The sequence below is a fragment of the Flavobacterium chungangense LMG 26729 genome, assembly GCF_000735715.2.
GTDB classification, from domain to species: Bacteria; Bacteroidota; Bacteroidia; order Flavobacteriales; family Flavobacteriaceae; genus Flavobacterium; species Flavobacterium chungangense.
Window position 1 is genome coordinate 230,686 of record NZ_JASY01000004.1, and the last position, 57,671, is coordinate 288,356.

Below are 57,671 nucleotides of genomic sequence, written 5' to 3' on the forward strand. Positions count from 1 at the left end.
ATTCAAAAAAAGCAAAATCGATATCTTCTTTTAAATGTTTTCTTGAATGTTTTATACAATAAAGTTTTAAAAAAAATGAAATGTATCTTCTATCAGTTGGACCTTCAACCCAAATAGATGAATTTGCCATTAAAACAGATGAATTGTTTACACCAAGTAAATCAAGAGTTTCCTTATTTGGTTTAACATTCTTAGTCATGAATTTTTCCCGACTTCCTTTATGAAATTGAAATATTGAAATCTCGTCTGTATGAAGTGATAAATCAAGAAAATGATTAGAATGAGTCGTGAAGAAATATCGTAAATTTTTACTTTTTAAATATGGATTATTCAATAATGTCTCAATAAAAATTCTTTGAAGGCCTGGATGTAAATGAGTTTCTGGTTCCTCAATAAAGTACCAAGTGTCATTATCTGAAGTAAAAATTGGAAATAGTAATAAAATTAATTGTTGTATTCCATCTCCAATATTAAAAATGGGATGCATTTCATCACCAATTTTTAATAATAAATTACTATTTTTTTTATCTGGAATTAACTGTAATTTTTCATTTTGATAAAAATTATCTTGTAACCACAATGTGAATTTTTCTAACTTAATGATATCAGCTGAATTGTGTAATTCGAAAACATCGTCAAATAGCATTAAACCAGTAAATACATTTTCTTTTAAGCCATATTTAATTTCAGAAATTTTATTAAAAGACTCTTTATTCAAATTTGAATCGGAAATAATTGATCTTAAAATTGGAATATAAATTTTATGCTTATTTTTATATTGCTCATTATGTTTAAAAAGTTCCAATAAATCAAGCATTGAACTAAGAAGTGATTTTTGATTTTCAAATTTATTAATCTTACCAAGTGCTTTTTCCATTGTTAATGGATATTCTATTTTTTTTTGATAATCCTGTATGTTATTAAATATTATATCAAAGTTATTAACGTAATTAACCTGATTTTTGAAAGTTGTCCAAAGATTTAAAAAATCTTGATCAAAATTTATGCTGTCTTTATCGTTAATTTTGGTATCTAAAAGAATTAATAAATCTGAGATGTTACATTCTGTAATTGGTAATATGTTATAATTATGGGATTTGAAAAAACCTCTCAAAAATCTACTTTTGCCTGAATTATTTGCCCCAACAAAAAAATTTATTAGACTTAATTTTCCAAATACTGCTTTTCCTTTATCAAAAAGCTCTGAGTTATCTAAAAAATAATTATTTTCTGAAGTAGCTGTTTCATTATCAAAGCCAAAGTCTAATTTTCCAAATTCATTTGGAAAACTATCTTTAGAAATTCTTTGACTATAATCAAAATGTATATACATGTTATATTATTCGTCTTTAGAAAACTTACTTTTCTTAGGTTCTTTAGTTATTGTTTTCCCCGCAACAACCACTACAATTTCTCCTCTTGGAGCTGTTTTTTCAAAATGTGCCAGTACTTCTTTAGCGTTTCCGCGGACATTTTCTTCATGTAGTTTTGATAATTCACGCGAAACACAAACTTGTCTGTCTTCTCCAAAATACTGAATAAATTCGCTTAAAGTTTTAACCAGCTTATGAGGCGAAACATACAAAATCATCGTTCTTGTCTCTTCTGCCAAAGCCAAAAAACGGGTTTGACGCCCTTTTTTATCGGGCAGGAAACCTTCAAAAACAAATTTGTCATTTGGGAGTCCGCTGTTTACTAAAGCGGGAACAAAAGCTGTTGCTCCAGGAAGACATTCCACTTCAATTTTATTTTCGACGCAGGCGCGGGTCAGTAAAAATCCGGGATCTGAAATGGCCGGAGTTCCGGCATCTGAAATTAAGGCGATGGTTTCACCAGCTTTCAGACGGGCGATTAGATTGTCGGTTGTTTTGTGTTCGTTGTGCATATGATGGCTGTGCATGTGCGTGCCAATTTCAAAATGCTTCAGGAGTTTACCGCTCGTTCTGGTGTCTTCGGCCAAAATCAGATCGACTTCTTTCAAAATCCTAATGGCTCTGAAAGTCATGTCTTCAAGATTGCCAATTGGTGTTGGAACGATATATAATTTAGACATAGTTTATTTGTGAAATGTAAAATGTGAAAAGAAAAGGGTTATGAAAATTTCTTCTCAATAATTCCAAGAAAACGTTCTTCATAATCTTCTTTTCCCTGCCAGTCGCTGTAATCAGGTTTTACCATGGTTTCGATGAATTCTTTTGCTTCACTAAAACTGTCGAATGTCAATAACTGATTCAAAACACGGCTGTAATCTTCGGTATTATTTCCGAAAAGGTTTTTGGTAAAGGCGATGCGGTCATTTAGATCAATATGAAAACCTTTAGCCAGTTTTTCGTTTAACGGAACAGTTTTAGGTTTTACAGGTTCTGCAATTGTAGCCTGAACAGGTGCCTGCTTCTCTTGAAATTCACTTATTGAGGCTGTAGGAGCAGGAGCGACATTTTTAAAATCATCTACCTTGACAAATTGTGCATCGGCATAATTAACACCCAGAATATCTTCAAACGAAATCGAAACAGCATCTGATTTTGCAGGAGTTGCTGCTTTTTGTTCTTCTGCTATTATTTCTTCTTTTTCTAATTCAAAAGCAGGTTTAAAATCCGGAATTGGTTTTAAATCGTTTACAGTTTTAAACGAAAGTTCTTCTGCAGGTTCTGTTTCCTTTTTGGTTTCAAAAATCGGTTCTTCAATTTTTTCAGCAATTTCCTCGACTACTTCTACAGGTACATCAATTATGATTTCTTGTTTTTTAGTCATTACTTCCGGAACTTCAGCAACTATTTCTGCCGGTGTTTTTTCAATGATTTCAGGTTCAGGAATAGTTTCGGCTTCAATTACAGTTTCTTCAACGGCAGTCGGAAGTGTTTCTTCAGCCTTTATTTCAGCCGGAAGATTTTCCTCTTTTTCAAAAACAGTTTCAACCTGAGATTCTATTTCACTATAACCGATAGTTGGTTTTAAATCGTCGAAATTCTCTTCGACAAATTTTAAAACTGCTAATTTTTCGTATAATTTCTGTGTTTCAAGATATAATTGATTGATATCGGATTTGTTTTTAAGTTTTAAAATTCGATGTGCAATGCTGATTAAATCGGCTTCCAATTTTTTTTTCATAACTGTTGAAATTATAGTGAATAGGGTATTTTAGTATATTTTGAATGTCTTTTTAATTCGCGAAAGAAATTCGCCTGATATTTATTTTCTGTTAATAAACGTGAGCGAATCTTCAGTTTGATAAAAATTCTCTATTTTTGAAAAAGTGTAAAACAACAATTTTCACATCGATTTATTACCAGTACAAAGTAATAAAAACTATTCATTTTTAAAGGTAGAAAAATACAAAATGTTTCTCGAAAATACAGTAAATCACAAAGAACAATTTGGTTGGATTGAAGTTATTTGTGGATCAATGTTTTCGGGTAAGACCGAGGAGTTAATCCGCAGATTAAAACGCGCTCAATTTGCCAAACAAAAAGTAGAAATCTTCAAACCTGCTATTGATACCCGTTATCATGACGAAATGGTGGTATCTCATGATTCTAATGAAATTCGCTCAACTCCAGTTCCGGCTGCTGCTAATATTGCAATATTAGCTCAGGGCTGCGATGTTATCGGAATTGATGAGGCTCAGTTTTTTGATGATGAAATTATTACAGTTTGTAACGATCTTGCGAATCAGGGAATTCGTGTGATTGTTGCCGGTCTGGATATGGATTTTAAAGGAAACCCTTTCGGTCCAATGCCCGGACTTATGGCAACTGCAGAGTATGTAACCAAAGTTCACGCAGTTTGTACCAGAACCGGAAACCTTGCCAATTACAGCTTCCGTAAAACTGATAATGATAAATTGGTAATGCTGGGTGAAACAGAAGAATACGAACCCTTGAGCCGTGCAGCATACTTTAATGCAATGAAAAAAAGTCAGGAGAAATAATGAAGTCCTAAATATTTTATGCCTTAACACTACTAACATGAGAAAACAAAATATTTTATTTTTAGCAATCCTTGTAATTGCAATGGGCATAGCGGGTTATTTTTATTTTTTTATCGCTGAAAATACTGAAGAGATAAATATTGAAGCAACCCAATTGGTAGAAAAGTACAATAGAAATTGCCCGTTGACTATCCAGGAAGGGATTCGTTTAGACAGTGTGAGTTTACATGAAGAAAGAATAGTTCAGTACAATTTGACTTTTTTGAATGTTGTAAAAGAAACGGCTGAGGTAGATGTAATAAAAAAGGAAATTGAAAAAAGTCTGATCAGTACAGCTAAAGCAAATACGGGATTTCAGGTTTTCAGGGACAATGATTATACTTTGGCGTACAGTTACAGTGATAAAAATAAAGCATTTTTGTTTGATGTGAAGATATTTCCGGATCAGTATAAATAAGCTTTTAATCCAAATAAAAACCCGACATAATGTGAATTTTGTCGGGTTTTGTATTTTCTAAAAATAATTAAATCTTCTTTCTCATTCGGGCAACCGGAATATCAAGCTGTTCCCGGTATTTTGCAATAGTTCTCCTGGCAATCGGGTATCCTTTTTCTTTTAAAATTTCGGCCAATTGATCGTCCGGAAGCGGTTTCTTTTTGTCTTCTTCTTCAATCGTATTCTTAAGAATTTTTTTGATTTCTAAAGTGGAAACATCTTCTCCCTGATCATTTTTCATTGCCTCAGAGAAAAATTCCTTAATTAGTTTTGTTCCGTATGGCGTTTCCACATATTTACTGTTAGCAACACGTGAAATCGTCGAAATATCCAAACCAACCATATCTGCAATATCTTTTAAGATCATGGGTTTTAGTTTGGTTTCGTCGCCGTCTAAGAAAAATTCTTCCTGATAATGCATAATCGCATTCATGGTTACAAAGAGTGTTTCCTGACGTTGTCTGATGGCATCGATAAACCATTTAGCCGAATCCAGTTTTTGTTTGATAAACTGAACCGCATCTTTCTGTGCTGTTGATTTATCACGAGAATCTTTATACGTCTGCATCATTTCCTGATAATCTTTAGAAACGTGCAGGGAAGGAGCATTTCGTCCGTTTAAAGTCAGTTCCAGTTCGCCATCAACAATTCTGATCGCAAAATCCGGAACTACATTTTCTGTAACTTTATTATTCCCTGTAAATGAACCGCCCGGTTTAGGATTCAGACGCTCAATTTCGTGAATTGCTTTTTTAAGCTGCTCGTTTGAGACGCTGTATTTCTGTAATAATTTGTCGTAATGTTTCTTCGTAAAAGCATCAAACTGATTCTCTATGATATCAATAGCCAAATCAACATATTCGGTTGGTGTTTTATGTTTTAACTGAAGCAATAAACATTCTTGTAAATCACGTGCTCCAACCCCTGAAGGTTCTAATTCGTGAATAACATGCAGCATTTTTTCGACCATTGCTTCATCAGTGTAAATTCCCTGAGTAAAAGCCATATCGTCTACAATATCCGGAATGCTTCTGCGAATGTAACCCATATCATCAATACTTCCAACAAGGAATTCAGCGATTTCGCGCTCTTCATCATTCAAAATAAAAGTATTCAACTGATTGATCAAATCCTGATGAAAACTTATCGGCGAAGCAAAAGGTGTTTCACGTTCTTCTTCGTCTCCATAATTATTAACCTGAGTCTTGTAATCAGGCGTATCGTCGTCGCTTAAGTATTCGTCAATGTTAATGTCTTCCGCTTCGATTCTGTCAGATTCTGCATCATCATAATCGTCGTAGTCTTCATTGGCAAATTCATCAGCTTCATATTCATCTTCCTGTCCTGCTTCTAAAGCCGGATTTTCGTTCATTTCTTCCAATAAACGCTGTTCAAAAGCTTGCGTAGGCAATTGAATTAACTTCATCAGCTGAATTTGCTGTGGAGATAATTTTTGTGATAATTTTAAATTTAAAAATTGCTTTAGCATATTTTGAGTTAAGAGTTATAAGTTAAGAGTTATGAGTTTTCTGCCCATGAACTTGTAACTTATAACAGTTATATGTTTCTTTTAAATGATTATGAGTCAAGAATTAACTCTTAACTCATAACTCATAATTTATAACTTTCTATTAAAATTCTGCGCTGCCAGGAGTTCTTGGGAAAGGAATCACGTCTCTAATGTTTGTCATTCCAGTTACAAACAATACCAGACGTTCAAATCCTAAACCGAAACCTGCGTGAGTTGCAGAACCAAATCTTCTTGTATCTAAGTACCAGTATAATTCTTCTTCGTCTATTTCTAAGGCTTTCATTTTTTCAACCAAAACATCGTAACGCTCTTCTCTTTCAGAACCACCAACGATTTCTCCAATTCCAGGGAAAAGGATATCCATTGCACGAACTGTTTCTCTTCCTGGTTCGGTGTTGTCGTTCAAACGCATGTAAAACGCTTTGATGTTTGCTGGGTAATCAAATAAAATTACCGGACATTTAAAGTGTTTTTCAACTAAATAACGCTCGTGTTCTGACTGTAAATCAGCTCCCCATTCGTTGATGATATATTGAAATTTCTTCTTTTTATTAGGAGTTGAATCTCTTAAAATGTCAATTGCTTCGGTATAAGAAACACGTTTGAAGTTGTTCTCTAATACAAAGTTTAATTTTTCTAACAAACTCATTTCGCTTCTTTCAGCCTGAGGTTTAGATTTTTCTTCTTCTAAAAGTCTTCCTTCCAGGAATTTCAAATCGTCTCCGCAATTGTCTAAAGCATATTTAATTACATACTGAATAAAATCTTCAGCCAAATCCATGTTGTCATCAAGGTTGTTGAAAGCAACTTCCGGTTCAATCATCCAGAATTCTGCCAGGTGACGGGAAGTGTTTGAATTTTCAGCTCTAAAAGTTGGTCCAAAAGTATAAATCTGACCCAAAGCCATTGCGAACGTTTCTCCTTCTAATTGTCCCGAAACCGTTAAGTTCGTATGTTTTCCAAAGAAATCTTTTTTGAAATCAATGTTTCCTTCTTCATTTTTTGGAAGATTATCCAATGGCAATGAAGTTACCTGGAACATTTCTCCGGCACCTTCCGCATCAGCTCCGGTAATGATTGGTGTGTTTACATAAACAAAACCTTTATCCTGAAAATATTTGTGAACTGCAAATGACAATACAGAACGCACACGCATAATCGCACCAAAAGCATTTGTACGTACGCGCAAGTGAGCATTTTCACGTAAAAATTCTAAAGAGTGCTTTTTAGGCTGCATTGGGAATTTCTCCGCATCAGAATCTCCTAAAATTTCAAGTTTGTTAACCTGAATTTCGTATTTCTGACCGGCACCTTTACTTTCAACCAAAGTTCCAAAAACAGAAACCGCAGCTCCGGTCGTAATTCTTTTTAAAGTTTCTTCCGGTGTGTTTTCAAAATCAACAACACATTGTATATTATTAATTGTAGAACCGTCATTAAGCGCGATGAACTGATTATTTCTAAAAGTTCTCACCCATCCTTTTGCATTCACTTCCTGTAGCGTCGTCGTACTGTTTAATAAGTCTTTAACCTTTGTGTGTTTCATTTTAATTTTAGATTTTAGATTGCTGATATTAGATTAATATAAGATCAGTGTTTTGTATCGAATTGCAAATATAATCGATAATAATTAATTTTTGAAGCTGTTTCCTGCTCTTCGCTGTATCTTTCTATTTTTAAAGAAAAAATAGAAAGGATGCCGCTTCGATCAGGGCTAGGGGACTCGGTTTCAGAAGAAGTCTTTTGGATTAGTTTGTCATTCTAAAAAACGAGTAATCACACTAGTAATTATGGCATTATTTTATTGTATTAAATTTCGCTTTTTCTCGTTTTTTCGAAATTTAGTTATCAAATAAAGAAAAATAAGGGAACCCAAAATCGATAAAATTGCAGTAAAATAATTATACGGTTCAGTAATTTGTTTTAAATTTTCAGAATCATTAATCTTTATAGATTTGAAAAAAAGCTCTTTATTTTGCTTGCTATAATTTTCAACTTTTGAGTAAATAAATATATAAGTTATACCATTTAAAAATAAGATTTGACTTTCTCCAATTTCTTCTTCGGAAGTATTTCCTTTAAAATTCAATTTGTAAGCTAAAAAAGTATTGATTTTTATTTCTGACGAGTCTTTGAGAAATAAACCTTTTTTGCCATGCTTTTAATTTGCTTGGCTATTTTAATTTTGTAATTTCTTTTTAATTCAGTTAGATTTTTAGGTTTTTCTTCGCTTAACGTATCATTAGGAATTACATTTACTTTCATTGCGATGAAAGAATCTTCTTTTGAATTTAGATAATAGGCTTTTCCTTTAACGCTTTTCTCGTTTATTTCAAAGATTTCTGGTTTGCCGGGAAAGGTTATTGTAATATTTTTATCAATTTTAGTTTGACCCAAAAAGGTAAAAGAATTTAGTAATATGATATAAAATAAAATGTGCTTCATAATTCTTCTTGCAAGGTTCTGTCAGATAAATGATTCGCGCCAATTTCGTGAAATTCGTGGCAAAAAACTTTTATTTCTCTAAATTCTCCAATTCATCTTTCTTAATTTTCATCTTCTCAAAAGGCAAAAAATAGCGAAGACTATATAAATGAAATTAAGAAACGCCTTTGGGAATAAGGAACAAATATACTATTAACAGTTTAAAATGTAAAGCACAAACAAATCTGCATGTTTTAATAAGAGGATGGAATAAAAAAAGCTGCAACTTTTTATGGTTACAGCTTTTGAAATTATTATAAAACTTTAACTTAGTTCTTTATAAATTTAAATGTCTGATTGTTATCAGTAGACAAAATATACAAGCCATTACTTAAACCGGAAACATCAACAGACTGTATATTTTGAGGATCTTTAATCGTTTTTACCGTCCTTCCGGCAGTGTCACTGATAATTAAAGATTTTACGTTTGACTCAGAACTAATATTCAGGTTGTCCTGAACCGGATTCGGGTAAAATACCACTTTATTGATTTGGTTTTCAAATTTTTCATTTGCCAGAGTGATGTTAGCTCCAATAAAAGTAATGTCGTCTATGTAAAACGTAGTAGTACTTTTTCCTAAATCAAGATTAAGTCTGGTTGAAGTGCTTTTTGCAGCAAAAGTATAACTTATTTGTTGCCATGATGCACCTATTGTTGTGTTTGGGCCATAGTTCGCACTTGTAGCAGTAGTTGAAAATCTTACTGTGCTTCCGGCTACAGAGGCTTTGATCCACATACTTGCAGTATAATTTCTTCCTACTACCAGATTCATTGCATCGCTCACAAGCTGTACGTTGTATTCATTTGCTCCGGTAGATATGGCTTTAAGAGCTCTTGCACCACCATGAACTTCTACCGTTTCTGCTGTCAGATTAGCTGCTCCATTATATTTCGACCAGTTGGTAAACGTATCTCCTGTTCCGGCTTCAAGATTTCCATTTAAGATAAAATCTGAGGTAGGTGCAGTAGATACATCATATAGTGCAACATCATCAACATAAAAGGTATCTGTCCCTTTTCCTAAATCTAAATTTATCTTAGTTGTTGTGGCAGTAGCAGTAAAACTTAAAATACACGTTTGCCATCCTGTAGTAACTGTAAAAGCAGATCCGTAAACAGCAGTTCCTCCTGAAGTTGAAAAACGAACTGTATTTCCTCCGGTAGTTCCTTTTATCCACATACTTACTTCATAATTGTGCCCAATTACGGTAGTAATATCATCAGATTGAAGTTGGACGCTGTATTCATTTGCTCCTGTAGAAATTGCTTTTAGAGATCTTGAACCACCGTGTACATTTACAAGATCTGCTGTTAAGTTGGCACCTCCGTTAGTTTTTGTCCAGTTGGTGAAAACGTCTCCGGTTCCTGCCTCAAAGTTTCCATTGAGAATTAAGTTTTGTGCGCTTAATGAAGTAATACTAGCAGTGAATGCTAAAAAAAGTAGTTTTTTAATCATGGTTTAGTTTTTTGAAGGTTTATAGTTAATAAATTTAAAACAATCGATTGTGTAAATAATCAATAATTTTAACAAATGTATGTTTTTTTTGATTGAAATAATATTTTTTAATTATTAATAATCAATGAGTTGGTAAGTATTGTTTGATTGTAAAAATTTCAAGCAACCGTTTGTGTAATATTGATAATTTTTAATTTAAAAACCCAAAAAACAATCAATTTTTTAAACTTTCTGAACAAAAAAAAACTACAACCGAAAAGTTGTAGTTTATAACGTATTATAATATGTAATTATAGTGTATGTAAGAATTATGGATTTACAGCAACTATTTTACCAAAGGCTCCAAATCTTCAGTCTTGGCTTTTTTCTTCTCAAAAGTCAGAACCAAAGCCGGTAAAACTAATAAATTGGCAAACATAGCAAAAGCCAAAGTACAGGAAATTAATCCTCCTAAAGCAATTGTGCCACTAAAACTTGACAAGGTAAAAGTGGCAAAACCTAAAATTAAAACCACGGATGTATAAAAAGTACTGATTCCGGTTTCTCTTAAAGCACTGAAAACTGATTTTTTTATTTTACCGTTACTTTGTAATAAGTCATGTCTGTATTTTGCCATAAACTGAATGGCATTATCTACGGAAATTCCAAATGCAATACTAAATACTAAAATCGTTGACGGTTTTAACGGAATTCCGAAGTATCCCATTAATCCGGATGTAATGCAAAGCGGTAAAATATTCGTAATTACAGATGCCATAACCATTTTTAATGATCTAAACAGGTACATCATCAGGACTACTATGGTTAAAATGGCAAATATTAAGGATTCAATTAAATTATCAACCAAATAAGATGTTCCTTTTTGAAAAACCAATGCTTTTCCGGTAACGGTTACTTCATAACGATCGGCTGGGAAAATTTCATCAATTTTTGAGTGTAGTTTTTTCTCAACTTTTGCCATTTCATCTGTGCCAATATCCTTCATAAAAGTGGTAATTCGAGCGTATTGTCCAGTTGAATCAACATAAGATTTCATCAGATTATCCTTGCTGTTTTTCGTAGCATTTTTTGCATAACTCAAAATAAAAGTCTGCTCCTGCGAAGTCGGCAACTGATAATATTCAGGGTTACCATTATAAAATGCCTGTTTTGAGTATTTAACCAAATTCACAATCGAAACAGGTTTAGATAATTCAGGCATACTTGCTATGGTATTTTGCAACTCATCCATTTTTCGCATTGTCGACAATTTCATAACACCTTTTTTACGTTTGGTATTAATCATAATCTCAAGAGGCATTACACCATTGAATTCTTTTTCGTAAAACAAAATATCCTTAAAAAAAGAAGCGCTTTTTGGCATTTCACCAATCAGACTTCCGGAAACTTTCATTTGAGAAACTCCTATAACGCTAAAAATCAAAAGCAAGCCGTAAATGGTATAAATTACTTTTCGTTTATTTTTAACCACATTTTCAACCCAATCCAGTAAAATTGAAATATAGGTTTTATTTAAATGGTACAAATGTTTTTCTTTTGGCAGTGGCATGAAACTGTACACAATTGGAACAATTACCAAAGTCAGTAGATAAACCGATATTACATTGATAGATGTTACGAGACCAAATTCAAAAAGTAAATCGTTACCCGTAATCATAAAGGTTGCAAAACCAATAGCAGTTGTCAGATTCGTCATCAGGGTCGAAACTCCAATTTTAGAAATGATACGCTGCAAAGCTTTTGCCTGATTGCTGTGAAGCTTGATTTCCTGCTGGTATTTATTAATCAGGAAAATACAATTAGTGATTCCGATTACGATAATCAACGGTGGAATAATAGCTGTTAAAACTGTAATTTTATAATGAAACAGTCCTAATGTTCCAAAAGACCACATTACGCCAAAAATCAAAATGAATATGGAAATAAAAGTAGCTCTGAACGAACGGAAAAAGAAAAAGAAAATCAACGAAACAACCCCTAAGGCAGCACCGATAAACAGTCCGATTTCGCCTTTCATATCATTTGCATTGATAGTCCTGATGTAAGGCATTCCGGAAACTTTTAAGTCAACACCCGTAGTTTTTTCAAACTTATCAATTTTCGGAACTAAATTTTCAAGAATAAAAGTCTTTCTTTCAGCAGTATTTACAAGGTTTTTGTTAATATAAATTGCAGAACGCACACTTCCGCTTTCTTTGTTAAACAACAATCCTTCATAAAAAGGCAGATTGTTAAATAAGTCAAACTGAACCTTTTTTAAATAAGCCGGATCCAGGGTTTTACTTTGATCGATAAACGGAGAAAGTACAAATTTTTCATTGATGGTATCTTTTTCCAGCTTTTTCAAATCATTTAAAGAAACTACTAAATCAACTTCTTTTGATTTTTTTAAGCTCGTCATCAATTCGTTCCAGGCGGCATAATTTTTTGGTTTAAAAAAGTTTGGATCCTTAAAACCAATTACTACGAGATTTCCTTCTTCTCCAAATTTATCTAAGAATTTTTGATATTCTTTATTTGCAATATGATCTTTCGGGAGCAGATTAGCTTCGGTATAAGTCATGGCAAGATTTTTCCATTGAAAAGCAAGGAAAACTGTGATTGCTGCCACAATAACCAATATCGTGATTCTGTTTTTAAGTATGATTCGGGCAATTTTTTCCCAAAAACCTACTTGTATGGAGTTTTTCATAAAATTTGTAAAATGGATGCAAATGTAGTGAAAAGTGCTATAAATGATGAACAATGCCCCTTGTTTTTGCGATTTGTTAACATTAATTAACAGTTTCGTTTATTCGGATATTCAGTGTTTTCTGTAATTTATATGATTGCTTTTCTCATCTTTGTATTGAAGTTTAAAAAGAATAAAAAATGAATTGGATTTTATTAATCATTGCCGGACTTTTTGAAGTTGGTTTTGCGTCCTGTTTAGGTAAAGCCAAAGAAACGACAGGAATTGTATCGACTTATTGGATGATTGGATTTTTTGTCTGTCTTTCGATTAGCATGATTTTGCTTTATAAGGCCACACAGGTTTTGCCAATAGGAACTGCTTATGCCGTTTGGACAGGAATTGGTGCTGTTGGAACCGTTTTAGTTGGGATTTTGATTTTTAAAGAACCGGCAACTTTCTGGAGAATATTTTTTCTTTCAACATTAATCGCTTCAATTATTGGATTAAAGTTTGTTTCCAGTCATTAAAATATTTCAGATTAATTAAATAACCAATGAATACGATGCTGGAAAACAACACGATAACCTTTATTTTTTTAGCAATCATTTTATTGCTGATCATCATTATTGGTTTTATGGTGTATCAATTAATGCAGTCTAAAAAAGCAAAGGAAAATGCCGAAGAAAGTTTTTATGCTCTTGAAAGAAAAGTGAACGATTTGCAGTTAGAAACTTTAGAATCCAAACTGAATCCGCATTTGTTTAAGAATATCCTCAACTCTATTCAGTCCCATGCCTATCAGACTTATTTTGCTTTGGATAAACTGGCCAATGTTCTGGATTACATTTTATACGAAAGCAAAAAGAAATTTGTTACCGCCAAAGAAGAAATTGATTTTGCACTGAACCTGATTGAAATTAATAAAATCAAAATCAGTCCGCTCTTTGAGTTGAAGATAAAAACCAACATCAACAAAGAAGACAAATTATACGAACAACCCTTACTGGCGCCTTTAATTTCGATTGATTTAATTGAAAATGCTTTTAAACACGCCGATCTTCAAAGTGCAGATGCCTTTATTTCGGTCGTTTTTGAGTTTAAAGACAATGCTTTTTTTATGACGGTTTCAAATAAAATTTCGGATAAAAAAGTGTTGAAAAAAGAACGTGGCGGATTAGGAAATACAACTCTGGAACACCGCTTAAGAATTATTTATAAAAACAACTTCAAACTCGAAAGGTTTACAGAAAACGATATTTATATTGCACATTTAAAAATAGATTTACTTGAATACAAAACTGAAATGCTTGCTACTGGACGATGAGTTACCGGGTTTAACGTATTTGAAAATGCTTTGCGAACAAATTCCCGAAATTGAAATCGTAAAAACATTTAATAATCCGGAAAAACTGCTTGCCGAAATTTCGGATCTCGATTTTGATTTATTAATATCAGACATTGAAATGCCCGGAATCGACGGTTTGCATCTGGCCGAAATGATTCAGGACAAATTAGTAATTTTCTGTACAGCCTATAAAAATTATGCTGCAGATGCCTTTAATATCGATGCGGTAGATTATATTACAAAACCCGTTAAACTCGAACGTTTGCAAAAAGCAATTTCAAAAGCTTATGAACGTTTCAATAAACCGGAAGCAGCTAAAAAATTTATCCAGCTAAATACAGACAGAGGGAAAACGTTATTGTATTTTAACCAAATTCAGTATATCAAAACGGCCATAAGCGACAGCCGTGACAAGACAGTACTTTTGACAGACGGAAGTTTTTTGAATTTAAAAAATGTGAAATTCGATACACTTTTAAAAGAATTGCCGGAAACTGATTTTTGTCGAATTAATAAAAAAGAAATTGTAGCGGTAAAAGCAATAAAATTTTTTAATCATAACGAGATTGTGTTGCATCATTTAGAAAAAAATGACAAAAACAGTACCTTAATTCTGAGTGAAACGTATCGTTCTGACTTTTTGAAAAAGGTCAAAATTTAGAATATAATACATGTCACGCTGAGCGGAGTCGAAGCCATTTTGTGTTATTTAGCCTTCGACTTCGCTCAGGATGACAGCTGTTTTTATAACTTATTACAAAGTTTTTCAGACTTGTTACATAGATTGAAAATTAGCTGTAAATTTACTTTTTCACTACCTATTCAGTGCTGATATTTGCCCCATAATTTAAAATACGGGTTATGAATAATATTAAAAATTCTTTATTCTACGTTACAGTCATTGGAGGGTTTACTGCTTTGATATATTGGGTGATCTCTAAAGGTGCTTCGCTAGAAGCAGGACGAGGAATCGTTCATAAAAAAATAGAAAGTAATCACTGGAATGACTTTCTTCATTCGATGGTTGAAAATTTACAGCATCCATTAGCTATTTTACTGGCGCAAATCGTAACCATTATCCTGGCAGCACGTTTGTTCGGTTGGTTTTTTAGAAAAATTGGACAGCCATCTGTAATTGGAGAAATGATTGCCGGAATTGTTTTAGGCCCCTCTTTGGTCGGGATGTATTTTCCGGAATTTTCAGCAGCTTTGTTTCCAAAAGAATCTTTAGGAAATCTGCAATTCTTAAGTCAGATTGGTTTGATACTTTTTATGTTCGTGATCGGGATGGAACTGGATTTAAAAGTACTTAAAAATAAAGCACATGAGTCTGTGGTAATCAGTCACGCCAGTATTGTGATTCCGTTTGCTTTAGGATTGACCCTTGCTTATTTTGTTTATGGAACTTTTGCGCCGCAAGGAGTGGCATTTTCTTCCTTCGGTTTATTTATGGGAATTGCAATGAGTATAACGGCTTTTCCGGTTTTGGCCAGAATTGTCCAGGAACGGGGTATGCAAAAAACAAAACTTGGTACTATTGCCATAACTTGCGCCGCTGCAGATGATATCACGGCCTGGTGCATTCTGGCAGTTGTAATTGCAATTGTAAAGGCAGGCTCACTTGCGAGTTCATTATATGTTATTGGATTAGCGATTTTATACGTAATCGTAATGTTAAAAATAGTTCGTCCGTTCCTGAAGCGTGTTGGAGATTTAAATTCAACTCGTGAAAGTCTGAACAAACCTGTAGTTGCTATTTTCTTCATAACACTTTTGTTTTCTTCATACGCATCAGAATTAATTGGGATTCATGCTTTGTTTGGAGCATTTTTAGCCGGAGCCATTATGCCGGAAAACAATAAATTCAGAAATATTTTTATCGAAAAAGTCGAAGACGTTTCTATCATCGTTTTATTGCCTTTATTCTTTGTGTTTACTGGTTTACGTACGCAGATTGGTTTGCTTAACGATCCTTATTTATGGAAAGTCACGGCTGTAATTATTGCAGTTGCAGTTGTTGGAAAATTCTTTGGAAGTGCTTTTGCAGCAAAATTCGTTGGACAAAACTGGAAAGACAGTTTGGCTATTGGAGCCTTAATGAATACACGTGGATTAATGGAATTGGTCGTTTTAAATATTGGTTATGACCTGGGAGTTTTGTCAACGGAGATTTTTACGATGATGGTTATTATGGCTTTGGTTACTACTTTTATGACTGGCCCGGCCTTAGATTTTATTGGTTATATTTTTAAGGATAAACCAACAATAGTACCTCAGGAAATTGGAAACAAAAGCAAGTACAAAATTCTCCTTTCGTTTGCAACTCCGGAAAGAGGCAAAAAACTTTTGCAGATAGCCAATAGTTTAGTCAAAAAACAATCCGATAATTCGATTGTAACAGCGATGCATTTGTCTTTGAGTACCGAAATTCACTCTTTTGATGTCAAGGATCATGAACGCAAAATGCTGGTTCCGGTTATCGAAGAATCTGAGCGTTTGAACCAGAATATGGTAAGCGTTTTTAAAGTAACAAATGATATTGATACCGAAATTATAGACACTGCAAATCAGGGAGAATATGATTTGTTGCTGGTAGGGTTAGGGCAATCTATTTTTGAAGGAACTCTGCTTGGTAAAATATTAGGGTTTACATCGAGAATTGTAAATCCGGATCGTTTGATCGATAAGTTTACCGGAAAAGAAGGTCTGTTTGAAAACTCTCCCTTTGATGAAAGAACCCGCCATATTATTGCCAAAACTAAAATGCCGGTTGGAATTTTTATTGACAAAGATCTGGAAGAAGTAGACCGCATTTTTATGCCTGTTTTTAGTAAAGAAGATTCTTTTTTGATTGATTATGCAAAGAAATTAATTAATAATAACGGTTCGCAAATTACAGTTCTTGATGCTAGTGGCGAAGTAAAAAGCACCCGGGACATGCAGGAAAGTATTCGTTCGATTGAACAGATTGCACCAAACCACATTATGATTATGCACGACAGAACTATAAAAAAAGAGTTTTTAGAAACTCAAAATTTAATGATTATAAGTTTAGACAGCTGGAAAAAACTGATTGAATCTCAAAGTATCTGGCTGAATAATACGCCATCAGTTTTAATTTTGAAGCCATAAGGTTTTTTTAATTCCAATATAAAAATCCCAAATTCCAATTTTATGATTGGGGTTTGGGATTTCGTTTTATGCAATTGTTTTACCACGTTTTATTGTCATCCTCATCCCTCGGAATGATAAGTGGAACTTTTTTGGGTTGGAATTTGGGATTTAAAAAGATTGGAATTTAATTTACAATCCCAAATCGATAACATAAGAAATTTTAACGGCAATATTATCTTCGAATTTTGGTAATTGATTTGGTCCGTATCGGTAAAAACCGCCTAAACCAAAACCTTTGTAAATTTTGTTTAACTCAATCCCGGATTCAAAGAATCCTTTGTCCAGAGTTTTATAAGCTGGGCCAATATGCTGCTCAGGATTTTGCATATGTCCCCAGGCCATTCGGGTTACTAATACCAATGAGGGACGGACTTTTTTCATTATTTTAATTCGGTTGAAACCGTGTTTGACTTGAAAAAAGGCATACTGATTAGAGAAAAACTCATTAAAATACATGGTTTCAAAACTGTTTCTTCCTGAAAAAGTAATACGCTGAATAATCGTTTCTTTATTAAGATTGTTTGGCATAGTGTTGTACAAATGGGTTATAGGTACATCGCCTGTAGCAAAGCCTCCCTGCAATAAAAAGCTGGTTTTCTGACCGTTCAGATATTTTTTTTCATATTCAGTTTTAAAATCTATTTTGCTGAATGTAAAATCATTATCTAAAACATTTGGCAAAGACTGTGTATATTGAAACGTAAATCTTGGAAATCGCTTTTCAGTTTCGTTTCTGCCTGTTGGTGTCTGCATAAAATCACTAAACGGTGCCCAAACTATCGAAAGCATTGTTGTGGTCATCACATAGCTTGAATATAATTTTCCGTTTAAATTAAAAAGATAATCAAATTTAGGTTCGATTTGATTTCTTGATATTTCTAAAACAGCTTCTGTTTTTGGAATAATTTTAGTTTGAAGATTAGTTTTCCAGCTAATATAATGATAGAAAGTACTAATGTTAATAGGGCGTGGATCATAAATTTTAAAAACACGTTTGTCAACGGCAAAAAGAGTGCTCGCAATTTCCCTGACATCATCAGTATAAGATCCGTTTAGCCAGGTATTAGTGTTTTTGTCCAATAAAACTCCAAAGCCCAAATTGTATTTAAAGTTTCCATCTTTTGTACCATAGGCTCCATAGCCTTCAATCCTGAAATATTTAGAAAAACGTTCGTTTGTAATGCCTCCAAGTCCAAGTCTGAAACCTTCATAGTTATTATAGCTGATGATTTTTTTCAAATCAAGATCAGCCGGTCCTATTGGATAAAAACCATTAATGATTTTCCGACCTATTCCTAAACGTTTTTCGATTCTGTTGCGAACAGACAGGCTGTCTAGTAATAAATAGGTTTTCTGACCTTTCAAATCAAGGCTTTCTTTTCGGTACTGGTTCCAGAAATCTTCTGTTTTTTTGCTGGCATCATCCTTAATTTCGATATAAAGTGATGGGTTATTTATTGGGGTAGTTGTATTGTAATGGATGTCGAAATTATTGCTTTCAGAAAGTAAATAAGTAAAATCTGAAGCACTTTTTTCTCTAATTTCAAAGCCTTCTTCTATATCTCCATCAAACTGGATAGTGCCGCCTAAAATTTTAATATCATCGTCATTTTTCCCTTTTACAATTTTAAAAGTAGTATTGCCCGGGAACCAGATTTTTTCTTCGGGCACATATTCAAATTCATGGACTCCGCTAATGTCGAGAACCCCTTTTATGCGCATGACTGCTTTTGCAATGGCATAATTTTCCTGATCAATATATAAAACACCTTCTAAGCCGGATGCTCTTCTTTTTTTCTTATTCTTAAAATAAACCATAAAGGTGTTTCGGCCCTGAATAGCAACAGTATCTAATAATTTATAATTGTAATCTTTTAAAGCATCATTAGAAATAGGATTATTGTATTTGGTTTCAAAAAGTTCATATTTAGCATCATAAATAGAAATTGACTGTAAATTGAAAGCAATAATTTCGTAAACAGGCTGCTTAAAACCTGCCATCTTTGTACCCAGAATGGTTTCTTTGAGTTTTTTGTTTCCGAATTGATATTGTGATAGTTTTTCTGTTTGAAACAAATGCTGTTTGCTTATAAGTTCTTTAAATTTATAGTCAGAAGAGTCAACATTAATTCTTTTTTTCTTTAAATCTTTATAAGCAGCAGAAGAGTCAATTCTACCCTTGATTGAGTCAGGATTTGCTGTTACAATCAGTTTGTTGTACGTTTTATACTCAAAACTATTTAATTTTTTTTGCGGGTTATTATTGTTTTTATTGCTAATAACCTTTCTTAAAATTGCTAATGCAGGATTCTCATTCGAAATAATAACTTCTTTGAGATTGTCTGTTCTTTGCTTAAGCGAAATTGGATAAAACTTTTTGTTGTCTGAAACGGTGATTACTTTCGTTTGATAACCAATATATGAAACAGTAAAAGAAGTAATTTTTACTTTAGAAGAAAGTATAAATTTTCCATCAACATCCGTAATCGTATTGTTATTGTCCGGAGTAGTAATAGTAGCAAACGGAAGAGGTTTGTTTTTAGAGTCGTTTACAATTCCGTTTATTTGAAATTGCGCATGTAGAGTCAGCGTAAAAAACAAAGTTAAAAAACAGAATAGCTTCATATAGTGTAATATGGATTCAAAACGATAAGAATGTATTTTTGGTATGCAAAAATAAGAATAAAAAAATCCGTCTGGTATAATTTTAACCAAACGGATTCTTAATTTTGTGACAAATAAGTTACACTTTCATGATTTCGGCTTCTTTTGCGGCCAATAATTCATCAATTTTTTTGATGTAAGCATTCGTTAAGTTCTGAACTTCTTCTTCTGCAGATTTGCAAATATCTTCAGAAGTTCCTTCTTTTTCTAATTTTTTAATGTCTGTGTTGGCATCTTTACGAACATTACGTACACCAATTTTAGCATCTTCGGCTTCAGCTTTTGCCTGTTTTGCCAATTCTCTACGGCGATCTTCTGTCAAAGGCGGAACACTGATTATAATAACATCCCCATTATTCATCGGATTGAAACCAATATTGGCAACCATAATTGCTTTTTCGATAACTTGCAGCATATTTTTTTCAAAAGGCTGCAGTGTGATTGTTCTTGCATCAGGAACACTGATTTTTGACACTTGAGAAAGAGGTGTTGCTGATCCGTAATAATCTACAAAAACACTTCCTAACATAGCTGGAGAAGCTTTTCCTGCACGGATATTAAGAAACTCTTTTTCTAAATGTGCAATAGAACCATTCATTGATTCTTCAGTACTTTCTAATATAAAATCTATTTCTTCACTCATTTTTTTAGATTTTTAGATTTTCAGACTTTTTGGGTTTTCAGATTTTTCTAAAAAAGCAATTATCTGATTATACTAACTAATATGATTTTTTATTTTTTGAATATTATAAGATTGTCGAAATAGATAGAAATCTAATAATCTAAATTCTAACAATCTAAGCTGTCTAAATATTTACTACAGTTCCGATGTTTTCGCCCTCGCAGATTTTTAATAAGTTTCCAATTTTGTTCATGTCAAAAACAACGATTGGTAGTTTATTTTCCTGGCTCAAAGTAAACGCAGTTGTGTCCATTACGTTTAATCCTTTTTTAAGGACATCATCAAACGAAATAAAATCAAATTTTACTGCCGAAGCATTTTTTTCAGGATCACAATCATAAACACCATCAACACGGGTTCCTTTTAGAATAACATCAGCATTAATTTCTATTCCTCTTAAAACAGCTGCTGTATCGGTAGTAAAATATGGGTTTCCGGTTCCGGCACCAAAAATTACGATTCTTCCTTTTTCAAGATGACGGTCGGCTCTTCTTTTGATGTAAGGTTCTGCGATAGACTCCATTTTTAAGGCAGTCTGCAGACGGGTTTTCATTCCTTTGTCTTCAAGTGCACCCTGTAAAGCCATTCCGTTGATAACAGTTGCCAGCATTCCCATATAATCACCTTGTACTCTATCCATACCGGCACTTGCTCCTGCAACTCCTCTAAAAATATTTCCACCTCCAATAACAATAGCAATTTCTACTCCCTTACTGTGAATTTGCTTAATTTCTTCGGCATATTCGGCTAATCTTTTAGGGTCAATTCCGTATTGTAAGTCTCCCATTAACGCTTCACCGCTTAGTTTTAGAAGAATTCTTTTATATTTCATGTGTGTTGCTTTTGTTTGTGCAAATATAGACATATTCTGTTTTTTAGAAATAATGTTTACAAAAATAATTTCTCTCTATATTTGAATGAAATTCTTTTATTTTTGTAAGAATTGTTTTTGTTTTTTTGATTTTAAATAACGAAGCAGATGATTCTTCCTTTTAAAAAATAAATAAATATAATAACTTAAAACTAAGCTAAAAATTATGATTTGTACACTTTATTCTCATCAGATTGGTTTTGATAAAATAGTTGAGGTACTCAGGAGCAGTTATCCCAAAGGTACTATTACAAGTGCCAGTCAGGATGGGTCTCAAATTGCTTCAATTGAAACTAAAGATGGTTTCTTTAGTTCCGGAAGCAAGCTAACAGTTCAATACAGAGAAAGAAAAGAACCATCTTATCAGCTGCCTGAAACTGATGATTCTCCTCTAACCGGAAATCTTAGAGGTTTATATGGATATGTAGATTCTTTAGACTCCAATAACGAAAAAGTAAAATCGTTATTTCTTCATAAAATTCAGACCTTGAATTCAGAGTTTTCAATTACTCAGCAAAAAGGGCAGACTAAGAATTTAAAAGAATTGCTTCAAAAGTTAGCCAAAGATTTTGAAGCTGTATTATTTGTACAGCCCAAAACAATAATCAGTCAATCTAATGAACAGCATTTTCTGGATGAAAATTTAAATCTAATTCTGGATATTAATGGAAATTGTGAAATTGAAGGTTTAGATGTAAAAATTAACAGCATTTATTATGACAAAGAGCTTGTAGAAATAACCGAATCTCAGAAGGAATGGAAAACAAACAGCGAAAAAATTCTGCGGGGAAAGCATATCAAAATAAATAATTATCTGCCTTATATAGAGCCGGAGGAAGGTGTTGTTCTCAGAACTCCAAAAGAAGTAGCAGTACGTGTTTGTGTTTTGGCGATGACCAATTTGGTGGCTTTTGATACTATCTCGAATCAAGAAGCGATCGAATATCTTCAGCATTATAATTTATGGGATTTTGTTACCCCAAATGAAAAAGACTTTTTAGCGAATCCGACGGAACAGAAAAAAAGTAATGAATCATGGAAATGTGAATTTATTTGGACTTTGATGTTCGCATTAAATAAAATTGAGGATTTAGGATTTCCTGATAAACTATGCAGTTTAAATGATATTCCGGCAGAGGAATACCCTGTAGCTCCGGATCGAGATCCGAATGATTTTATTAATTCTGTTTTTGAAACCAAAAGTAAATCAGAAATATTGGGACTAAACGATTTGTATTACAGATTAGACTGGGCGTGTGTGGATGCGAGGTTAAACGGAGAAGAGATGACTGCGATTCATCCGGGAGTGGTGTACGAACGGCACTATGCTTTAAACTGGCTGATAAATTATGGCGAAGCTGATTGGGATGATGTAACGTGTGATACCTAGAATTGTAATAACCGCTTTTAATTAAAAGTAAGAATTGTTAATGACTTTTGTTTAAGAGATTTATTCTCTTTATTATGACAAAAGTCATTATTTGGGCTTTATTAAATTGCTTAAATTTATCAGACCTAAAACAAAGAACATGAAAAGTATTGTAGCCAAAGCATTATTCCATAGTTATTCCTATGTTGAATATAGAAAATTAGTTACCGATTTATTATCAGAAGGGAAATCAACCGGAGATGAACAGTCTGAAAGTTTAAGGCATTATACTAGTTTGAATGAAGCCCGAATGAACCGTCTGGAGAAAACTATTAAAATTTCTGAAGAAGCGATTTCGAAATTGCAAAATTTGAACAACCACTACATTTGGCTGGTTATTTCTGAAGGTTGGTGTGGGGATGCTGCGCAAATACTTCCAATATTGAACAAAATGGTTTTGGCCTCGGATAAAAAAATTGACCTGAGAATTGTTTTAAGAGATGAAAATGACGAATTAATGAGTCATTACTTAACAAATGGGGGAAGGGCAATTCCAAAAGTTATTGTAATTTGTAAAGAAGCAGGAATTGTTCGTGCAGATTGGGGACCAAGACCAAAAGGAGCCGCAGAACTTATGACCAATTATAAAAAAGATTTTGGTGTTGTGGATGAGAAAATCAAAACAGATCTGCAATTATGGTATTTGGCAGACAAAGGAATGTCGGTTCAGGAAGAATTGGTTCAGATTATGGAAAACATAAAGTATGACCGGTTATGATTTTTATAAATAAATCTTTCAAATGCTTTGTTTTTGTATAAATCATTGAAAACAAGAATTTTAGTAATAAAAAATACCCAAAATACTTTTTTATTAATTTAATATTTTGTAGCTTAGTAATATAAATCCCACATCTATTATTTATTCTTTAATTTACTCTTTTTATTGGTGTTGATTTTAATATTAATTAATTAAAAATACGCTGTTATGAAAAAGTTATTTGAAAGATTTTACGATTTTTTTTCAAGATTTTTATTTGGAGGAAAAAATATACCTCATTATTAACTCTGTTAAGTATGAAATAATATTATTTTTTATCAAGAGCTGGCAAAGGCACATTACTACGGTCTTAATTTTGTAATGTGCTTTTTTATTTATTATAGTTTTAATCTTTCTTCAAACAAAGTGATATCAATAGCGTCTTTTACATCATAATCACCAATCTTTGTTCTGCGCAAAACGATCAAATGGGAACCTGATCTAAGGGCTTTTCCAAAATCAAAAGCTAATGACCGAATATAAGTTCCTTTGCTGCAAACTACCCTAAAGTCAATTTCAGGCAATTCAATTCTTGTAATCTCAAATTCATGAATTGTGGTTTTTCTACTGGCAATTTCGACAGTTTCTCCCGCACGTGCATGCTCATACAAGCGAACCCCATCTTTTTTAATGGCTGAAAAAATAGGTGGTTTTTGATCGATTTCACCTAAAAACTGTTTTACCGTTTCATTAATTAAATCCTGATCAATATGACCTGTTGGAAAAGTCTCATCGATTTCAGTTTCCAGATCATATGATGGAGTAGTGGCTCCAATGTAAAACGTTCCGGTATATTCTTTTGCCTGCCCCTGAAGTTCAGATATTTTTTTTGTGAATTTCCCTGTACAGATTAATAAAAGTCCTGTAGCTAAAGGATCTAAAGTTCCGGCATGACCAATTTTAAATTTCTTTGGAAGTCCAACTTTATTAATTAAAAGGTATTTTAATTTGTTAACAGCCTGAAAAGAACTCCATTTTAAAGGTTTATCAATCAGTAAGACTTGTCCGTTTAAATATTCTTCGGGTGTTTTCAAAATTATTTATTTAAGGAAAAATACGCCAATAAAAGTATTCCAGCCACAATTCTGTAATAACCCCATGGTTTAAAACCGTATTTTTTGATGATTCCAATGAAAGATTTTATAGCAATAATGGCTACTACAAATGCGATTACGTTTCCAATCAAAAATAATTTCAGATTGTCAGGGGATTGTGTCAATAATTCGTAACCTTTCAGTTGCGAAACTTCATAAGTTTTTAATAACAATGAATAGGTTGTAACTGCCAGCATTGTAGGAACGGCAAGAAAAAACGAAAATTCTGCAGCAGTCTGCCTGTCTAATCCTTGCTGCATTCCGCCAATTATAGAAGCGGCAGAACGGCTTGTTCCGGGCATCATGGCAAGGCACTGCCAAAAACCGATTGTTACGGCTTTTTTTATTGTAATATCTTCTTCATTAATAATAGTTGAATTTTTGAATTGATTATCAATAAAAAGCAATACAATTCCGCCCAGAATTAAAACAATAGCTATCGGAACAGGATTTCCTAAAACAGCATCAATTTTGTCATCAAATAATTTTCCTAAAATCAATGCAGGAATAACAGCACAAGCCAGCTTAACATAAAAATTGATTTTACTGAAGTCAAAAAATTTCTTCCAATATAAAACAACAACGGCCAAAATAGCCCCAAACTGAATAGAAACCTGAAACAATTTTACAAAATCATCTTCCTGTATTCCGAAAAAAGAACTTGTGAAAATCATGTGTGCTGTAGAAGAAACCGGCAAATATTCTGTTAATCCTTCAACTATTGCAATAAGAATCGCTTGTAATGTATTCATTAATTTAGATTTTTAGATTCTTAGACATCTTAGATTTTAGACTTTTTTTAAAGATTAATCGAATAATCTAAAGATCTACAGTCTAAGAAATCTAAAAAAAGTCTATTTAGATTTCTTAAAGATAGAATAAATCGTGATTCCAAAACCAATCAAAACAGTTGTTGGAGCTAAACGAATACGTCTGAAACTAAAAACATCTTCATTGAAAACATTTGGATCAGTACTTCCTCCACCAGACATTAAAAAAAATCCAAGTGCGATAACGCCAATTCCAATCAATAAAATTTTGTAATTGATGCCGTCAAAAAGAAATTCTTGTTTTTGAGGTTGTTCTTGTTCTTCTTTAATATTATTTTTCATTATTATCTTTTTGTCACCCTAAGCGAGGTTTAAGGTTTTTTTTTTATTAAATCTAAAATTAATAAAGATCGTCTGTTCTTAAATTCAGGAATCTTTGTGTAGCAAAATGTGTACTGACCCAGGTAATTAAAACGCCTAATCCAAAAACAGCTAATAGAACCAATCCTATTAAGGCTTTGTCTTCTAAAATTCCTAATCCCGGGAAATTAGTTTCAACATACATTAAAAGAGCAATCAGGGCAATGATAGCTAAACCAGCTCCCAACATTCCAAGTTTTACACTACGCACTACAAAAGGCTTACGAATAAAGGCTTTTGTCGCTCCAACCATTTGCATGGTTTTAATAATAAATCTATTTGAATGAATGGATAAACGCAAGGAACTGTTGATTAATAAAACCGCAATCACCGCAAGGAAACCGCTGATAATCAAAATCCACATACTTACTTTTTTGATATTGTCATTTACTAAGTTTACTAGTTGTTTGTCGTAAACAATATCTTCGATCATCGTGTTTTTACGCAAATCGCTTTCAATTCTTGTGATACTGTCTCTTTCAACATAATCTGCTTTTAAATGAATATCGTAAGAATTCAATAATGGGTTTTCTCCTAAAAAGGTCAGGAAATCTTCGCCAATGATATCTGTATGCTCTTTTGCCGCTTTTTCTTTGGTAACGTATACATACGATTTTGCAAAAGGAGCTCTTTTTAATTCGGTATCAAATGCCTTGGTAACACTATCTGTAGCTTCGTTTTTAAAGAAAACTGTCATGGCGATTTTTTCTTTAAAATCATTGGCCAGTTTTTTTGAATTAATAATGAATAATCCCAGTACTCCCAAAAGGAATAAAACCAAGAATACACTTAATACTACCGAAAAATAAGAGGAAATTAACCTGCGCTTTTGAAATTTATCAAAGTTAGAACTCATAGTCTGCTTAAATTATGTGGTAAAAATAATAAAGAATTTCTTTATATGAAGTTAATAACGAACTTTTATACCATAAATGTACAATTAGATATTGAAATAAACAGTATAAAAAGCTTTACAACTATGAGTCTTTGCAACTTTGAATCTTAAAAAAGCTATTTCACTTTGTAAACCTCAATACTTTTTAGCCAATAAACATGTCTTGGACCGGTTTTAATATCATTTTTACAAATCGCAATCATTTCACCATTTTTAATCGATTTGCCATTTTCTTCAAAAAGTATGAATGTGTTTTCTCCGGTTGGATTATTAAAAATTTCTGCCCATGAAAAAGTGGCTTTGTAATCATCAGAAGCTCTTGCTACGATATAAAAGTTTCTGTCTTTATTTCCGTTTTGTTTGATTTTGGCTTTTTCCAGAATATCTCTCAAAAGAACGCCTTTACAAGTTTTAATTTCTTTTTTGATTTCGCCGTTTTTACCCATTATTTTGAAATTATCAATTACAACTACTTTCATTTTTCTTAAAGAATCTACCGTCAATTGTAAAGGAAATTCAATATCACCTTTTATTTCAATTTCATGATTGATTAATTTTAGACTATCGTTTGCTGAAAGAGTTTTGTATTGGTGTTTTTCTGTTTTTGATGTCGTTTCTGTTGAAATAATTTCTTCGTTATCTTTTTTAGAAGAATTGCACATTGTAGATGAAAATGCAATTAGAAGAACGAGAATATAATTTAGAGTTTTCATATCAAGAAAGATTAATGTGAGTTTTTAAAAATTAAGTTTTACTTGTCTCCCAAACTAATGACAAATAGTACAATCCGCCAATAGAGGGTCCGCCAAGGATAGAAGTGTAAGGTTTGTTTAAAATATTAGTTCCGCCCAGTTTTGCTGAAATGCCTTTTTTGAAATTGTAATTTACCTGTGCATCCATAGTCCAGTAAGACGGTACGTTTCCGCTAACGAGGAAAGAAACATAATCAAAATTGTTTTGATAGCGTGCACTTACACTTGCGCCTAGATTTTTCCAGATGTTTTGGGCAATCAAAGTTCCGTTGATATTAAATTCCGGTGTGTTGAAACCATCTTCCAATCCATCTTTATCATCTGTGCGGTCTAGTTTGGTATAAGTTACATTGGTTAATGCGGTGAAAGTTTGATCAAATCGGTATTTTAAACCTAAGCTTCCGCCATAATTGTAAATTTTACTTTTAGAATTCGTCCACAAACGATAACGGTTTTGAGTTGTTCTTGAATATAATGAGGTCGGAATCAAACTTGGATCTGTTGTATTTGGAATACTGGCTTCTACCTGAGCGATGAAATTTTTATAAGAGTTATAATAGAAATCGGCATCAATGAAAAGGTTTTGGTTTAAAGCCATTCCTCGAAAACCAACTTCAAATGATTTTACAAATTCAGGTTCTAAATAGGTGTACGGATTTTTCTGAATCGTATTTTTATTCTTCTCAATAGCCTGCGCCTGAGTTAAACCAAGTGTATTCACATCGCTGTTTACCTGTGCCTGAAATTTATCGATTGAAGCTTTTGTATACGAATTCTCAAAAATACCGTCAGACATAATTCGTAAACCTCCAACACGTTTTACGCCACCCGAATTTACATTGGAAAATCCTTCAAAAATACTCGGAAAACGATAACCGTTTTGATACGAAGCTCTAAAGTTGAGTGTTTTTTTTGGAGAATAAACAGCCGTAAACTGCGGAGTGAATTTAGCATCAAAATAATCGGCTTTGTCCATTCTGATAGTTGCCCCCAAACGTAATTTGTCAGAAAAAAAGCCTTTGGTCAATTGAGTAAAGGCACCCGTTTTTTGATAGGTTAAATTCTCAGAATCGCTTTCGGGATTGATAAAATAATTCCCGTCCGGAACAATAATATAGTTTCTGTAATCGAAACCGCTTAAAAGTTTTGCATCTATTTTTTCTAAGAAAGAAGTAAAAGCTTTGTCCCAGTTAATTAATCCTTCCCCATGAACCAAAGTCGATTTTACACGAAGCGCCGCACCAATATCCCAATTGTTGATGTCTGTTAATTCATTTTTCTTTGCTTCATAAGCATCAGTTCCAGGTTCAAAGCGTCCATTGTCAGATGTTGTTCGGGCTATTTTATGAGCATCGGCAACAGTGGCACCATTTGTTACAGCGTTTTTATAAGCAGTGCTATAATCTGCAAACCATTGATTGTCTGATTTAAAAGCACGGTCCATATTTTCAGCCAATGATCGCATGTTGTATGAGTCGCCCGTATTCTCTGTTGTAGCATATGCTTTTACCTGAAAAACGGGTGTATGATAATCTGCTGAAAACTGATTTAAAGTATAATTGTCTAATTGAAACCGGTTCGATCGCTGGTAAACGGTATTGATAAGAGCGGTTTTATAAGTTAAAGCCAATTCATGCCCTTTTTTTGGGCGGAAAAATAACCCCAGATCTGCTTTGTAATTTTTAATTTCATAGTCAGAAATATCAGTTTCGCGATAGCCCGTTCTGGCGACAACATAATTTTTACCATTTAAGTTTAATGTTTTCCGGTTCGCCGATTCGTTTCCGTAACCGTTTACTTCGTCATATGCCGGATTATCAGCTCCGAATAAATTGGTTGAAGCATTTGCATTTGGAGCCAAATCGGTTCTGTCGTCGGCAACCCAATCCGTTCCGCCGGTTGTAGAAAGGTTTGCTTTAAAAGCCAATTTAGAACTTAAAGTTTTTGCAATTCTCAAATTAAACTGCGAATACACTTTTGGGGAAAACCGATCTGTATTCCCAACATGATTTACACCGGTTAATTGCTGAATACTGATTCCCTGATAGTCAAATGGATTTTTAGTTTGAATATTTGCTAAACCGTTGATCGCATTCATTCCATATAAAGCAGCTGCAGTTCCCGGAATAATTTCGATTTTATCAATATCAAGATCGTTCGCTCCTAAAGCATTGGCAATTGGCGCACCTAAATGTGGTGCCTGATTGTCGATTCCGTCCACTAACTGGGCAAATCTCACATTTGTAGTATTAGCAAAACCTCTTGTATTAATGACTTTAAAACCTAAACTTGGCGTAATAATCTGAACTCCTTTTACATTTTCGAGTGTTTCATAAATACTTGGTGATCCCATTATTTTGGCTTCCGCCGATTTTAACTGTTCGATACTTATTGGGGATCGCATTAAATTTTCTGAACGTCTTGAGGCTGTAATGACAATTTCGTTCAGGACTTCTTTTTTAATACTATCCTGATTTATTTTTGAATTTTCTGTCTGAGAAAAGCATTTAAGACTTATAAAAAACAGAAACAAGTATATTTTTATCTTCATAAAATACAAATTTTATTTCAGTATGTTTTTAAATGAATACTGAAAAATATTAAAACTGGTTTTGGTTATTTAATTTTTTTTAATCATTGTAAAATTGATTTAAACTTACTTCTTGCTAAATAATTGTCATCCTGAGCGGAGTCGAAGGCTGATGCCATAAATAGGCTTCGACTCCGCTCAGCCTGACACTAAATATTGCACTGGATTTAATTTTTTTTAAATGCACAATCATTATGTTTTAAAATGAATAGTGCTATTTAAATTTTTAAAATTTCAGGTTTTGAGTTTCTTTAATAGCAAAATCCTTAATTCGTTTTTCGACTTCGTAAAAAACAGTTATAGCTTTTTCACCGGCTTCAGTCAGTCGTGCGCCGCCGCCGCCTTTTCCGCCCAGTAATTTTTCGACCAAAGGAGATTCGGCACGCTTGTTCATTTCTTCAACCAGCTGCCAGGCCTGGCGATACGCCATTTTCATTTCTTTGGCAGCATTGGTAATTGAACCTGTTTTTTTTATGTTTTCAAGAAGCCAGATTTTCCCAATTCCCAGAAACGGACCTTCAGATTCTTCAATCCAAACCCGGACTTCGATATTGTATTTTTTATCTTCACTCATCGATGCAGATTTAAAAGAAACTTTTTTTGATAATCGATTATCTTAAATACGTATTTATGATTACAATGTTACGTATTTTTACTTAAACAAAATACGTATTTTGTTATTTTATTTGTTTGTCAGTGAAATAGCTTTGGTACAATGTGTAATAAATGTAAATTTGCGCCATAATTCATTAAGTGAGAAAACCTTTGAGCCTTTGTCACTTTGCAACTTTGAACCTTAAAAAATGAAATACAATCCAAACGAAATTGACGCCAAATGGCAAAAATATTGGGCAGAAAATCAAACTTTTGCAGCAAAAAACAACTCTGAAAAACCAAAGCATTATGTTCTCGATATGTTTCCTTATCCATCAGGAGCAGGATTACACGTTGGGCATCCGCTGGGTTATATTGCTTCAGATGTGTATTCTCGTTTCAAAAGACATCAGGGCTTCAATGTTTTGCATCCAATGGGTTACGACAGTTTTGGATTACCGGCTGAGCAATATGCAATTCAGACAGGTCAGCGTCCGGAAGATACTACCCGTGTAAATATTGACGGTGGAGTAGATAAAGAAGGAAAACAAATTGCAGGATACAGAAAACAATTAGATAAAATCGGATTTTCATTTGACTGGGCACGTGAAGTGCGTACCTCAAATCCGGATTATTACAAACATACACAATGGATTTTTATTCAGTTATTCAATTCCTGGTACAATAAAAATTCAGACAAAGCCGAAGACATTTCGACTTTGGTTTCTATTTTTGAAAAAGAAGGAAATGCAAATGTAAAAGCTGTTTCTGATGATAATATCCAAGGTTTTTCATCAGGTGAATGGAATGCGTTTTCAAAAGACGAGCAGGAAAAAATCCTTTTACAATACAGATTAACTTATTTGGCAGAAACTGAGGTAAACTGGTGTCCAGGCTTAGGAACAGTTCTGGCAAATGACGAAATTGTAAACGGAGTTTCGGAGCGTGGAGGCTTTCCTGTTATAAGAAAAAAAATGACACAATGGAGTATGCGAATTTCTGCTTATGCCGAACGCCTGCTTCAGGGGCTAAATGATATCGACTGGAGCGAGTCAATAAAAGAGTCTCAAAGAAACTGGATTGGAAAATCTGTGGGTGCAATGGTTTCTTTCAATGTGAAAAATCACAATGAAGTAATCGATGTATTTACGACAAGGCCTGATACTATTTTTGGAGTAACATTCATGACTTTGGCACCGGAACATGATTTGGTGGCTAAAATTACAACTCCGGAACAAAAAGCGGCTGTTGAAGCGTATATCGAAAAAACTTCAAAACGTTCTGAGCGTGAGCGTATGGCTGATGTAAAAACCATTTCGGGAGTATTTACAGGAGCGTATGCGGAACATCCTTTTACAAAAGAAGCTATTCCGGTTTGGATTGGTGATTATGTTTTGGCTGGTTATGGAACCGGTGCTGTAATGGCAGTTCCTTGTGGAGACGAAAGAGATTATGCGTTTGCTAATTTCTTTAAAGGTCAGAACGGAATGCAGGAAATCAAAAATATCTTCGCTAATGTCGATATTTCTGAAGCAGCTTACGGATCAAAAGATAACGTTGAAATCGCAAATTCGGATTTCTTAAACGGATTAAATTATAAAGAGGCGACTAAAAAAACAATCGAAAAATTAGAAGAAATAGGGCAGGGAACCGGAAAAACAAATTACCGTTTGCGTGATGCTGTTTTTTCTCGTCAGCGTTATTGGGGTGAACCGTTCCCGGTTTATTATGTAAACGGATTGCCAAAAATGATCGACACACAGCATTTGCCAATCATTTTACCGGAAGTAGAGAAATATTTACCAACTGAAGATGGATTGCCGCCTTTAGGAAATGCTGCAGTTTGGGCTTGGGATACGAAACAAAATAAAGTTGTCAATACTGATTTGGTTGATAATGTTTCGACCTTTCCTTTAGAATTAAATACAATGCCAGGCTGGGCAGGAAGTTCATGGTATTGGATGCGTTATATGGACGCGCACAACGAAAATGAATTTGCGTCGGCAGCAGCTTTGGCGTATTGGGAAAGCGTTGATTTATATATTGGAGGAAGCGAACACGCAACGGGTCACTTATTGTATTCTCGTTTCTGGAACAAATTCTTAAAAGACAAAGGCTTTGCTCCAACTGAAGAGCCATTCAAAAAACTGATCAATCAGGGAATGATCTTGGGGACTAGTGCTTTTGTTTATAGAGTTAAGATCGATTTCGAAAGAACTTTTTCAGATTCAAAAAGTGATATTTGTTTTGAAATAATTGACACTTTTGTTTCTAAAAATGTTATTAATGATTATTTAAAGAATGGAAGTAATGAACAGATTAACCGATTTGTAAAAGAACAAGAGGATCATTTTAATAATTCTTATTCTTCTGATTTTAATCTGAAATTTTCGAGTATTCATTTTGATGCAATTCATGTTGATGTGGCGTTAGTTAATTCTTCTGATGAATTAGATATTGAAAAATTCAAATCATGGAGAGAAGATTATGCTGATGCTGAATTTATCTTAGACGATAACGGGAAATACATTGTTGGTCGCGAAGTTGAAAAAATGTCGAAATCAAAATACAATGTTGTAACGCCAGACGATATTTGTGCAGAATATGGAGCTGATACATTACGTTTGTACGAAATGTTCTTAGGTCCGTTAGAGCAGGCAAAACCCTGGAATACTGCTGGGATTTCAGGAGTTTTTGGTTTCCTGAAAAAATTATGGAGATTGTATTTTGATGACAACGGTTTAATCGTAAACAACGACGAACCAACAAAAGACAACTTAAAATCATTGCATAAAACAATCAAAAAAGTAGCAGAAGATATTGAGAATTTCTCTTTCAATACTTCGGTTTCTCAGTTTATGATTTGTGTAAATGAACTGTCTTCTCAAAATTGTCATTCAAGAGCGATTTTAGAACCGTTAGCGATTTTGGTTTCACCTTACGCACCGCATATCGCAGAAGAATTATGGTCGCAGTTGGGACACACAACTTCAATTTCTGAAGTTGCTTTCCCAATTTTTGAAGAAAAGCATTTGGTGGAATCTGAAAAAGAATACCCGGTTTCTTTCAACGGAAAAATGCGTTTTACGATCAAATTGCCTTTGGATTTAACCAAGGAACAAATCGAAGAAATCATCATGAAAGATGAAAGAACTTTGAAGCAATTAGATGGTAAAACACCAAATAAAGTGATTATCGTTCCTGGGAAGATCATTAATTTGGTTGGATAACCAAATAAAATCCAATATTTAAAATTCCAAATTCCAATTTTACGATTGGGGTTTGGGATTTTTTTGTGCGTGTTTTTTTACCGCCAATTGTACTAATTCTCAGAGATTTATTTCTAAAACACATAGTTTGTCATTCCGAGGAACGAGGAATCTTCGCGAGAAGCTCCGCAATCAATGTCGCCAATCTTTGTAGAGCTGCTTACGAAGATTGCTTCGCCAGTTCGCTATCACTCGTGTCCTCGTTCCTCGGAATGACAATATTAAGGAAAAAATTGCGCCTTCGTGAGTAAAATAACCTAGCGTTCTTTGCGTAAACCTTTGCGCACTTTGCTGTTTAAAAAACACTCCAACATTGGAATTTGGAATTTAATTATTGAAAATTTTCAAAATGTTGTAACATTTTAATAGTTCACGTATCCAAAGCACGGATCCGATTATTTAACAACTTAAAACTATTAAAAATGAAAAAGTATATCATCGTAATTATCGCATTCTTATTCTCAGCATTATGTCTAAATGTTTTTGCACAAACAAAATCATATCCTTTTGAAGTTCTTAAAACCGGAAAAGGGAAACAATCTATACTATTTATTCCGGGATTTGCTTCTTCCGGAGAAGTTTGGAACGAAACCAAAACCGCATTCGAAAAAGATTTTACTTGCTACACATTTACAATGGCTGGTTTCGCGGGAGTAAAACCACGGCCAAATCCATCATTCGAAAACTGGAAAACAGAAATTGCTAATTATATCCAAAACAATAAAATTGAAAAACCAATAATTATTGGACACAGTATGGGTGGAGGATTGGCGCTTGCTCTTGCGGCAGACTATCCGGAATTGATTGGAAAAATTGTTGTTGTGGATGCGCTTCCGTGTCTGGCAGCTTTGAGTGATCCTTCTTTCAAATCAAAAGAAAACAATGATTGTTCTTCAACTATGAGCCAAATGACGGCAATGAATGAAACTCAGTTTTATGAGATGCAGAAACAAACGATGCCGAGACTTTTGCAGGATATTTCAAAACAGGAATTGGTAGTGAGCTGGAGTGTAAAATCAGACAGAACCACTTTCGGACAAATGTATTGTGATTTTTCTAATACCGATTTGAGAAACAGGATTGCACAGATAAAATGTCCGTCGTTAATTTTATTAGAGTCTTATTTTATAAATTTAAAACCTACAATCGAAGAACAATATAAAAACCTGAAAACAGCTGATTTTAAATACGCAAACAAAGGCCTGCATTTTATAATGTATGATGATACAGCATGGTATTTGGAACAATTAAACAATTTTTTAAAATCGTAAGATGGAATTCGAAGAAATCTACAAAATATATTGGGATAGGATTTTCAGGCTTTGCATGGGATTTGTGAATGATTATGATGCTGCTCAGGATTTGGCTCAGGAAACTTTTATTATTGTCTGGCAGAAGCTGGAAGCATTTAGAAACGAATCGGCTATTGGAACCTGGATTTTCAGAATTGCTTCCAATAATTGTCTGAGGCAGATCGAAAAACAGAAACGTTTTCCGAAATCTGATTTATCAATTCATCTTTTAGAAGAAAAACAAACTTCATTAGAACCTCAAATTCAGTTTTTATACAAATGCATTGCTGAATTGCCGGAAACAGAGCGTATCATTATTTCACTGGAACTGGAAGATGTAAAGCAGGCAGAAATTGCAAAAATCGTTGGACTTTCTGAAGCTAATGTTAGAGTGAAAATTCACAGAATAAAAGAAAAACTGACTCAAAAATTCAAAGAAAATGGACAGCAATAATATAGATTTTAAAGATTTATGGAAAAAACAAGCCGTAAGTCAGCCCAATATCGAGGATTTGATGGCAAGGCTAAAACAATTCAAAAAAGCAGGTTTGAGAAGTTTATGGAAAACCAATATTCTGCTTTTTGCCACATCTGCTTTTATTATTTTTATTTGGTACTATTATCAGCCCCAATTTATTTCGACTAAAATCGGAATCGTTTTGGCAATCGTGGCAATGATAATGTATGTGGGAGTTTACAATGGTTTACTTCGTATTTATAAAGATATTGATACAAACCAAACCAATCAGGAATATTTGCAAAAACTAATTTTAATTAAAAGAAAACAACAATTCATGCAGTCTACTATATTGAGTTGGTACTTTGTTTTACTTCTTGCGGGAATTTGTTTGTATATGTATGAATACGCTTCAAGGATGACTGTTTTTTATGCGCTGATTACATATGGCATAACCTTGCTTTGGATTGGTTTTAACTGGTTTTATATGCGTCCGAAACAAATTAAAAAACAACAGGCAAAAATTAATGAACTGATTGTAAAGTTTGAAGATATAAATAAGCAATTGGATTAATAAAATCAATATTTTAAAATTGCTTGGCCTGTTCGCTATCGCTCGAGTCCAAATTCCAATTTTTACGATTGGGGTTTGGATTTTTGTTTCAATATAGTTTGTCGTTCCGTACGAATCTCATGGTTCGATTGACTTAATGTGTAGATTTCTTTGAGTAATAAGTTTGTGTTTAGTTTTTTGCGAAACAATTCATAATTAAAATTTAAAGTTGTGTGTCATTTTGACATTTTACAAAAATGGTTCGTAAATTGTTGTGATTTTACAAGACAAAACATAAACTAAAAAATATAAATATGGGAAGAGAATATTTAATTCTTGCCGGTGCGATAATGCTGATTAGCTGGCTGGTGAGTTCAAAGTTAAAGAGTAAGTTCGAGTTGTATTCGAAACTGCAGTTGCAAAACGGAATGAGCGGAAAGGAAATTGCAGAAAAAATGCTGGCTGATAATGGTATTCGTGACGTTCGGGTAATTTCGACTCCGGGGCAATTGACAGACCATTATAATCCGGCAGATAAAACAGTTAATTTAAGTGAGGCAGTTTATAATCATCGAAACGCGGCAGCGGCGGCTGTTGCAGCCCATGAATGTGGTCACGCCGTACAGCATGCGATTGGTTATGAATGGCTGACAATGCGTTCTGCATTAGTTCCTATTGTTAGTGTAGCATCAAATTATGTACAATGGATTTTGCTGGCCGGAATCCTTATGATAAGAACTTTTCCGCAGTTATTGTTAGTGGGTATCGTGATTTTTGCAGCAACAACTTTATTTACTATTATAACATTGCCAGTTGAATATGATGCAAGTAATCGTGCGCTGGCTTGGTTGGAAAATAAACGAATGCTGACACAACAAGAACAGGCGGGAGCAAAGGATGCCTTAAAATGGGCTGCAAGAACTTATGTTGTAGGGGCTATTGGTTCTATTGCTACGCTATTGTATTATATTTCGATTTACTCAGGAAGCAGGAGGAATTAAATTTTTAATGTGGCAATTTAGATAATTAGTCAATTAGATAATTTATAGAAAACCCGACAGATTTTTAAAAATCTGTCGGGTTTATAGTTTTATATGTAGTTTTTTTGAATTATCTAATTTTCAAATTGACACATTATCTAATTTACAATTGTATCTGTCTGTCAATCTGCTGATCCAGCGAAATAAACGTTTCAGTTCTCGAAACCCCTTCAATTGCCTGAATTTTGGTATTTAAAAGCTGCATCAAATGTTCGTTGTCGCGACAGATAATCTTAATCAAAACCGACCAGTTGCCGGTGGTGTAATGGCATTCCAGAACTTCAGGGATTTTTTTTAAATCTTTTACAGCTTCAGAGTTTCGGGAGGCTTTATCTAAGTAAACTCCAATAAAAGCCATGGTGTTATAACCTAATACTTTAGGATTTACAGTAAATTTTGATCCTGAAATCACACCTGATTGTTCCAGTTTCTTTAACCGCTGATGAATCGCGGCTCCGGAAATACCAATTTTGTTTGCAATTTGTAAAATAGGTTTTCGGGCATCATCCATTAAATAACGAAGGATTTCCTTGTCGATACCGTCAATTTCGATTAATAGCGAGTTGATTTTCATAACTTGTAATTTGAAACTAATCCTGCTAATTTGGTTTAGAATAGAAATCAAATGTAGTTAAAATGGTTGGAAATAAAAATTCCAAATTCCAACATAAAAAGTTGAAATTTGGAATCTAAGTTGTAAATAGTAAGGATTATTTTTTATTTGCCTCACTAATATATTTTTCTAAAGCCATTGTCATAGAAGGAGTTTCAGGAGTCGGGGCAAGAATATCAATTCTTAATCCGTGGTCTAAAGCTTCTTTTTGAGTTGTGCTTCCAAAAACAGCAATTCTGGTATTGTTTTGTTTAAAATCAGGAAAGTTTTTAAACAAGGATTTGATTCCTGTTGGACTGAAAAACGCCAAAACATCATAATAAACATCAGCTAAATCTGACAAGTCGCTCATTACTGTTCTGTAAAAAATAGCTTGTGCCCAATCTACTTTTAATCCGTTTAATGTTACAGGAGCATCTGCGTTTAACTGATCAGAGGCTGGAAGCAGAAATTTTTCGTCTTTGTATTTTTTGATAAGTGGTGATAAATCTGCAAAATCTTTAGCACCCACGTATATTTTACGTTTTCTGTACACCACATATTTTTGCAGGTAAAATGCCACCGCTTCTGATTGACAAAAATATTTCAATCCTTCAGGAACTTTGTAGCGCATTTCATCAGCTACCCTGAAAAAATGATCAACCGCATTTCGGCTCGTTAAAATGATCGCAGTGTAATGATTAAGATCGATTTTTTGTAACCTAATCTCTTTTGCACTAACTCCCTCCACATGAATAAAAGGTCTGAAATCAATTTTTATTTTGTGTTTCTGTTGGAGCTCAAAGTAAGGGGAGTTTTCCACTTTAGGTTCAGGCTGTGACACCAAAATTGTTTTCACTTTCATATTATAAACATTTACTAAGCCACCTCTTTTGTAATCCAATAATAAAGGAAATAATAAGGGGCTATTTCAAGAGCGCAAAGATATAAAATAAAATAAAATAATTTGTTGATTATTGTATTTTGATAAGTTTTAATTGAAATAAAGTAGGAAAACATACTTATACATGCCGAAACCCCTATTATTGCTAGTGGTATACTCTTAGGAACATTGTTATGATAAAACAAAATTGCATTAACAGGGAGTATTAGAAGACCAATATAAGTTCTGTAAGTTGCTTTCTGCAGGTTAAAAAGATCGACAAACTCATCAATATTGAAGGCAGTTCCTATGATTTTTTCTATTAAATACTTCGCTAAGATAAAGTAGGTTAATAAAGTAGCAATCTGGGTAAAAAGCATCCAGTCTGATTTTGTAGCATATCCTGATTCGGGAAATTTAAAAATATGCATCGTCAACTGTATAAAAAAAGCATACGAAATAATTTGTACAAAAAACAAACCTACAGTAAAACTGCTTTTTAAATGCGAAACGTCACGATAAATTTTTACATATTTATCTGAGAAAATAAGTTTTGTAAACTCACTAAATCTATTTTCATAAGCAGATTTAGTAATGGCAACAACGGCAAAAGCCAACACAAATAAAAGTGTTGCCCAATCTTTGTTTTCTATAATTCTGGGATGAAGCTGTTCAATCATAACGATACAAAATTAGTAATTTTTTGTCTCAATACTTTTATTATACATTTATTATGAATCAAATGCTATAAAAAGTTTACTTTTGCGGTGAAATTACGCAGAAAAAATGAATGATTGTATTGTCATAATTCCCACTTACAACGAGATTGAAAACATTGAAAGCATAGTACGTGCGGTGCTTTCGCAACATAAATCATTTCACCTTTTAATCATTGACGACAATTCGCCGGATCACACCGCTGATAAGGTGGTAGCGCTTCAGGAAGAATTTCAGGAAAGACTGTTTCTTGAAAAAAGGGCAAAAAAATCAGGATTAGGGACGGCTTATGTTCACGGTTTCAGATGGGCTTTGGAACGTAAATATGATTTCATTTTTGAAATGGATGCTGATTTTTCACATAATCCAAATGATCTTGAAAAATTATATGACGCCTGTCATTTTGGTGGGGCTGCTTTAGCTGTGGGTTCTCGTTATGTTACAGGTGTAAATGTGGTGAACTGGCCTTTAAGTCGTGTGCTAATGTCTTATTTTGCTTCGGTTTATGTTAAGTTTATTACCGGAATGAAAATTCATGATGCAACAGCAGGTTTTGTTTGTTACAAAAGAGAGGTTTTGGAAAAGATAAATCTCAATAAAATAAAATTTGTTGGATATGCTTTTCAAATCGAAATGAAATATAGAACTTATTGTGCTAAATTTGAAATCACAGAAGTTCCCATTATTTTTACAGACAGGACTAAAGGTGTCTCAAAAATGAGCAATGCTATTATTAAGGAAGCGATTCTTGGAGTTATTTCTCTTCGATTAAAAAAAATATTCAATACATTATAAACGCGGAAGATGAACAGGATTTTAATAAAGAATGCCAAAATTGTAAATGAAGGGTCTGTTTTTGAAGGGGATGTTTTAATCGAAAACGACTTAATTGTTGAAGTTGCAGACAGTATCAGCCTAAAAACATCCGATTGTAAAGTAATAGATGCCGAAGGAAATTTTCTGATCCCGGGAGCAATTGACGATCAGGTACATTTTAGAGAACCGGGACTTACACATAAAGGGGATATTGAATCTGAATCCAGAGCTGCAGTAGCAGGAGGTATTACTTCTTTCATTGAACAGCCCAATACGGTTCCGAATGCCGTTACACAGGAAATTTTAGAAGATAAATACCAAATTGCTTCCCAAAAATCATTTGCGAATTATTCGTTCATGATGGGGGCAACCAATAATAATCTGGAGGAAGTTTTAAAAACAAATCCAAAAAATGTTGCCGGAATCAAAATTTTCCTCGGTTCTTCAACCGGAAATATGCTGGTAGATAATGAAGCGACTTTAGAAAGAATATTCTCAAGTACGCCAATGCTGATTGCAGTGCATTGTGAAGATGAAACTACGATTCGGAATAATTCAGTAGAATTCAAAGAAAAATATGGAGATGATGTTCCGGTTACGGCTCATAATCTAATTCGTAGTGCTGAGGCTTGTTATATTTCATCTTCAAAAGCAGTGGCCTTGGCAAAGAAAACAGGTGCAAGACTTCATATTTTCCATCTTTCCACTGCGAAAGAAATGGAATTATTCACGAATAAAATTCCGTTGGAAGAGAAAAAAATTACGGCCGAGGTCTGTGTACATCATCTTTGGTTTACTGATGAAGATTACAAAACAAAAGGAAATTTTATCAAATGGAATCCTGCTGTAAAAACGGCAGACGACAGAAAGGAGCTTTGGAAAGCTTTGAATGACGGTCGTATCGATGTTATTGCAACCGATCATGCACCACATACAAAAGAAGAAAAAAATCAGTCTTATTTAAATGCCCCTTCAGGCGGTCCGTTAGTTCAGCATGCTGTTATTGCTATGTTTGAAGCGTATCATCAGGGTAAAATCAGCGTTGAGAAAATCGTTGAAAAAATGTGCCATAATCCGGCTAAGATTTTTAAAATCGAAAAAAGAGGTTTTATAAAAGTAGGGTATTATGCTGATTTGGTTATTGTAAACCCAAGTTTGCCATGGAGCGTAAAACCAGATAATATTTTGTATAAATGTGGGTGGTCTCCGTTTGAGAATTTTACTTTTAAATCAAGAATTACACATACTTTTGTAAATGGCGAAATGGTTTATAACAACTTTAAAGTAAAAGATGTTCGTGCCGGGAAGCGACTATTATTTAACAGATAAACAGCAATGAAGAATTTTGTATTTATAATATTGGTTTTATTTCTTTCTGTAAGTTGTAAAAAAGAGCTGGTCAAAGAACCTGCTAAACTTATCGCGAAAGAAAAAATGATTGATATTATATATGATTTATCTCTTTTGGATGCTATAAAATACCAACAGCCTTTATCGCTGGATTCGGTTGAGTCCAACCCTAAGAAGTTTATTTTTAAAAAATATAAGGTTGATAGTCTTCAGTTTGCTCAAAGCAACATCTATTATGCTGCTGACTATGATAACTACAAAGAAATGTTTGATGAAATAAATGCAAGGCTGGATAAAGAAAAAAAAGTTGTCGAAAAAAAGATAAAAGCAGAAGAAAAAAAGGCTGCCAAAGCTAAAAAAATAGCAGAGGCAAAAAAGGCTGCTGAAGCAAAAAAGAAAAAATTAAAAGAAACTCCTAAAGATTCTGTAAAGAAAGTCATAAAAAAAATAAATGTCGACTCTGTAAAAAGAAAGAAACGAGTTCAGCATAAAGGATTATAATTTTGATGCTTCGTTTATGTATTGATTTACATCTAAAAAAACCGTTCCCAGAGCGGTTTTTATTTTTTCATTTGAATACAGATTTTTAGAATAAGAAGCTTTAGCTGTTGCTTTAGTGAGACTTCTTTTTCGAAAGAATAAAGTTGAAAATATTCCATTTGCAATCCAAAGGAAGTTCATGAATAGTGGCGTAGCGTGAATTGTTGGTTTTTTTGCCTTTAGAACTTCAGCAATCGTATTTAGAATATCCCTGAAAACAATATTATCTGCAATTAGCGTAAAACGTTCGTTTTTTATATTGCTTTTCATTAGTTCAAAAGCAATTCTTACGACATCATTTATAGTAACAAATCCAGTGTTTCCAAGGGTGTAGAATGAAAGGCCGTTGGCTACTTTTGTATACAATTCATTACTTCCGTGTTCGAAAATTGATGTGGTTGCAATAGGCGCCAGAATAACTCCAGGGTTTATGATGATCACATCTAAGTCTTCCTGGACTCCTCGCCAGACTTCCATTTCGGCACCGTATTTTGAAATTGCGTAGTCACTGTGTGGTTTTTCCGGATTCCAGTCGGTTTCTTCGGTAATATAAGTTTCATGGGGCTGCAAATCTCCCAAAGCTGCAATGGAGCTTACGAAGCAAAATTTCTTTACATCTTTGGCTAAAGAAAAATTAACCATATTGGCGGTTCCTTCAATATTGGTTTTTCGAAGTGCATCTTCATCTTTTGGGTCAAAAGAAATCAAGGCAGCGCAATGGTAAACATATTCTATTCCGATAAAAGCAATCTCGAGAGAAGGAACGTCCAGAATATCGGCCTCCAGCCAATTGATTTGTTCAAATAAATCCCCTTTTTTGTACAGTTCAAAAACAGACTTTGTTTTTTGGATATTGTTTTGGCTGCGGTAAATAGCCCGGACATTTTCTCCATTTTGAATTAAATGAAGCAATAAATGTGCGCCAACTAAACCAGTTCCTCCTGTTACTAATACCATTTTGTAAAGATAAGTTTTTGGCTGAAAGGTGCAAAGTTACAGAGGATCAAAGTTGCAAAGGTTTTTAATTGCTTTTTGAATTTGCCGTTGAAATTTGCCATTGCCATTGCTTTTTGAGATTGATATTGCCATTGCTTTTTGATTTTGATATTGACATTGATTACATTTGCGCAAAAATATTTTAAAAATGAAGAATCTAGTTGAAGAATTAAAGTGGCGCGGTTTGTACCATGATAGCATGCCAGGGACGGAAGAACAATTGCTAAAAGAGGTAACATCGGCTTATATTGGTTTCGATCCAACGGCAGATTCGCTGCATATTGGCAGTATGGTTCAGATTATTTTGCTGGTTCATTTAAAGAATTTTGGTCATCAGCCCGTTGCTTTAGTGGGTGGTGCAACCGGAATGATTGGTGATCCATCCGGAAAATCTGATGAAAGAAATTTGCTGAACGAAGAAACTTTAGCTAAAAATGTTGCCGGAATCAAAAGCGTTCTGTCTCGTTTTTTAGATTTTAATTCAAAAGAACCAAACGGGCCAATCATGGTGAATAACTATGACTGGATGAAAGAATTCTCGTTTATTGATTTTGCCCGTGAAGTTGGAAAACGTATCACAGTAAATTATATGATGGCGAAGGATTCTGTTAAAAAAAGAATCAACGGAGAAGGCGAAGGAATGTCTTTCACGGAATTTACCTACCAGTTAATTCAGGGATACGACTTTTATCATTTATATAAAAACAACAATTGCCTTTTGCAAATGGGAGGTTCTGACCAATGGGGGAATATTACCACAGGTACAGAATTAGTGCGCAGAATGGGGGGTGAAAATGCGAAAGCTTTTGCTTTAACAACACCTTTAATTACAAAAGCAGACGGCTCTAAATTCGGGAAATCTGAAGGAGGGAATGTGTGGCTGGATGCTGATAAAACTTCGGTTTATAAATTTTACCAGTTTTGGGTTAATGCTACAGATGCAGATGCTGAAAAATACATTAAAATTTTTACTTTCTTAGATAAAGAAACAATTGATGCTTTAATTGCAGAACATCAGGCAGCACCGCATTTAAGAGTTTTGCAAAAGAAATTAGCAGAAGAAATCACGATTTTTGTTCACAGTAAAGAAGAATTAGAAAAAGCGATTCAGGCTTCGAATATTTTGTTTGGAAATTCAACTGCGGAGGATTTGAAGAAACTGGATGAAAAAACTTTCTTAGAAGTTTTTGACGGAGTTCCTCAGGCAGAAATTGCAAAAACAGACTTAGAAAACGGATTGGATATCATCTCAGTTTTAAACGAAAAAACGGGATTTTTTAAATCAAACGGAGAGGCGAGAAGAGCTTTAACTGCAAATTCAATTTCGGTGAACAGAGAAAAAATCAAGGAAGATTTTGTATTGTCTACAAATGATTTGATTAATAATCAGTTTGTATTAGTTCAAAGCGGAAGAAGAAATTATTATGTAATTAGAGTAGTTTAAAAGGTTTAACTGTTTAATCGGTTAATTGTTTAATTGATTTCTGAAGGTTAAAGTATATAATTATACAGATCCCAATAGTTCGAAAGAGTTATTGGGATTTTTAATTTTACTTTAATATCAAATGATATTTTTAGTATGTTTATCACTTAAAAATAAACTTATGATAGGAATTGTATTTATTTATTGGATTTGGAAATCGTTTAGCGACTTAGCTAATGAATATAATAAGAACAAATGGACTTATGCTCTTATTGGATTAGCATCTTATTACGGAACCACTCTTGTTGCTGGCGTTATATATGGAGCTTGTGTTGTTTTTATTAATGGTGTGGATGGGGTAAATGACGAAAATTATAATAGTATTGGATGGAATTTGCTTTTCGTTCTTTTGGGAGGGCTAGTATGCTATGGAGTTTACAGTTTATTGAAAACTAAAGGCGAAAAAGAAAGAGAATTATCTAGAAAAGAAGGAATAGATAGTATTGGCGTAACGGAAGAAAATTAGATTTTTTGTTTAACTGTTTAATGGAGTTTAAGCCGATTAACCGATTTCAACAAATAAACGATTAAACATTAAAGAACCATTAAGTTACAACCACGAATATCAGAATTATCAAAACGTCCCAATACCTCGAAAGAGTTGTTGGGATTTTTTTTGCCTAAATCCTGTGTAGCGATAAACGAACACGAATTGATATTGGCCAGATCAATAACGTTGATTCCGCCTGTTTTTCCGTCTTTCACGTATGTTAGAGCATCTTCCGGATCACGCATTAGAACATGCATCCACGAAGGGCATTCAAAAACGCCTTCGCCTAAAGAATAAGCCTGAGCTAAAAGTTCGGTCATGCCGTATTCTGAATGAATAGAAGAAACACCAAAACCTTTACAAAGCTGTTCATGGAGTTCTTCCCGAATCATTTCTTTTCGTTTGCCTTTCATTCCGCCGGTTTCCATAATAATGGTATTTTGAAGGCTGAACTGGTGTTTTTCAATCAAATCTAATAAAGCATATGTGACGCCAATTAAAATCACGTTCTGACCGGATTCATCTAAAGTAGTCAGCTTTTTGATTAAATCATCGTGATTGTGTAAATAAAACCCGCTTTCAGGCTGATTGGATAGTTTTATTAAGTCTTCAATCATATAGATTAGCGAAGATCCATCGCGTTCAAGATAGGACGGCAAAAGTGCTAAAACAACATAATCTTCGATATTGCCGTAAAACTGAGAAAACCCTTTGCGGTAACTTTCCTCATAGAGAGAAACATCTGTTACAAAATGTCTACTGGTTACCATTCCGGTAGTACCGCTGCTGGTAAAAGTTACTTCGGCAAAATCTGAATTTGACACAACTTCATGGCTTTTGAAAAACTGAATGGGTAAAAAAGGAATTTGTTCCAATGATTTTACCTGTTGCGGATTTACATTTAAAAAATCACAGAACTCACGATATACCTTATTTTTCTCATACTGAAAACGAAACACCTTAAGTGCTATTTTTTCAAATTGTTTCTGACTCGAAATGGTAAATATATCGTGGGCTGTAATCAAAACTTTTTTTTTGCAAAGGTATAAATTATTGTAGGTGCAGGGGTAATAAAAAAGCTCCAAATTATGGAGCTTGAGTATCTGTTTTTATGGTTTTTTATCGAACAATCAATTTTCGTGTTGCCGAACTGCCTTGTTCACTTATTTTTATGATGTAAACTCCTGGGGTTAAATCAGGAATGCTTAGTTCTTTTGTGGTTAAATGTGCCTGAAGAACCTTTTTACCTAAAACATCAAATATAATAATTTCTTTTTCTAAATCGTTTTTAGATGAAATATAAACCTTTCCATTTACCACAGGGTTAGGGTACAAGCTTAAACCCTCTATAGGAGTTCCCTGAGTTTTTGGCGTTGATTTACTGTCTTGTGCTGAGGCACTTAAAGTAAAGAAAAAAGCCAGTAAGAAAGTAATATAAAAGTAATTTTTTGCCATCGCATTATTTTAGATATGTAAATATACGAAAAAAAGTTTTCAAATATTACGCCAAAAAAAAACATCCTAAATATTTAGGATGTTTTTAACAATTTATAATTGAGTCTTACAGCTTCTCTAATAAGTTTACACCATCAACAATTGCCCAAGCTCCTGGAGTTAAAGCAGCTCCTGTTGCTGTTGTACTTGTTGTAAAGTTTGCTGTTGGAAAAGCAATTGTAAAACCTGCAGCTCCAGTTCCTGTTAGAGGAGTAGCAGCATCATCAACTTTTAAATTTAAAATTTTAATTTTCCCACCAGTAACCTGGTTAGTGTTTGTAGCAGCTTCCTGAATTCTAACAGCAACAGCTCCTGTTGTAGTAAATCCTGATATTACAATATTAGAATATTCACCGTTTCCTTCTTTTTTGAATTGGATTGCATCATATTCTACAGAACCTGCAGCTTCAGTTGCTGTTCCGGCAGCTCTTCTTAAAGTAATGTTAGAAACTTTAGGGAAGAAAGCATTGTTTACACTTTTTGATTCAATTTCCATTCCGAAATTTCCAGCACCAGTTTGGTAAGCATACCAGTTAGTGTTTGCCTGACCTTGCCATCCATCTTGCCAGTCAAAAGAATCATCTGTATTTCCGTAAGAAATTAAATTTTTAGCACTTACAGTTCCACCATAAAATTCGAAACCATCATCAGCTCCTTTGTAAGCTACTAAGTTTTCCAAAACTGTTCCTGAACCTACAGCGTAGAAAGAGAAACCGTTCATTTCTGAGTTTCCGTCAAGGATTTTCTTTCCGGCATATTCTACACGAACATATTTTAATGAACCACTGCTGTGAGTAGCATTTGAACCACCATAAACAATATTTGTTCCGTCTTCTGAAGTTGCTGTAGTAATTGGAGCGCCTTCTGCTGTTTTACCAGAAACAATTGGTGCATCACCAAAAATGATAATTCCACCCCAAGATCCAGCAGTTTTAGATTTTTCTGTAAAAACTACCGGTTCTGCAGCAGTACCTGCCACAACTAATTTTCCATCTTTTTCTACTAACAAAGCATCTGCTCCATTTGTTACATCTGCTGTAATAACAGATCCGGCTTCAAATGTTAGAGTTACATCTTTCTTTACTCTTACAGTTCCGCTTAGAGTGTAAGTACCTTTAATATATGTTTTAGAAACAGTAATGTCTCCTGTAATTTCACCAGTACCTGTTGTTGGAGGAGTTACAACATCATCATCGCTAGAAGAACAACTTGCGAAAATTAAACTTAAAAAAGTAAGACTGATTGCTAATTTTTTCATTTTTTTAATGATTTTAAATTATAGTTTTTTTGTGTTATTATTTATTTCAAAAGTACTGTCGTGATTCCTGAATTCGGTTAGGTAATTGTTACTAAAGTATTATATAACAATCAAATTGATGTAAATTTTATGTTACTTAAACAAAAAAAGAGCCGTAAAGCTCTTTTTTGTAGATTAGAATGTGTACCCGATATTTACTGAGAAACCAACTCCTTTTTTGTAATCACGAAGAACTAATGAATCTTCCGTAATGTCAATAGTGCTGTTTTTTCCTAATTCTTTTCTATAATATGGATTAAGTAAATTTTCTGCGGCAAATTTCAATTCGATGTTTTTAGAAAGTGTACTTGACCATACAAAATCTAATTTACTAAATGATTTTTCATATATATGGTCAATTCCAGATGAACCTACTGCAAAAATTCTGTCTCCGTAAACATTGTAAACCAATGTCATGGTGTTTTTCCATTCGTTATTTAAAGTGAAATCATATTTCAAGTCAGTGTTAATCATCCAGTTTGAAGCTCCCTGAAGTTTACGACTTGTGCTGTTTTCTAATTCGTTCCCTTGTTTGTTCAAATCGATTTTTACATCGGTATTCATTAATGAAGTATTAAAACCAAATGTAAAATTGGATAATGATTCGCTAATTCTGTTTAATGTTAAAATCATTTCGATTTCAGCACCATAAAGAACAGCTTGTTCAGAGTTTTTGAAAGTTGTGATTTGTCCACCACTATTTGCTGTTGGCTTGAAAACTCTTTCAATTGGATTTTCAATTAATTTTCCGAAAGCTCCAATAGCAAATAACTCTTTGTTATTTGGGAACAATTCATATTTAAAATCTGCATTGTAATTATCGCTGTTCAATAAGTTTGGATTACCACTTTCTGAGGTTGCATCAGCATTGATGTAGTTAATTGGTAGCAATTCCATTGCAACAGGTCTTGTAATTGTTTTACTTAAAGAACCACGAAGATTACTTTTTTCATTTAAGGCATATTTTGTATTTAACGATGGAAGTATATCTAAGCTTTCATCAGTTTTCTTGCGATAAGCACTTCCAAATGGATCACCCTGATTTCTATATTTAATTTCACGAGTTGAGTTTTCGGCTCTAAGACCTGCATTCAAATCCCATTTTTCGCCAAAAGTCCAAAACAGGTTAAAGTATCCTGCATTTACAAACTGATTTAGTTTTACTTTGTAATCGCCGTTAGATTCTTCCTGAACATATAGGATTCCGTTATCGATATCATCATTGATTTCAGAGCTGATTGTATTCAGATTAGCAGTATAGTTTTTTTCAATATTTCTTCTCCCGGAAAAGAAACGGTAGCTGGACTGCATATCGTTTAGATAGTTATTGTATCCAATAGATAAGTTATTTTGTTTTTCTTTGTTTCCAAATTTCAAATTATATTCTGCTAATGCTGAAAAGTAAAAATTTCCTTTTACATCAAGATATTGACGGTTCAGGTTGTTACCTCCATAAGACATATTGATGTCTGTATCACTTACTTTTTGACCTGTAATGAATTTTCTGTCAGGTTGTTGAAAACCAGTTTTTACATAAGAACCTCCAGCTTTTATGGTTTGTTTTCCATCTTCTGTCAATTTGTAATCTCCAAATAATTGTGTGTTCCAGTATCTTGATTCCTCAAATTGATTTAATCTGATAAGATTGTTGGTTACATTTGCTAAACTATTAGTGTATCCTATTTGATCCTGAATTTTACTTTCCGTAGCCTGAATAAACAAACTTGTAAAATTTAAGTTTAATCTGTTGGTTTTGTATTTTAAACCTGCTAAACCAGAAAAAGTAGTTTGATAAGCATATTGTGTGTTATACAAATTATTATCATAATTACCCTGACCTAAGTTAAAAGTCCTGTCAACTCCTTCTCTGAAAACATATTTATTATCAAAGTTAAAAGACATGATGTAACTGATGTTTCTTTCTTTTTCAAGATCAAATTTTTGTGAATGTAAAAAACCAATACTTGAATTTAAAGGACTTGCAGTTTCGTTAACATCCCAGTTTTTATTATCATAAGCATTGTGATATTCATCAGGAGATAATTTCTTCCCGCTAGGAACAGAACCGAAAACTCCAGGTAGCTCTCTGTCTTTTCCAATTAATCCGAAAGTACCTTCTGTACTGTCTGCATCATTAGAAAGCAAGAAATTTTTAAGATTGTTGTTTGTGGTATATCCAAAACCTACATTAAGTTTAGTAATGTTTTTAGGCTGAGTTGTTTCTATATTTACTGTTCCTCCTGCAAAATCGCCTGAAATATTTGGATTGAATGTTTTGTAAATATTTAAAACACCAACAATATCAGTTGGAAATAAATCTAGTGGGATGATTTTTTTGAAAGGACTATTTGAGGGAGTTTGTAAATCATTAACCAATAAATTGTTGTAACGATCCTCAAGCCCTCTAATGAATAAACCTCTTCCGTCAACTTTTGTAATTCCGGTAACTTTTGTCAAACCATCTTCAACATCGCTAACGCCTTTTCTTGACATTTCCTGTGCACCGATACTTTGTTTAATAACGACAGCATTTTTTTGTTCCAAAAGTAAAGCAGATTCTTTTTCTCTGTTTCCTCCTGTTGATTTTACAACAACATCCTTAAGAGTGTATCCTCCGGCGGATAATACCTGATTAACAATGATGGTTTCATTTGCTTTAACAGTAACTGGTTTTTCTACAGATTCATATCCAATAAAACTAAAGATAAGAGTATAGTTTCCCGGATTTACAGATAAGGAATATTTTCCTTCAATGTCAGTGTTGGTACTAATGTTTGTTCCTTTAATTAAAATATTCGCAAAAGGAAGTGCTTCATTATTAGTTTCTTTGTCGGTTAATACTCCAGAAATTGTACCTTTGTTTTGTGCGACCGAAATGGCACAGATAAATAATGCAATTAATAGAAATTTTAAATTGAATTTCATTTCAGTGTTGTGTTTGATTTATTTTTGTGCAAAGAAATACACGCACTGTAAAGTTCATGTTAGGCACTTGTTATGTTTTTGTGTCTTGTAGATTATCAAATTGTTACCAGATTAAATTACCGTTAACACGACTTTTTAACCGTTGTTTTTATATTATATTTACCATCGCAATTCAAAAACATCAAATATATAATACAGGAAATTTGATGTAAAAATTTCAACTTTTGCTATTTATGAAAAAAACACAAACCAAGATTTTACTAGTCGACGATGAACCGGATATCCTTGAAATTGTAGGCTATAACCTTGCTCAGGAAGGCTACCAGATTGTAACGGCTTCGAATGGAAGAGAAGCAATCACAAAAGCTCAAAAAGAATTGCCGGATCTTATTATAATGGATGTCATGATGGCAGAAATGGATGGTATGGAAGCGTGTGAGCATATTAGAAAAATCCCGGAATTAAATAACGTTATCATAACATTTTTAACAGCCAGAAGCGAAGACTATTCGCAGGTAGCTGGTTTTGATGCCGGTGCCGATGACTATATTACAAAACCAATTAAGCCAAAAGTACTGGTTAGTAAAGTAAAGGCTTTATTAAGAAGGCTGAAAGAACAGGAAGTTGTTACGGATACCTTAAACGTAGGCGGAATAGAGATTAATCGTGAAGAATACAAAATCATCAAAGATAATATTGAAATTTCCCTTCCAAGAAAAGAATTCGAATTGTTTTATTTGTTAGCTTCAAAACCAGGGAAAGTATTTAAAAGAGACGAAATCCTGGATAAGGTTTGGGGAAATGAAGTAGTAGTTGGCGGAAGAACAATTGATGTACACATTAGAAAATTGCGTGAAAAAATTGGCGAAGACCTTTTTAAAACTATAAAAGGGGTTGGTTATAAATTTGAAGCGTAAAATTCTTAACTCTTTATAAAAGAATAAAATTTAAAAACCATTTAGAAATTTGTTTCATTAAGTCAAAAAAAACTTGATGGGATTAATTTCTTAAATGGTTTATTGTTTAAAAAAAATATCGCTGTTTCAATGAAAATTAATTTCAAAAAAACCTACAAATTCGCTATCAAATCAGCATTGTATATAAGTCTTTTCACAACTGGCTTTGTGTTGCTGCTGCTGAATATATTTTATAAAAATCAATTAAAATATCAGGTTGGGTTTGGAATAATTTTTATAATTTCTGTATATATCTTTTCTTTTTTAGTACTGCAATATCGTGTAGAACGATTTATTTACAGAAGAGTAAAAAAAATCTATGATGAGGTTTCGCTGCTCGAGTCGACTACACTTATCAATCAGCCGATAACTACCGATATGGAAACACTTTCACGAGAAGTGAAAAAGTTTGCCACAGATAAAAAACTCGAAATCGAAATGCTCGAAATTAGGGAGCAATACCGAAGAGAATTTCTAGGAAACGTTTCGCACGAACTTAAAACACCTTTGTTTACGGTTCAGGGTTACGTTTCAACTCTATTGGATGGAGCAATGGATGATAAGACAATCCGGAAAAAATATCTAAAACGTGCTGAAAAAGGAGTAGAAAGATTGATATACATAGTTGAAGATCTTGATATGATTACCAAACTGGAGTCTGGAGATCTGGATTTAAATATTACCGAATTCAATATTGTCGAATTGCTTCAGAATGTTTTTGATTTGTTGGAAATGAAAGCCGATAAAAAGAAAATCAAACTGGCTTTCGAAAGTAAGAATCTGCAATCCTTATTAGTAAAGGGAGATAAAGACAGAATTCAGCAGGTCTTAGAGAATTTAATTGTCAATTCTATTAAATATGGGAGAGAAGGTGGCTTGACTGAAGTTGGAGTCGTTAATCTGACCAAGAAAAAGGTGCTAATCCGTATTAGTGATAATGGAGAAGGGGTTGAAAAACAAAACATTCCACGTCTCTTTGAACGTTTTTACAGAGTTGACAAAAGCGGTACACGATCTGAAGGAGGTTCCGGTTTAGGATTGGCTATTGTAAAACATATTATTGAAGCACATAAGGAAAAAGTTTATGTAGAAAGTGAGTTCGGAATAGGATCTGAATTCTCTTTTACCCTCGAAAAAGCACAAAAACCTCAAAAACCTGAAGTTAAGTAATTGTAAGTATCTATTGTGTTAAACATCGTACAATAAGGGCGTTAACAATAAATAAACTTTCCGGGTTTGTTCGTAACATTAAATTTTTATTATAATAACATCTGGTTAATGATTTCTTAACATAGGTGGTTACATCTTTGCATCCTGAAATTAAGGGCATTAGAAAAAATGATAAAAAGAGCAATAATTGCAGTTTTAGTACTGCTTACATGTGGTACAAAAGCACAGGAACTGAACAAGCAGGATGTGAAAAACGAGGTAATGCGTATTTTAGATTCGATAAATAAGGCAAAACTTCCTGACACTAAATCTGGAGGGGGCATCGAAGAACATTGGTATGACAGAATCTCGTTAAGAGGTTATGCACAAATACGATATAATGGTTTGTTTTCTACAAATGACAAAGTTTCCTGCGACCAATGTGATAAATCCTGGGGAACAACATCTACAGCTCCGGATGCAAAAGCAAACAACGGACTTTTTATTCGCCGTGCGCGTTTAGTGTTTTCAGGTCAGGTGCATCCAAATGTTTTTTTTTATTTTCAACCGGATTTTGCGAGTTCACCAAGTAGCGGAATTCAAAATTTTGTTCAGATTAGAGATTTATATTTTGATCTCTCTTTTGATAAAAAAAGAGAATACCGTCTTCGCGTAGGGCAGAGCAAAATTCCGTATGGGTTTGAGAACATGCAGTCCAGTTCACAGCGTCTGACTTTAGACCGTGCCGATGGGATAAACAGTTCAATTGCAAATGAGCGTGATTTAGGGATGTTCTTTTACTGGGCACCTGCAGAAATCAGAGAACGTTTTGCAATGCTCGTAAAAGATGGTTACAAAGGCTCGGGCGATTTTGGAGTTTTTGCCTTTGGAGTTTATAACGGCCAGATAGCAAATAAAATAGACGGAAACAGAGATTTGAATGTTGTAGCAAGGGTGACTTACCCGTTTGTTATTGGAAACCAGATTATCGAACCAGGAATTCAGGCGTATACAGGAAAATGGGCCTTTACAGGAGAAATTTCTTCAGGAGTTACAGTTAATGATCCACAATATATAAAGGACCAGAGAATAGGAGCGACTTTTGTTTTGTATCCAAAACCCTTCGGAATCCAAACGGAGTATAACTTTGGTACAGGACCACGATATAATACAGTAACCAAAAATGTTGACGTTACAGATTTGAACGGAGGTTATGTTTTATTAAATTATAAATGGGACATTAAAAAACAGCATATTTATCCTTTTGCCAAATTTCAATATTATGACGGAGGTAAAAAATATGAAAAAGATGCAAGAAGCTACTTAGTAAGAGACTACCAAATTGGAGTGGAATGGCAGCCAATTAAAGCATTTGAGTTAGTAGCAGAATATGTAATTGCCGACAGAACTTTTGAAGACAGCGCCCTGCCTGTTAACAGACAACAAGGAAATTTATTGAGACTTCAGGCACAGTTCAATTTTTAATCTTACTTCTCAAAAACAGTAAATAACGAATCCCAGTCGATATTAGTTTTAAATTGGGACAAACCTTTAAACGATTTTACTTTTGAAAGATCTTCAATGGTAAAGTCGTTTTGCGTTGCATAGGGTACTAAGTTTTCATCCTGAAGTTTTACGGCCAGATACTCCTGCTCATATTGTCCTGGAGTTGGGATAAAAAAAGCTTTTTTTTCCAGCTTTGCCAAATCCATAACTGTAGTATAACCTGAGCGGCATAAAACCAAATCACTTTCGTTAAAAGTTTGTTCCAGCTGTTTGGTATTCATGAAATTGTAATAGGTAACGTTTTTAAATTGTTGCTTGGTTTGCGTTTTTTCGACAACTCCTTTTACAAAAACGACCTCTCCTGTGTATCTTGCAATTTCTGCATGTAATTTTTCTTCCAGCATGGTACGCTGTGGTTCCGGGCCGGATAATATAATCATCAAATCATATTGTTTTGGCGTTTCTTTTTTGCGCATTCTGCTCAATGGGCCAATGTATTTCAGGGGTAAATTGTTGTCTTTCAGATGTCCAAGGTCTCCTGTTAAGTTAGGGGTTTCGTTAGTATCGGGAATCCAGCACTGATTGTATTTTTTGATAAAGTACTGATGGCATTTGCTGGTAAACTTTGTGGTATTTCCTGTCATCACATTCAATTGATGCGTGATAAAGACAGAAGGGACTTTTTTACTGAAAACGCCTAATCTATTATCCGAAATGATACCGTCGATATCATATTTTCTGATCCAGGAATTCACTATTTTCTTTTCATCTAAAATAGCTGTAATCATTTTAGGCAAACTTTTAATCAGCTTCCATTTAAAGTTTTTGCCGTTTTTGGCATATTCAATATGGTAAGAAGGCAATTCTAAGGTTTGAATGTATGGAAACTCTTTTTGCAATAATGCCAAGGCAATACCATCAGATGCAATTATGGGGATATAATTGTTTTCCTGTAATGCCTTAATTATCGGAATGCATCGGGTTGCATGACCTAATCCCCAGTTCAAAGGAGTTATTAAAATAGTTTTATTGGCAGTATATTCGATGCTCATATATGGCGATTTTTCAAACGAAGATACAGAAATACTCTTTTTTTGTTATTTCGGATACATTACTAAATTATTAACTCTGAAATTCAAGTTTCAACGAAAACTAATATTCAACAATGATTGAAACTAAAAAAGTGTCAGGTTGAGCAGAATCATAGCCATTTACAGTTAAAGCCTTTGATTCCATTCGGGACTATTTCCTTATAATAAATAAACTAAAAAAGCCCAGACTTCTCATCGAAATCTGGACTTCTTTGGTCAGATAGAAAGGTTTTTAATCCTGAATATACGTTTTGTTTCCGTTTTTATTGATGTAGTATCTTCCGCCTTTTGGGCCGGTATAGACTTTTTTGCCGTTATACTCGCCTGTAACCTTATCCGCTACTTTTGGTGCTTTTTCGTTTGTTTCTTTTATAGTCTTAGTACCTTTAGCAGAAACAGTTTTTTTAGCTTTTACCGCTTCGTCCTTAGCTTTTGTAGCATCACTCTTTGCGCTGTTGGCTTCTTTTTTTGCTTTTTCGGCTTTTTTATCTGCTGCAGTTTTAGTATTGGCAGTTTCTTTTTTTGCCTCTTTTTTTGCATTAGCGGATTCCTTTTTTGCTTTTTCGGATGCCTCTGTTGCTTTATCAGAAGCTACTTTAGCTTTCTTAGCTTCTTTTTTGGCATCTGCTTTAGCTTTATCTGCGGCTTTTTTCTTTTGAGCTGCCGTTTCGGTTTTGGCTTTCGTAGTTTTTGTTGTTTCCTGTGCGTAAAAATGACCAGATAAAACAATCATTAAACAAAGCAATACTAATTTTTTCATAGTTTCAAAGGTTAAAATTTCAATTTAAAATTAATCAATTTATCATTACAATTTTATAATCTGTTAAAAATAAGCTCTTAACTGAATATTTCCTGTGTGCACAGTTGCACCCGTTTCACTTTGACGGCCCTGATAATTTAAATTTACATCTAAAAATTGGGTTATATTTTTCTGTAAAAGTAATTTCCAGACTAAATTTTGTCCTGCCTGAAGACCTTCCAGCATTTGAAATCCTACAGATGAAAATTCATCTCCTGTAAATTTGTTTTTATAAAAAGAGAACTCTCCGTTTACGGTCACTTTTTTATCTCCGGAATACGAAAATGAAGTTCCCAAACGGTTTTGATTTAAAGTTTCAAAGTTTCCAATGAGGTTTTCTTTTCTCTGTAATTCATAAAAGAAATCTAAACTGGTGTTTTTAGAAAATAAATAACTGATTTTAGGAGCAACCTGATAGCCGGTTAAATCATAATTTTTAGCAGTAAAATCTTTTGAAGTTAATGAGGTCTGAATTGTTTTGGTAAATAAGTTCAACAGCCAGCTTTTTTGATATAAATGTGTGTATTGCAATTGATGCGAATGGGTTTTTACAGATTGCGAACCAATCGAAAGCAGGTTTTTTCCATTATTAATCAGATAAGAATAAGTTACAGAATGCTTTTGTTTGCCCCGGTTATAAAACAAACTGTTTCTAAAACTCGAATTTAACCCTAACATATTTTCATCAGAATCCTTAAACGGATTTATTTCAAAATTATCGCCATTACTTTTTACTTTCCGATCTTTTATAAAGGAGGTTTGATTATAAAAATAAGAAGCTATTTTTTTGAAACCTTTTTCGTTTTGCCACTGTAGCGGATTTAACGTAAGCGATAACGAAAATTTATTCTGATTGGTTTTGATGTAAACCTGATTAGGTAAAAAAATCCGAATGAATTTTGCCTGATCTGGAAAAGAGGCTGTTTCAAATTCATCTAATTCCTTAATACCATTGTTGTTATAATCATTCCATGCATACACACCCTGACCTGCCGGGACTTCAATATAATTGTATTCCTGTTGTGCAATGGTTCCTGAACTGGTTTCGTAAGCAGTTCCTGTTTGAACAAACTGATTAAAGAAACGATCATTATACAAAACTCTTGAGTTCAGTGAAGGTTCACTTTTTCGATTGGCAGCTGTAAAATCAAGGTTTCTATAACTGGCATAAACAGCAAGGTCTGTTTTTTTGTTCTGAATCAGTTTAGATTTCAAAAAATAGGTTTGTGAATTGCTTACATGCTCCAATAATCCGTTTTGTAAACTATCGTTTTTTCGTCTTAAATAGCCTAGTTCTACAAAAACTTTCGTGCTGTCTCCACGCCCCATAAAAACACCATATTCTGAAAAGCGCTGACTAATCGCC

Annotated in this window: 50 protein-coding genes (2 of these 50 only partly in view); 21 read left to right on the forward strand and 29 right to left on the reverse strand. The window is 33.7% G+C overall.

The features are described from left to right. The 3 genes in view from JE46_RS10300 to JE46_RS10310 are tightly spaced (at most 38 nt apart) and all read right to left on the reverse strand, a layout consistent with a single transcriptional unit that may run on beyond the window. Positions 1–1,333 carry the 5' portion of an AAA family ATPase gene (locus JE46_RS10300; RefSeq protein ID WP_031455197.1) on the reverse strand. Its footprint begins 560 nt before the window's first position, so only the first 1,333 of its 1,893 coding nucleotides appear in the window; the start codon lies at positions 1,331–1,333; its stop codon lies beyond the left edge, outside the window. A gap of 6 nt (positions 1,334–1,339) precedes the next feature. Next, on the reverse strand, positions 1,340–2,053 hold the full coding sequence (gene rsmI / locus JE46_RS10305; protein ID WP_031455198.1) for a 16S rRNA (cytidine(1402)-2'-O)-methyltransferase: 714 nt from the start codon (positions 2,051–2,053) through the stop codon (positions 1,340–1,342). Between the two features lie 38 nt (positions 2,054–2,091). Next, positions 2,092–3,111: a hypothetical protein gene (locus JE46_RS10310; protein WP_031455199.1), complete on the reverse strand. Its 1,020-nt coding sequence runs from the start codon at positions 3,109–3,111 to the stop codon at positions 2,092–2,094. 229 nt (positions 3,112–3,340) lie between these two features. On the opposite strand from JE46_RS10310, the gene JE46_RS10315 reads away from it, so the two are divergent. Continuing rightward, complete coding sequence (locus JE46_RS10315) at positions 3,341–3,931, forward strand: thymidine kinase (RefSeq protein WP_031455200.1); 591 nt, start codon at positions 3,341–3,343, stop codon at positions 3,929–3,931. Between the two features lie 37 nt (positions 3,932–3,968). Further along, on the forward strand, positions 3,969–4,388 hold the full coding sequence (locus tag JE46_RS10320; protein ID WP_031455201.1) for a hypothetical protein: 420 nt from the start codon (positions 3,969–3,971) through the stop codon (positions 4,386–4,388). A 67-nt stretch (positions 4,389–4,455) separates the two neighbouring features. On the opposite strand, the gene rpoN is transcribed toward JE46_RS10320, so the two are convergent. The 5 genes from rpoN to JE46_RS10350 all read right to left on the reverse strand — a co-directional run bounded on the left by rpoN (position 4,456) and on the right by JE46_RS10350 (position 12,591). Further along, a complete protein-coding gene (gene rpoN, locus JE46_RS10325) occupies positions 4,456–5,916 on the reverse strand; it encodes an RNA polymerase factor sigma-54 (RefSeq protein WP_031455202.1) in 1,461 nt (486 codons plus the stop codon). 142 nt (positions 5,917–6,058) lie between these two features. Next, positions 6,059–7,504, reverse strand: coding sequence for an asparagine--tRNA ligase (gene asnS, locus JE46_RS10330; protein ID WP_031455203.1), 1,446 nt, complete (start codon positions 7,502–7,504; stop codon positions 6,059–6,061). A 569-nt stretch (positions 7,505–8,073) separates the two neighbouring features. Then, positions 8,074–8,403, reverse strand: coding sequence for a hypothetical protein (locus JE46_RS10340; RefSeq protein WP_031455205.1), 330 nt, complete (start codon positions 8,401–8,403; stop codon positions 8,074–8,076). A 308-nt stretch (positions 8,404–8,711) separates the two neighbouring features. Further along, on the reverse strand, positions 8,712–9,899 hold the full coding sequence (locus JE46_RS10345) for a carbohydrate binding domain-containing protein (protein WP_051872867.1): 1,188 nt from the start codon (positions 9,897–9,899) through the stop codon (positions 8,712–8,714). Positions 9,900–10,224: 325 nt separating this feature from the next. Continuing rightward, on the reverse strand, positions 10,225–12,591 hold the full coding sequence (locus JE46_RS10350; protein WP_031455207.1) for an efflux RND transporter permease subunit: 2,367 nt from the start codon (positions 12,589–12,591) through the stop codon (positions 10,225–10,227). Positions 12,592–12,770: 179 nt separating this feature from the next. On the opposite strand from JE46_RS10350, the gene JE46_RS10355 reads away from it, so the two are divergent. The 4 genes from JE46_RS10355 to JE46_RS10370 all read left to right on the forward strand — a co-directional run bounded on the left by JE46_RS10355 (position 12,771) and on the right by JE46_RS10370 (position 17,050). Then, positions 12,771–13,100, forward strand: a complete 330-nt coding sequence (locus JE46_RS10355; protein WP_031455208.1) for a DMT family transporter — start codon at positions 12,771–12,773, stop codon at positions 13,098–13,100. A 35-nt stretch (positions 13,101–13,135) separates the two neighbouring features. Beyond that, positions 13,136–13,897 carry a sensor histidine kinase gene (locus JE46_RS10360; protein ID WP_031455209.1) on the forward strand — a complete coding sequence of 254 codons (762 nt, stop codon included), beginning with the start codon at positions 13,136–13,138 and terminating at the stop codon, positions 13,895–13,897. Then, positions 13,860–14,579, forward strand: coding sequence for a LytR/AlgR family response regulator transcription factor (locus JE46_RS10365; RefSeq protein WP_031455210.1), 720 nt, complete (start codon positions 13,860–13,862; stop codon positions 14,577–14,579). The genes JE46_RS10360 and JE46_RS10365 overlap by 38 nt, the downstream gene beginning before the upstream one ends. Positions 14,580–14,779: 200 nt before the next feature. Further along, positions 14,780–17,050, forward strand: coding sequence for a cation:proton antiporter (locus tag JE46_RS10370; RefSeq protein ID WP_031455211.1), 2,271 nt, complete (start codon positions 14,780–14,782; stop codon positions 17,048–17,050). Between the two features lie 171 nt (positions 17,051–17,221). Here the strand turns inward: JE46_RS10370 and JE46_RS10375 are convergent, their stop codons facing one another. The 3 genes from JE46_RS10375 to pyrH form a co-directional block, all read right to left on the reverse strand. Then, entirely contained in the window at positions 17,222–19,717 is a 2,496-nt protein-coding gene (locus tag JE46_RS10375) for a DUF5686 family protein (RefSeq protein WP_031455212.1), read from the reverse strand. 118 nt (positions 19,718–19,835) lie between these two features. Then, positions 19,836–20,399: a ribosome recycling factor gene (gene frr, locus JE46_RS10380; RefSeq protein ID WP_031455213.1), complete on the reverse strand. Its 564-nt coding sequence runs from the start codon at positions 20,397–20,399 to the stop codon at positions 19,836–19,838. 163 nt (positions 20,400–20,562) lie between these two features. Continuing rightward, positions 20,563–21,270, reverse strand: a complete 708-nt coding sequence (gene pyrH / locus JE46_RS10385) for a UMP kinase (protein ID WP_026983543.1) — start codon at positions 21,268–21,270, stop codon at positions 20,563–20,565. 205 nt (positions 21,271–21,475) lie between these two features. Here pyrH and JE46_RS10390 point away from each other — a divergent pair, with 205 nt between their 5' ends. Beyond that, the gene (locus tag JE46_RS10390) at positions 21,476–22,699 is read left to right on the forward strand and encodes a DUF4272 domain-containing protein (RefSeq protein WP_031455214.1); all 1,224 of its coding nucleotides are present in this window, start codon (positions 21,476–21,478) and stop codon (positions 22,697–22,699) included. 139 nt (positions 22,700–22,838) lie between these two features. Then, positions 22,839–23,456, forward strand: a complete 618-nt coding sequence (locus JE46_RS10395; protein ID WP_031455215.1) for a thioredoxin family protein — start codon at positions 22,839–22,841, stop codon at positions 23,454–23,456. Positions 23,457–23,833: 377 nt separating this feature from the next. On the opposite strand, the gene truB is transcribed toward JE46_RS10395, so the two are convergent. From truB to JE46_RS10430, 7 genes are all read right to left on the reverse strand, one after another. Next, complete coding sequence (truB, locus tag JE46_RS10400) at positions 23,834–24,532, reverse strand: tRNA pseudouridine(55) synthase TruB (RefSeq protein ID WP_167343430.1); 699 nt, start codon at positions 24,530–24,532, stop codon at positions 23,834–23,836. Further along, a complete protein-coding gene (locus JE46_RS10405; RefSeq protein WP_031455217.1) occupies positions 24,532–25,341 on the reverse strand; it encodes an undecaprenyl-diphosphate phosphatase in 810 nt (269 codons plus the stop codon). The genes truB and JE46_RS10405 overlap by 1 nt, the downstream gene beginning before the upstream one ends. Positions 25,342–25,443: 102 nt before the next feature. Beyond that, entirely contained in the window at positions 25,444–25,701 is a 258-nt protein-coding gene (locus JE46_RS10410; protein WP_031455218.1) for a DUF3098 domain-containing protein, read from the reverse strand. Positions 25,702–25,759: 58 nt separating this feature from the next. Further along, complete coding sequence (locus JE46_RS10415; protein ID WP_031455219.1) at positions 25,760–26,635, reverse strand: cell division protein FtsX; 876 nt, start codon at positions 26,633–26,635, stop codon at positions 25,760–25,762. Between the two features lie 155 nt (positions 26,636–26,790). Continuing rightward, on the reverse strand, positions 26,791–27,387 hold the full coding sequence (locus JE46_RS10420) for a molybdopterin-binding protein (RefSeq protein ID WP_031455220.1): 597 nt from the start codon (positions 27,385–27,387) through the stop codon (positions 26,791–26,793). A gap of 31 nt (positions 27,388–27,418) precedes the next feature. Then, complete coding sequence (locus JE46_RS10425) at positions 27,419–29,977, reverse strand: TonB-dependent receptor (RefSeq protein ID WP_031455221.1); 2,559 nt, start codon at positions 29,975–29,977, stop codon at positions 27,419–27,421. A gap of 265 nt (positions 29,978–30,242) precedes the next feature. Further along, positions 30,243–30,590, reverse strand: a complete 348-nt coding sequence (locus JE46_RS10430) for a winged helix-turn-helix domain-containing protein (protein WP_031455222.1) — start codon at positions 30,588–30,590, stop codon at positions 30,243–30,245. 229 nt (positions 30,591–30,819) lie between these two features. Here JE46_RS10430 and JE46_RS10435 point away from each other — a divergent pair, with 229 nt between their 5' ends. The 5 genes from JE46_RS10435 (at position 30,820) to JE46_RS10455 (ending at position 37,182) form a co-directional block, all read left to right on the forward strand. Then, positions 30,820–33,840: a leucine--tRNA ligase gene (locus JE46_RS10435; protein ID WP_031455223.1), complete on the forward strand. Its 3,021-nt coding sequence runs from the start codon at positions 30,820–30,822 to the stop codon at positions 33,838–33,840. 461 nt (positions 33,841–34,301) lie between these two features. Next, positions 34,302–35,150 (forward strand): alpha/beta fold hydrolase, encoded by an 849-nt coding sequence (locus JE46_RS10440; protein WP_031455224.1) that lies wholly within the window; start codon positions 34,302–34,304, stop codon positions 35,148–35,150. Between the two features lies 1 nt (position 35,151). After that, a complete protein-coding gene (locus JE46_RS10445) occupies positions 35,152–35,625 on the forward strand; it encodes an RNA polymerase sigma factor (protein WP_031455225.1) in 474 nt (157 codons plus the stop codon). Next, entirely contained in the window at positions 35,612–36,202 is a 591-nt protein-coding gene (locus JE46_RS10450; protein ID WP_031455226.1) for a hypothetical protein, read from the forward strand. The genes JE46_RS10445 and JE46_RS10450 overlap by 14 nt, the downstream gene beginning before the upstream one ends. A gap of 293 nt (positions 36,203–36,495) precedes the next feature. After that, entirely contained in the window at positions 36,496–37,182 is a 687-nt protein-coding gene (locus tag JE46_RS10455) for a zinc metallopeptidase (RefSeq protein WP_031455227.1), read from the forward strand. A 142-nt stretch (positions 37,183–37,324) separates the two neighbouring features. On the opposite strand, the gene JE46_RS10460 is transcribed toward JE46_RS10455, so the two are convergent. The 3 genes from JE46_RS10460 to JE46_RS10470 form a co-directional block, all read right to left on the reverse strand. Then, positions 37,325–37,795 (reverse strand): Lrp/AsnC family transcriptional regulator, encoded by a 471-nt coding sequence (locus tag JE46_RS10460; RefSeq protein ID WP_007811264.1) that lies wholly within the window; start codon positions 37,793–37,795, stop codon positions 37,325–37,327. Positions 37,796–37,931: 136 nt separating this feature from the next. After that, the gene (locus tag JE46_RS10465; protein ID WP_031455228.1) at positions 37,932–38,678 is read right to left on the reverse strand and encodes a uroporphyrinogen-III synthase; all 747 of its coding nucleotides are present in this window, start codon (positions 38,676–38,678) and stop codon (positions 37,932–37,934) included. A 14-nt stretch (positions 38,679–38,692) separates the two neighbouring features. Then, the gene (locus JE46_RS10470; RefSeq protein ID WP_031455229.1) at positions 38,693–39,376 is read right to left on the reverse strand and encodes a DUF4271 domain-containing protein; all 684 of its coding nucleotides are present in this window, start codon (positions 39,374–39,376) and stop codon (positions 38,693–38,695) included. Positions 39,377–39,482: 106 nt separating this feature from the next. Here JE46_RS10470 and JE46_RS10475 point away from each other — a divergent pair, with 106 nt between their 5' ends. The 3 genes from JE46_RS10475 to JE46_RS10485 are packed head-to-tail and all read left to right on the forward strand — an operon-like array spanning position 39,483 to position 42,080. Further along, the gene (locus JE46_RS10475) at positions 39,483–40,208 is read left to right on the forward strand and encodes a polyprenol monophosphomannose synthase (protein ID WP_031455230.1); all 726 of its coding nucleotides are present in this window, start codon (positions 39,483–39,485) and stop codon (positions 40,206–40,208) included. A gap of 9 nt (positions 40,209–40,217) precedes the next feature. After that, entirely contained in the window at positions 40,218–41,558 is a 1,341-nt protein-coding gene (locus JE46_RS10480; protein ID WP_031455231.1) for a dihydroorotase, read from the forward strand. Between the two features lie 6 nt (positions 41,559–41,564). Next, positions 41,565–42,080 carry a DUF4296 domain-containing protein gene (locus JE46_RS10485; protein ID WP_031455232.1) on the forward strand — a complete coding sequence of 172 codons (516 nt, stop codon included), beginning with the start codon at positions 41,565–41,567 and terminating at the stop codon, positions 42,078–42,080. On the opposite strand, the gene JE46_RS10490 is transcribed toward JE46_RS10485, so the two are convergent. Beyond that, entirely contained in the window at positions 42,075–43,076 is a 1,002-nt protein-coding gene (locus JE46_RS10490) for an NAD-dependent epimerase/dehydratase family protein (RefSeq protein ID WP_031455233.1), read from the reverse strand. The genes JE46_RS10485 and JE46_RS10490 overlap by 6 nt on opposite strands. A gap of 187 nt (positions 43,077–43,263) precedes the next feature. Between JE46_RS10490 and tyrS the strand changes: the two genes are divergently transcribed. Both tyrS and JE46_RS10500 read left to right on the forward strand, forming a co-directional pair. Continuing rightward, entirely contained in the window at positions 43,264–44,559 is a 1,296-nt protein-coding gene (gene tyrS / locus JE46_RS10495; protein ID WP_031455234.1) for a tyrosine--tRNA ligase, read from the forward strand. A gap of 160 nt (positions 44,560–44,719) precedes the next feature. Next, positions 44,720–45,064, forward strand: a complete 345-nt coding sequence (locus tag JE46_RS10500) for a hypothetical protein (protein WP_031455235.1) — start codon at positions 44,720–44,722, stop codon at positions 45,062–45,064. A 68-nt stretch (positions 45,065–45,132) separates the two neighbouring features. Here the strand turns inward: JE46_RS10500 and JE46_RS10505 are convergent, their stop codons facing one another. From JE46_RS10505 to JE46_RS10520, 4 genes are all read right to left on the reverse strand, one after another. Further along, positions 45,133–46,113: a LuxE/PaaK family acyltransferase gene (locus JE46_RS10505; protein ID WP_031455236.1), complete on the reverse strand. Its 981-nt coding sequence runs from the start codon at positions 46,111–46,113 to the stop codon at positions 45,133–45,135. A 94-nt stretch (positions 46,114–46,207) separates the two neighbouring features. Then, positions 46,208–46,543 carry a T9SS type A sorting domain-containing protein gene (locus tag JE46_RS10510; RefSeq protein ID WP_031455237.1) on the reverse strand — a complete coding sequence of 112 codons (336 nt, stop codon included), beginning with the start codon at positions 46,541–46,543 and terminating at the stop codon, positions 46,208–46,210. A 106-nt stretch (positions 46,544–46,649) separates the two neighbouring features. Then, the gene (locus tag JE46_RS10515; RefSeq protein WP_031455238.1) at positions 46,650–47,840 is read right to left on the reverse strand and encodes a hypothetical protein; all 1,191 of its coding nucleotides are present in this window, start codon (positions 47,838–47,840) and stop codon (positions 46,650–46,652) included. Between the two features lie 174 nt (positions 47,841–48,014). Next, positions 48,015–50,804 (reverse strand): TonB-dependent receptor, encoded by a 2,790-nt coding sequence (locus tag JE46_RS10520; RefSeq protein ID WP_031455239.1) that lies wholly within the window; start codon positions 50,802–50,804, stop codon positions 48,015–48,017. A gap of 233 nt (positions 50,805–51,037) precedes the next feature. Between JE46_RS10520 and JE46_RS10525 the strand changes: the two genes are divergently transcribed. The 3 genes from JE46_RS10525 (at position 51,038) to JE46_RS10535 (ending at position 54,394) form a co-directional block, all read left to right on the forward strand. Beyond that, a complete protein-coding gene (locus tag JE46_RS10525) occupies positions 51,038–51,721 on the forward strand; it encodes a response regulator transcription factor (protein ID WP_031455240.1) in 684 nt (227 codons plus the stop codon). A 129-nt stretch (positions 51,722–51,850) separates the two neighbouring features. Next, positions 51,851–52,930, forward strand: coding sequence for a sensor histidine kinase (locus tag JE46_RS10530; RefSeq protein ID WP_031455241.1), 1,080 nt, complete (start codon positions 51,851–51,853; stop codon positions 52,928–52,930). 168 nt (positions 52,931–53,098) lie between these two features. Then, positions 53,099–54,394, forward strand: a complete 1,296-nt coding sequence (locus tag JE46_RS10535; protein ID WP_031455242.1) for a porin — start codon at positions 53,099–53,101, stop codon at positions 54,392–54,394. 2 nt (positions 54,395–54,396) lie between these two features. Here JE46_RS10535 and JE46_RS10540 read toward each other — a convergent pair whose 3' ends face one another. The 3 genes from JE46_RS10540 to JE46_RS10550 form a co-directional block, all read right to left on the reverse strand. Continuing rightward, positions 54,397–55,467 carry a glycosyltransferase gene (locus tag JE46_RS10540; protein ID WP_031455243.1) on the reverse strand — a complete coding sequence of 357 codons (1,071 nt, stop codon included), beginning with the start codon at positions 55,465–55,467 and terminating at the stop codon, positions 54,397–54,399. A 271-nt stretch (positions 55,468–55,738) separates the two neighbouring features. After that, positions 55,739–56,266, reverse strand: a complete 528-nt coding sequence (locus tag JE46_RS10545) for a hypothetical protein (RefSeq protein WP_031455244.1) — start codon at positions 56,264–56,266, stop codon at positions 55,739–55,741. A 63-nt stretch (positions 56,267–56,329) separates the two neighbouring features. Continuing rightward, on the reverse strand, positions 56,330–57,671 hold the 3' portion of the coding sequence (locus JE46_RS10550; protein WP_031455245.1) for a hypothetical protein. Its footprint extends 2,090 nt past the window's final position; only the last 1,342 of its 3,432 coding nucleotides appear in the window; its start codon lies off the right edge, out of view; it ends in the stop codon at positions 56,330–56,332.

What these genes read in the sequence shown, in the direction of transcription:
- asnS (WP_031455203.1), bottom strand. Translation starts at nt 7,504, where the DNA reads ATGAAACACACAAAGGTTAAAGACTTATTAAACAGTACGACGACGCTA.
- tyrS (WP_031455234.1), top strand. Translation starts at nt 43,264, where the DNA reads ATGAAGAATCTAGTTGAAGAATTAAAGTGGCGCGGTTTGTACCATGAT.
- JE46_RS10415 (WP_031455219.1), bottom strand. Translation starts at nt 26,635, where the DNA reads ATGAGTTCTAACTTTGATAAATTTCAAAAGCGCAGGTTAATTTCCTCT.
- JE46_RS10530 (WP_031455241.1), top strand. Translation starts at nt 51,851, where the DNA reads ATGAAAATTAATTTCAAAAAAACCTACAAATTCGCTATCAAATCAGCA.
- JE46_RS10485 (WP_031455232.1), top strand. Translation starts at nt 41,565, where the DNA reads ATGAAGAATTTTGTATTTATAATATTGGTTTTATTTCTTTCTGTAAGT.
- JE46_RS10475 (WP_031455230.1), top strand. Translation starts at nt 39,483, where the DNA reads ATGAATGATTGTATTGTCATAATTCCCACTTACAACGAGATTGAAAAC.
- JE46_RS10480 (WP_031455231.1), top strand. Translation starts at nt 40,218, where the DNA reads ATGAACAGGATTTTAATAAAGAATGCCAAAATTGTAAATGAAGGGTCT.
- JE46_RS10395 (WP_031455215.1), top strand. Translation starts at nt 22,839, where the DNA reads ATGAAAAGTATTGTAGCCAAAGCATTATTCCATAGTTATTCCTATGTT.
- JE46_RS10440 (WP_031455224.1), top strand. Translation starts at nt 34,302, where the DNA reads ATGAAAAAGTATATCATCGTAATTATCGCATTCTTATTCTCAGCATTA.
- JE46_RS10515 (WP_031455238.1), bottom strand. Translation starts at nt 47,840, where the DNA reads ATGAAAAAATTAGCAATCAGTCTTACTTTTTTAAGTTTAATTTTCGCA.
- JE46_RS10510 (WP_031455237.1), bottom strand. Translation starts at nt 46,543, where the DNA reads ATGGCAAAAAATTACTTTTATATTACTTTCTTACTGGCTTTTTTCTTT.
- JE46_RS10525 (WP_031455240.1), top strand. Translation starts at nt 51,038, where the DNA reads ATGAAAAAAACACAAACCAAGATTTTACTAGTCGACGATGAACCGGAT.
- JE46_RS10460 (WP_007811264.1), bottom strand. Translation starts at nt 37,795, where the DNA reads ATGAAAATCAACTCGCTATTAATCGAAATTGACGGTATCGACAAGGAA.
- JE46_RS10310 (WP_031455199.1), bottom strand. Translation starts at nt 3,111, where the DNA reads ATGAAAAAAAAATTGGAAGCCGATTTAATCAGCATTGCACATCGAATT.
- JE46_RS10450 (WP_031455226.1), top strand. Translation starts at nt 35,612, where the DNA reads ATGGACAGCAATAATATAGATTTTAAAGATTTATGGAAAAAACAAGCC.
- JE46_RS10420 (WP_031455220.1), bottom strand. Translation starts at nt 27,387, where the DNA reads ATGAAAACTCTAAATTATATTCTCGTTCTTCTAATTGCATTTTCATCT.
- JE46_RS10375 (WP_031455212.1), bottom strand. Translation starts at nt 19,717, where the DNA reads ATGAAGCTATTCTGTTTTTTAACTTTGTTTTTTACGCTGACTCTACAT.
- JE46_RS10545 (WP_031455244.1), bottom strand. Translation starts at nt 56,266, where the DNA reads ATGAAAAAATTAGTATTGCTTTGTTTAATGATTGTTTTATCTGGTCAT.
- JE46_RS10535 (WP_031455242.1), top strand. Translation starts at nt 53,099, where the DNA reads ATGATAAAAAGAGCAATAATTGCAGTTTTAGTACTGCTTACATGTGGT.
- JE46_RS10340 (WP_031455205.1), bottom strand. Translation starts at nt 8,403, where the DNA reads ATGAAGCACATTTTATTTTATATCATATTACTAAATTCTTTTACCTTT.
- rpoN (WP_031455202.1), bottom strand. Translation starts at nt 5,916, where the DNA reads ATGCTAAAGCAATTTTTAAATTTAAAATTATCACAAAAATTATCTCCA.
- JE46_RS10405 (WP_031455217.1), bottom strand. Translation starts at nt 25,341, where the DNA reads ATGAATACATTACAAGCGATTCTTATTGCAATAGTTGAAGGATTAACA.
- JE46_RS10455 (WP_031455227.1), top strand. Translation starts at nt 36,496, where the DNA reads ATGGGAAGAGAATATTTAATTCTTGCCGGTGCGATAATGCTGATTAGC.
- JE46_RS10470 (WP_031455229.1), bottom strand. Translation starts at nt 39,376, where the DNA reads ATGATTGAACAGCTTCATCCCAGAATTATAGAAAACAAAGATTGGGCA.
- JE46_RS10360 (WP_031455209.1), top strand. Translation starts at nt 13,136, where the DNA reads ATGCTGGAAAACAACACGATAACCTTTATTTTTTTAGCAATCATTTTA.
- JE46_RS10425 (WP_031455221.1), bottom strand. Translation starts at nt 29,977, where the DNA reads ATGAAGATAAAAATATACTTGTTTCTGTTTTTTATAAGTCTTAAATGC.
- pyrH (WP_026983543.1), bottom strand. Translation starts at nt 21,270, where the DNA reads ATGAAATATAAAAGAATTCTTCTAAAACTAAGCGGTGAAGCGTTAATG.
- JE46_RS10320 (WP_031455201.1), top strand. Translation starts at nt 3,969, where the DNA reads ATGAGAAAACAAAATATTTTATTTTTAGCAATCCTTGTAATTGCAATG.
- JE46_RS10350 (WP_031455207.1), bottom strand. Translation starts at nt 12,591, where the DNA reads ATGAAAAACTCCATACAAGTAGGTTTTTGGGAAAAAATTGCCCGAATC.
- JE46_RS10540 (WP_031455243.1), bottom strand. Translation starts at nt 55,467, where the DNA reads ATGAGCATCGAATATACTGCCAATAAAACTATTTTAATAACTCCTTTG.
- JE46_RS10430 (WP_031455222.1), bottom strand. Translation starts at nt 30,590, where the DNA reads ATGAGTGAAGATAAAAAATACAATATCGAAGTCCGGGTTTGGATTGAA.
- frr (WP_031455213.1), bottom strand. Translation starts at nt 20,399, where the DNA reads ATGAGTGAAGAAATAGATTTTATATTAGAAAGTACTGAAGAATCAATG.
- JE46_RS10500 (WP_031455235.1), top strand. Translation starts at nt 44,720, where the DNA reads ATGATAGGAATTGTATTTATTTATTGGATTTGGAAATCGTTTAGCGAC.
- JE46_RS10370 (WP_031455211.1), top strand. Translation starts at nt 14,780, where the DNA reads ATGAATAATATTAAAAATTCTTTATTCTACGTTACAGTCATTGGAGGG.
- JE46_RS10520 (WP_031455239.1), bottom strand. Translation starts at nt 50,804, where the DNA reads ATGAAATTCAATTTAAAATTTCTATTAATTGCATTATTTATCTGTGCC.
- JE46_RS10435 (WP_031455223.1), top strand. Translation starts at nt 30,820, where the DNA reads ATGAAATACAATCCAAACGAAATTGACGCCAAATGGCAAAAATATTGG.
- JE46_RS10345 (WP_051872867.1), bottom strand. Translation starts at nt 9,899, where the DNA reads ATGATTAAAAAACTACTTTTTTTAGCATTCACTGCTAGTATTACTTCA.
- rsmI (WP_031455198.1), bottom strand. Translation starts at nt 2,053, where the DNA reads ATGTCTAAATTATATATCGTTCCAACACCAATTGGCAATCTTGAAGAC.
- JE46_RS10490 (WP_031455233.1), bottom strand. Translation starts at nt 43,076, where the DNA reads ATGGTATTAGTAACAGGAGGAACTGGTTTAGTTGGCGCACATTTATTG.
- JE46_RS10355 (WP_031455208.1), top strand. Translation starts at nt 12,771, where the DNA reads ATGAATTGGATTTTATTAATCATTGCCGGACTTTTTGAAGTTGGTTTT.
- JE46_RS10410 (WP_031455218.1), bottom strand. Translation starts at nt 25,701, where the DNA reads ATGAAAAATAATATTAAAGAAGAACAAGAACAACCTCAAAAACAAGAA.
- JE46_RS10445 (WP_031455225.1), top strand. Translation starts at nt 35,152, where the DNA reads ATGGAATTCGAAGAAATCTACAAAATATATTGGGATAGGATTTTCAGG.
- JE46_RS10315 (WP_031455200.1), top strand. Translation starts at nt 3,341, where the DNA reads ATGTTTCTCGAAAATACAGTAAATCACAAAGAACAATTTGGTTGGATT.
- JE46_RS10465 (WP_031455228.1), bottom strand. Translation starts at nt 38,678, where the DNA reads ATGAAAGTGAAAACAATTTTGGTGTCACAGCCTGAACCTAAAGTGGAA.
- JE46_RS10390 (WP_031455214.1), top strand. Translation starts at nt 21,476, where the DNA reads ATGATTTGTACACTTTATTCTCATCAGATTGGTTTTGATAAAATAGTT.